The following is a 56,641-nucleotide window of genomic DNA, read 5'->3' on the forward strand; positions in this document are numbered from 1 at the left end:
AGCAGGTCAACGACACCTACGGGCATCCGGCCGGGGACGCGGTGCTGGCCGAGTTCGCCCGCCGGGTGCGCGGCGAGATCCGCGAGGTGGACCTCGCCTTCCGGCAGGGCGGCGAGGAGTTCGTGGTGCTGCTGCCGGAGACCGACGCGCGCGGCGCGGCGATCGTGGCGGACCGGCTCGGTGCGGCGATCCGGGACACGCCGATCGCCGTGCACGGGCACGGCGGCACCCCGGTGACGCTCGTGGTCACCGTGTCGATCGGCATCGCCGTCTACCCCGACCACGGCACCACCGGGCAGCAGGTGCTGGACGCCGCCGACGACGCCCTCTACACCGCCAAGGACGCCGGCCGGGACACCTGGCGGGTGGTCAGCGCGCGCCGTACCCCGCCGGTGCGGGAGATCCCGGTCCCGGCGGCGGCGGTCAGCCCGGCGGACGGGTTCCCCCGGGCCGGCGCCGGTCCGGCCCCGCCGGCCGGCGGGGCGGCGCCCGGCGAGCCCGAGCCGTGCGGGGCCGCGCCGGATGCCGCCCGGGCCGGACCGGCCGGCGGCGCGTCTTCCGGGCCACACCCGCCACGGCAGACCCGTGGCCGATAGTCTCGCGACATGTCGGAGCACTCAGCGAAGCCCTCCACGGCGACCGCCGCGACCGGTCGTCCCCGCGCGGTCAAGGCCGTCATCCCGGCCGCCGGTCTGGCCACCCGGTTCCTGCCGGCCACCAAGGCGGTGCCCAAGGAGCTGCTGCCGGTGGTCGACCGGCCGGTGTTGCAGTACATCGTCGAGGAGGCCACCCAGGCCGGCATCAGCGACGTCCTGCTGATCACCGGCCGGGGCAAGACGTCGATGGTGGACCACTTCGACCGCCGCCCCGACCTGGAGGCCCGGCTGGAGAAGAAGCCCGACATCCTGGCCGCGGTGCAGCGCCCCAGCGAGCTGGCCGACATCTACACCGTCCGGCAGCCCGAGCAGCTCGGCCTCGGCCACGCCGTCGGGTACGCCGAGTCGCACGTCGGCGACCAGCCCTTCGCGGTGCTGCTCGGCGACGAGTTCGTCAAGCTCGACCAGCCGCTGCTGCCGGCCATGTTGGAGCTCCAGGCCCGCACCGGCGGCGTGGTGCTGGCCTTCTTCGAGGTCGACCCGGCCGAGACGAAGCGGTACGGGATCGCCTCGGTCGAGCCCGCCGAGGCGGAGCTGACCGACATCGGCGAGGTCGTGAAGGTCACCGGCATGGTGGAGAAGCCCAAGCCGGAGGAGGCGCCGAGCAACCTCGCGGTCCTCGGCCGCTACGTGCTCCCCGGCCGGATCTTCGACGCGATCCGGCGTACCGAGCCGGGCAGCGGTGGGGAGATCCAGCTGACCGACGCCATGGAGATCCTGCGCAACGAGGGCGTCCCGGTGCACGCGATCGTCTACCGGGGCACCCGCTACGACACCGGCATGCCGCTGGGCTACCTGCAGACGGTGGTGCAGATCGCCGCCGAGCGGGAGGACCTCGGCGCCGAGTTCCGCAAGTGGCTGGTCGAGTTCGTCAACGCCGACACGGCGGGCGGATCTGGTACATGACAGCGACGGCCGACGCCGAGGCGGCCGCCAACGAGTTGACGCCGCTCGCCGACTACCTGGGCAGTGTGCTGCGCAGGTTACGCGCGCTGCCTCCGCTCGACCTCGACCTCACCCAGGCGCACGGCAACGTCCTCGCCGAGGACGTCGTCGCGCCGCACGCCTTCCCGGCCTTCGACCAAGCGGCCGTGGACGGTTACGCGGCCCGCTGGGAGGACATCGCCGGTGGCGGGCGGGGCGTCGGCTACGTACCCGCCCAGGTCGGGTCGCCGGGCGGCCGGAACGTGCGGCTCAACGTGGTCGGCGACCTCGGCGCGGCCAGCTGGCGGCCGGTCCGGCTCACCCCGGGCTCGTGCTTCTCGGTCGCCGCCGGGGCGCCGCTGCCCATCGCGGCCGACGTGGTGGTCCCGGTGGAGTGGACCGACCAGGGCATGGCCGCCGTCGAGATCTTCCGCGTCCCCAAGCGGGGGTACGGGGTGCGCCGGGCCGGCGAGGAACTGCCCGCCGGCACCCTGCTCGCCCGGGCCGGCACCTACGTCTCGCCGGCCCTGGTCGCGGTCTTCGCCGCCACCGGCATCGGGCACGTGGTGGTCCGGCCCAGCCCCCGGGTGGTCATCGTGGCCACCGGGGACGAACTGGTCGACGTCGGCCGGGGCAGCCAGCCGGGCCAGGTGGTGGACGCCAACTCGCACGCGTTGACCGCCGCCGCGGCCGAGGCGGGCGCGCTGGCGTACCGGGTGGGCATCTGTGACGACGACCCGGAGGGGCTGCGCGGGCTGCTGGAGGACCAGACCCTGCGGGCCGACCTGATCATCACCACCGGCGGCACCGGCACCGGTCCGGGCGACATGGTCCGCCGGATCCTCTCCCGCCGGGATGGCGGCCGGGCCGGGCCGGTCACCTTCACCGAGGTCGCCCTCTATCCCGGCACCGCGCTCGGCTTCGGCACCGTGGGCGCCGAGGAGGTGCCGGTGGTCTGCCTGCCCGGCGACCCGGGCGCGGCGCTGATCGGCTTCGAGGTGCTGGCCCGCCCCGCGATCAACCTGCTGGCCGGCGCGGAACCGGTGTTCCGGCCCAGCGTCCGGGCGCACCTGCTGGAGACCATCTCCTCCCCGGCCGGGCTGCGCGAGTTCCGGCCGGCGCACGTCGCCGAACGGCGGGGCGGCGGCTACACGGTGCAGCCGCTCAGCGGCGGGCCGTTCACCCTCTCCGGGCTGGCGGAGGCGAACGGGCTGATGGTGCTCGGCGAGCGGGTCACCACCGCGGCCGCCGGATCCACCGTGGACGTGCTGCTGCTGGATCGACGTCGGTGAGCCTGCGGCACGCCCTTCCGAGGCGCGTGGTCGCGGGCGTAGGGTCCGCCCGGTGAGTCTCTTCAACCCCGGACGGGCACCCGGCTGGCCGGTGGTGCTGGTGGACGGTCCCGTGCTGCTGCGCCCGTACCGGCGCTCGGACGCGGCCGCCTGGTCGGAGGTGCGTCGCGCCAACCAGGCCTGGCTGTCGCCGTGGGAGTCGTCGCTGCCCGGCAGCTGGGACGAGCTGAACTCGCCGGCCGCGTTCCGCTGGGTGTACCGGGACCAGCGGCGCTCGGCGCGTACCGGCGAGGGGATGCCGTTCGCCGTCTGCCTGCGTGAGGGCGGGCGGGAGCGGCTGGTCGGCCACCTCAACCTGGGCAGCATCGTCCGGCGGGCGTTCTGCTCCGGCTACGTCGGCTACTGGGTGGACTCCAGAGTGGCCGGTCGCGGGGTCATCCCCACCGCGCTGGCGCTCGCCGTCGACCATGCGTTCGGCCCCGGTGGGCTGCACCGCGTCGAGGTGAACATCCGGCCGGAGAACCGGCCGTCCCGGCGGGTGGTGGAGAAGCTGGGCTTCCGCGAGGAGGCGTACCACGTGCGCTACATGCACATCGACGGTGCCTGGCGTGACCACATCGGATACGCGATGACCAGCGAGGAGGTCGCCGCCGAGGGCGGCTTGCTGGCCCGCTGGCACCGGATCCGCGCCGGCACCGGGTGAGCCGTCCCACGCACGGGATCGGCGCGGCGCGTCAGCATCCGGGCAGGTGGACCGTAACCTCAAGTAACTGCAAGCTGTGGCAAGCGCTGTCCGCCCGTACGATCCGCGCACCCGAAACCGATCGGCGGAAGATCCTGCGGTCGGCCAGCGGTTGCTCCGAACTCGGTGACGGGAGGGGTGAGGGTGCCGACGTCGGTGCTCCTCGCCGTCCTCGCCGCCGCCGGCCTGCTCGCCCTCGCGCCGGCGCTGGTCCGCCGGTACGACGCCACCGAGCGGCTGGTGGCGGAGCGGGCGCAGTCGACGGCGCGGGTGCTCCAGCGCCGCCGGCGGCGTCGTACTGTCCCGGGGCGGCGGCCGGTCAACCCGTCCCGTGCCCTGGTCGTCACCCTCAGTGAGAATGCCGCCACGGGTGGGTTGAGCGCCCCGGTCTCCGCGCCGCCGGCGCCGCGCCGGTCGAACCGGCTGCGCGCCGTCCCGCCCGCGGTCAACCGGTCCCGCCGCCGGCCCCCACCGCGCCGGCCGCACACCCCGGCCGTCTACCGCCGCCGCCGGGTGCTGGCGGCGCTGCTGCTGCTCAACTTCGTCGAGCTGATCGGCGTGATCGTGGTCAGCCCCGGCTTCTGGATCAGCTTCTCGGTGACCGCCACCCTGCTGGTCGCGTACGTCGTACACCTGCGCAGCCGGGCGGTGGCCGACCGCCGGCGGCGGCGGGCGCGGGCCCGGGAGGCGGCCTGGCTGGCCGCCCGGCAGGCCGAGGTGCGGCGGGAGCAGGCCCGCCGGGCGGCGGCCCGCCGCGAGGCGCAGCGCCGGCTGGCGGCCCAGCGCGAGGTGGTACGCCGTGCCGCTATGGGCCTGGACCGCCCGGCCGACCTGCCGGCGGCGGCCAGCGGCGGCTCGGTCTCCTACCGGCGGGCCGGTGGCCTGCGGGGCCGCCCCTACCAGTCCGGCCGCGGCTCCCACTCCGCCTGACCGGTTCGTGCCCGGCACGGCCGGGTCGGCGCGATATGCGCCCTGTGGGGTGTCCCGACGTCGAGGATGCCCCCAGATCGGCGATCCGGAGTCGATCAAGGGAGCGGCGCGCCGGGGGCGATTCGCGGCGGAGGCCGGCGACCTGTTAGCCTTGTCGCCGGCCCGCCCGGTGTCAGCCGGGTGGGACCTCGCCGGTCCGCCGGCGGAGGGGCTGTGGCGCAGACCGGTAGCGCACCTCGTTCGCATCGAGGGGGTCAGGGGTTCAAATCCCCTCAGCTCCACCAGTAACACCGCTGAGCAGCGGAAACGCTGCCAGCAAGATCGCTAGGACCAGATTCGGCCCAAATCAGCGCGGACTCTGTGATTTCGGGGTCGACGTCCGGCGTCTGGCGCTCGCGGCCTGGAGCGCAGTACTGATGATGTTGCGGCGGCGGTCTTTCTTGGGCCACCAGTGAACGTAGGTCTCCAGCGTGATCCGCAGGCTGGAGTGCCGCAGCGCGTTCTGCACGTCGGTGGGATCGGCACCCGAGGTGATCAGGCGGGTGGCGAAGTAGTGCCGCAGGGAGTGGAAGGTGCCACCGTCGGGCCAGTCGGCAGCCTTGCGCCATGTCCGCCACATGTCGGACCAGCGCTGGTCGTGGATCGGTCGGCCCAGGTCGTCGGTGAACAGCAGCGGGACCAGGCGGCGGCGGGGCTCCTTGCCGGGGTCGGGCGTGCCGGCGGTGATGTCGGGCAGCTCGACCAGGACGGGCGGATGCTTGCGGACGTGCTCGGCGAAGACCGCCGCCACATGGTCGTCCAGGTCCACGTCACCGACCGAGCCAGCCTTGGGCGGAGCGAGGTAGAAACCGCCGTAGCTGGCCTTGTGGAACCGCAGTTGCTGAACCACATGGACTTCCTGACGGTCCGGGTCGACACACCGCGTGCTGTCCTCCAGGCCGAGGACTTCCCCCAGTCTCAGACCCTCGCCCGCGCCGGCCCAGATGGCCGCCTGATATTCGTGGGGCACCACGTCGACCAGGGCGAGCACGTCGTCATCGGTCGGTACCCACTTGGGTGCGCGGGAGAAGCCGCGCAGGATCGCGAAGAGTCGGATCGACTTGCAGGGGTTGTCGGGTATCACCTTGTCGGCCACGGCCGAGTTCATGATGTTGTTCAGCAGGTCGAAGTAGGTCTTGACCGACGACTGCGCAACGTTGGCTTGCAGGAGTTTGGCGATCCATTCGAGTACGTCGGTGACGGTGATTCCGCGAATCGGGCGATCACCGAAGTGCGGGTAGTGGTGATGCCGTAGCCGGGACTCGGTGTGGCGCTGGTAGTCGAGTGCCTGCCCGATCTGCCGTGAGACGCGCCACCGCTCGGCGTACTCACGGAAGGTGGAGCGTCGCTCGCTCTGATCAATCTTGGTTTCCTCGGCGAGCCCGGCACGCGCTCGGGCATCGAACGCTTCGGCGTCGTCCTTCCGTTCGAATAGACGTTCCCGAGGTTCCCCGTTCGCGTCTTCGTACCGACACCGCCAGCGCTTACCGCGCCCATACCGCTCCGACTTGAGTCGCTTCCCATCCGGTCCACGCTTTTTCAGGTACCACCGATCATCGACGGCCATTAGCGCCCCCTTGTCCGGTGAGCCAGGAGCGCACCTCGCTGGGGTCATAACGCAGGTGACGGCCGACCTTGAAGGCCCGAGGCCCGGTGCGCCGGGACCGCCACTGGTAAAGGGTGTCTACCGGAATGCGCAGGAACGCGGATACCTCCTCGATGGTCCAGAGTGGTTCGTTGGTGGTTATCGTCATGAGCTCTCCTTTCGGGTGATGGTGATGTAGGCGCGGCTTTCGCCGCTGTAGCCGGCGGGGCGGGTGCTGGTGCGGCAGGTGACGTGCTCGCGGCCGTAGTAGGCGGCGAGCTGGGCCGCGATGGTGGCGGCGTGGGCGGTGACGGAGGCGGTCGGCCCGATGAGGCGGACCGCGACCAGGGGGCGGGGGCGTGTGGGCATGCCGTGCTCCTTCCAGGTGGCCGGGCCGGGGTGCTGGTCGGTCGCTGTGGAGTTGTCAAGGAACGGGTTCGCAGGCGTTGACACGTACGTGTCAAGCGGCCAGGGGTCGGGCGGCGGTCCGGTGGGCCGCCAGCTCGTCGGCCAGGGCGTCGAGGCCGGCTTGGTGTCGGGCGCGGGCTTGGGCGGCGGCGGTGTTGGCGAGCAGGGCGTCGCCGGTGGTGATCCAGCCGGTGGCGTGGTAGCCGAGTTCGTAGATGACGCGTTCGGTTTGTTCGTCGTCCCAGGTGTGGGGGTGGCCTTCGGTGCGGCGCCAGATGGTGCGCTGCATGCGCAGGAAGCCGAGGGTGACGGAGAAGGCGCGGCTTTTGGTGGCGATGTGGCCGCCGTAGCCGAACTGGTGCGCCCAGCGGCGAAGCCGGGCGTAGTCGGGGTGCTCGCCCAGGTCCCAGCACGCGCGGATGAGCCGGCCGAGGTGGGTGCGCGGGTCGCCGTGGGTCTGGACGGAGAGGTCGTCGACACGGCGAAGGTTGAGGCCGGTCACTTCGGTGCTTTTGGTGACGTACTTGGCGATGTAGCCGGTGATCTGGGCGAGGTTGACCTCATGGCCGGGGGCGTTGACGTGCTTGAGGTCCAGGCCCTTGTCACCCCACGCGATGTGCCAGCCCTGCCCGCCGTTGGCGGGGTGCGGGGCCGAGGTGTAGGCCGTCTTGACGAACGCGGCCCGGACCGCCTCTTCGAACAGGCCCCGGGTGATGATCCGGGGTGGGGGCACGATGGCCTGCGGGCAGTCGGGGTTGTAGCCGTCGAGGCGGATGAGGGCGTGGTAGTGGATGACGCCGCGTACCTGGAATTCGTAGACCTTGATGTAGCGGCGGCGCAGCTCGACACCGTGGGCGCGGCCGAGGCGGCGTAGCTCCCGGTCGACTTGCTGGATGGTGCGCCGCCACAGTTCGGGTGCTTCGTGGTTCCAGACGACCTGGCCGGTGTGGTCGTAGCAGTCCAGGCAGAGAGGCTGCCCGAGGTGGGCGTCACTGGCCTTGTGCCGCGTACCGCAGCGCAGGTCGACGCCGTGGGGGCAGGTGCGGCCGAAGGGGTGGCAGACGGCGGCGCGGCAGGTGCAGCCGTCCTTGCGGCGGCAGTCCGCGGCGTGGACCTTCACTACGCGGTGGTGGACCGGTCCGAAGGAGGGGGCGGTGGCGGTGAGGAAGATGGCGATGTGTTCGTGCAGGGGCGGCAGTCCCCACCGGTCGCCTTGTAGGCCGGCTTTGATGAGGTGGTAGGTGTCGCGGCGGTAGACCTCGGCGCAGGACGGGCAGACGGCGGCGCGGCGGTTGCCGCACGGGGTGTAGATCGCACCGTCGGGCATGTCCTCGGTGTCGATGGTGGCCATGCGGTTGCCGTCGGCGTCGGTGACGTGGATCTGTCCCGCGAGGCGGATGGGGTGCTTGCAGGCCGAGGCCGCGCGGACGTGGCCCAGCCATTCGGGGTAGTCGGGGTCCTGGGCGCGGGCGCGGCCGGAGGCGACGGTGCGGGGGTCGTGGCCGCGTACCCAGCCGTCGCCGGGTGGTGGGGTGCGGGTGGGGGTGGCCCAGGGCCAGTAGCCGGCGGTGGGTTCGGCGGAGGCTCCCGTGCCCGAAACCGTGGTGGTTTCGGGCGCGAGAGGCAGCGTCGAGGAGGTCACGCGGTGGCTCCCACGGCAGTGCCGTTGTGGGTCTTGTCGTTGATGGTCGGTTGGTTGGTGGTGAGGGCCGTCAGGATGTCGGCGGCCGTGGTGGTGGGGACGCGCAGCCGCACGGCGAGTTGGCCGGCGGTGATGGGCTCACCGTGGGCCTTCTCGTGAGCGGCAGCGACGATCCGGGCGTTGGACAGCAGTGCCGGCGGCGGGCCGGTCATGGCTGGCGCGGGCGCCGCAGGTGCCGGGGTCGCGTCGGTGTCGGTGGTGTCCGGGGTGGGCTCGACCGTCGTCACGGTCGCGGTGTCCTCGCCAGAGGTGGACAGGGTGATCGGTTCGCGGGTGGGTGCGGTGTCGGTGTCGGGTGCGGGGTTGGTGGCCGGGGTCGCGGCGGCCGGGCGGACCAGCGGTGAGGCGGGGATGTCAGGTGACGACGCCTCAGCGGTGGTGGCCGGCACCAGTGCCGAGACAGGTGCAGTCAGCCGGTTGGTGGTGCGCTTTCCGGTGGCGAGTAGAGCGGCGGTGGCCATGAGCATCAGGCCATCGACGGCGAGGGGACCGAACCAGACGACGAGGGTTTCCTCGTTGTAGTGGTCGAGCAGTCCGGACAGGTGCCGGTAGGACACGAACGCGGCGACCAGGGCGACGGGCGGCAGCCCGACCCAGCGCAGCACGTTCCAACCCCAGCCCGTCGGCCAGGGCGTGCGAGCAAGGATCTCGATAGCGATGAACAGGAACAGCGGCCAGACGATCGAGGAGACGACCGCGCCGGGTTCCGGGCTCCAGTTCTCCGGTGCCCCGTCGGGGGCGATGAATGAGTGAGCGATGTTCGCGGCGACGGAGACGAGTCCGCCCAGGACCAGGCCGAGGTAGGCCCAGCCGCGCGAGGGTCGAGAGGTCGTCATCGGTGCCTCCGGGGCCGGCGGGTGCGGAGGTTGGCGCAGTCGTGGCAGCGGGGACCCTTTTCGAAGGGGCCGAGTTCAGTGCCGCAGTTGGCGCACAGGCGCAGGTCGTAGTCATCGAGGGTCGGGGTCATCGGTCGTCTCCGTGGCAGTCGAGGCAGGTGCCGGTGCGGCGGGGGATGTAGTAGGGCTTGACCTGCCGGCAGTCGGGGCAGGTACGCCGGGCGGTGAGCGCCGTGTCGATGGCGGCGCGTTGCGCCGGGGTGGCGGTCCGCTTGGGCACCGCCAGGTCGAGACGGAACAGGTAGGCGACGCGCTTACCGCGACGCCAGAGGATCTGCGCGGCGGGTTCCTGGCCGCCGGGGCGCAGCTGTCGGTCGCGGAGCTGGCGACGGGTCAGCAGCCCGTCGGGGGCGAACTTGAAGGGGTAGGTCGGCAGGCCGAAGCGCTCGCCGGTCGGGTCGTAGAAGACCATCGGGTCGTCGTCCTCCGGGTCGTCGGTGGCCTGGCCGTCACCGGCACGGCCGGTGGCGAAGGTGGGGTGTTCGTAGGTGTCGCGGTCGATGTCCTCGGGCAGGAAGGCAGCGCCGCAGGTGGCGCAGACGATCGGCCCCTCTTCGAAGGCCGCCTTGGAGATGCGCAGCTTGCGGGGGCACTCGCACTCGCACGAGACGCCGTTGTTGTTGTTCGTGCGGGACTTGCCTTCCCCGGTCGGTTCGGGGTGGCGGTAGAAGCGCAGCGCCTCGGACAGGTCAGCGATGACCGCCTTGTAGCGGGCGCGGGTGAGGTCGGTCAGGGTGCAGGGCGAGTAGCCGAGCTTGTCGTCCTTGGTGGTGGACATGCCGAGTTCGGCGGCCAGGGTCGAGAACTTCTTGTTGTGCCAGCGGCCCTGCCGGGAGGTGTCCTGGATGCCCCGGACGTCGGCCAGGGCGTGGGTGGCTTCGTGCAGCAGGGTGGTGAACACGGCTTCCGGTTCGCGGGTCAGGCCCTCGCCGGAGATGAGGATTTCGGGGAGTTGGGTGTCGCCGGCCTGCCAGCGCAGCGCGGCGAAGTGGCCCCACTTCATGCCCTGATTGGGCTTGGTGGGGGAGCCGGAACCGACCACGATGACGGCGGCCGGGACCTCGGGGTGCCGCTCGCGGATGGCGGCCCAGGCGGACTCAAGCGCGGTGATGAGCGCGGCAGTGGAGACAGCGTTTTGACACGTACGTGTCACGTCAGTGATGTCGATAGCGGTGGTCATGCGGCCCTCCAGCTGGTTGGGGCGGCGGCGAGGAGACTGGTGGGACGGGCCAGGTCACGGGGCCGATCGGTCGCCCGCAGGTCGGCGGGGGTGTCGGTGGTGTCCGTGAAGACGGCGGTCGTCCGGCGGTTGGCGCGGGCGGCGTACATGGCCAGGTCGGCCCGGTGCAGCCACACGGCGGCGGGGTGGCCGGGATCGGCCAGGACCGCGCCGAGAGTCGCGCCGACAGCCAGCGGGCGGCTGTCGTAGCTGACCGGCGTGGTCAGCCGGGTGTGGATGTGGGTGAGCCAGTCGGCCAGCCAGGTTGCGGCGTCGCCGCGCCGGGTGGCGGGGCCGGTGGTGATGACGGCGAATTCGTCGCCGCCGAGGCGGGCGGCGATGCCGGCGGGGCCGGCGATGCCGGCAAGCCGGTTGGCGACGGTGGTGAGGATGTGGTCCCCGGCGTCGTGGCCGTGGGTGTCGTTGACCTTCTTGAAGCCCACGAGGTCGACCAGGACCACCGCGACGGGTCGGGAGGTGGAGTGGGCGGTGCGGATGAGGGTGTCGGCGGCGGCGGTGAGGCCGGCGCGGTTGTGGATGCCGGTCAGCGGGTCATGGGTAGCCGTGTGCCGGACGGTGGCGAGTTCAGCCCGCAGGCTGTGACGGGCGGTGAGGTAGCCGGCGGTCGCGGCGGCGCTGATAGCGGTGGCGGTGATGAGGGCGCGCAGTCGGGGCGTCATCGGGCACCGAGCCAGGCGAGGAAGCCCTCACGGGTGGGGCGCTTTTCCGCCCACACGCAGGCATCGGCGTAGGTTTCGAGGTCGTCCTCGGTGGCGTGCGACCAGTCGTAGTCGTCGGCAGCAGCGCGCAGGGTGGAGATGACCTGCTCGGCGGTGCGGCCGGGGCGGTCGTTCCACTCGAACGGGTCGGTGTCGAGGTCACCCTCGTGGTAGGGCCGGGCCGGGTCCGGGCCGGCGGTGTCCAGGTGGCAGGTCAGGGCGTCGAGGGTGCGGGAGTAGCCGCGAGCGGCGGCGGGGTTCTTGTGCTCGTGCGGAACGGGGATGCGGTGGCCGTAGACGGCTACGGCGATCGCGCCAGCCACGCAGGCCGGCGGGAACGGGTTGTCGTCCTGACTCGGGGCGTAGTAGACGCCTTGCGTCCAGCCCCTGAGTTCGAGGTAGCGGGCGGCGCAGCGCAGGATGTCGGCCGGGCTCAGGTCGGCCAGCGCGCCGGGGATGTGGTGCTGGTTTTGGGTAGGGTTCATGGCGGCCACGTCCTTTCGTGGGCGGTGGTTGGTGGCCGACGGGCCGGGTTCGCTTTCCTAGGGCTGGTCCCGGTCTGTCGGCCGTTCCTCTATCGGTGGTGCAGGTGGAGCCGGAGGAACACCCGCTGCCGGCCGTCGTCGGCGGCGGTGGGTGCGGATCGGAAGATGAGCGCGCCCGCGTTGCGGGCGATGGCGGTGAGCGCGGCGATGTCCTCGCCGGTGCCGACGAGCACCAGGTCCAGGACTCGGGTCGGAACAGCCGTCGTGGTCTTCATGCCGCCGCCTTCATGTCGGTGGCCTGCCCCTCGGCGGGGGTCACGAGGCCGCTGTGCCGGCGGGTCCACGCGGCGTAGTCGGCGACCCGGATGATGTCGGCGTCGGTCATGTAGGCGGCCTTGACCAGGGCCGGGATGCCGCCTTCGGCGATGAGGAGGCCGGCGCCCTGGTTGTTGGGGTCGATGGTGTTGGAGGAGAAGCCGCGGGCGGCCCAGCCGTGCCCGAGCACGATGTCGGAGGACACGTCGGTGGTGCAGCGGCCAGCGAACCGCCACGCGAACAGGTCCCGCAGCGAGGTCGGGATGATGTCCGAAGACGGCCGCTGCGTGGCGGCGGCGACGATGATGCCGACGGCGCGGCCACGGGCCACGATGTCGCGCAGCAGCGCGGCGAACAGCTCCTGTTCCTTCTTGTCGCCGGCGGTGGCGGAGAAGTAGGCGATCTCGTCGCAGGCGACGAGGATCTGACCGAACAGGTCGTTCGGGCCGATCTTCCGGCGACGGCGGGCCTTGAGGAAGGCGTAGCGGTTGTCCATCACCGTCTGCACCCGGCGCAGGGTGCGGATGGCGTAGGCGAGGTCCGGGCCGACGAACACGTCACAGGCGTCTTCCCACAGCCCGAGTTCGACCTGCTTGCCGTCGAGCAGGCACAGCCGCACGTCCGGGCACAGGGCCGCGTGCCCGACGATGGTGTTGAGCAGGCTCGACTTGCCCGCGCCGGGCTCACCGCCGATGAGGATGTTCCGGTAGATCATCGGCAGGTACACAGCCTGGCCGAACTCGTCGATGCCGAGGAACACCGGATCGAAGATGGACAGGCCAGCGCCGACCGGCACCGTGGCGGTCGGGTTGGCGGGGAGTTCGATGGTGTCGGTGAGGTCCATGGCGGGCTCCCGAGGTCGGTTGACACGTACGTGTCAATGCGGGCGGGGGTTGGGAAGGGGGCGCGGACGCTCGACCCGTCAGGGGTGCTTGGTCCGCGCCGTCCCGGTTGAGGTGTCAGGCGTAGTCGGAGGGGTCGAACCCGTCGGTCGGGCTCGTCGTGGTGGTGGGGTTGTTGCGCGGCATGCGCGGCCGGGGAGTGTCGGCGGTCGTGGTGACCGGCTCGTCCGGCACGTCGGGCAGATCGAGGCCGACAGGCGGCATGCCCTGGGAGGTGGGAGCATTGGCTGGCACGTCGGTGGGGACGTAGTCCGGCAGCGGGGACACGATCGTTGCCGCCAGGGGTTCGCGGCGGGTGATGTCCACGCGGATCAGCGCCGCGTAGCGGCGGGAGGCGCGTATGACGCGGACCTCGTTGGCCCAGCACGCCACGGCGAGCTTCTGCACCTGGCCCTCCTGCTCCAGGTCGCGGAGCGAGAGGCCGGGACGCAGCCACACCCAGACCCGTTCACCGGCCGGGGTCGGCCGGGCGAGCAGGATCAGCGGCAGCGAACCGGAGCGGTTGGTGGCGATGAACGCCGCGAAGCACATCCGCAGTCGGTGCCGGACGATCAGACACCAGGTCAGGGCCAGGATGCGGCGGCGGACCGGGCCGATCGCGGCCGGGAGGCCGACGACCAGGACGACGGTGAGCAGCGACCCCCACATCGGGGTGGACTGCATCACCCAGGTCCAGCCGTAGACGGCGACCAGGCCGAGCAGGATCTCGGTCAGCCAGTGCCAGAACACCCGCAGGACCGGCCACGCCACGATCAGCGCGAATGCGACCGCGCCGCAGGCAGCGCCGATGACGCCGCCGAGCACGGCGCCCACGATGGGGTGCAGGTAGTGCGAGGCCACCGTGGCGGCCAGCAGGCCGACCACACCGAGGATGACCCAGAACGCGATCGTGGCCCGACGACGATACGAACGGGCGACCGGAGCTTCGATGACAGTGACAGCGTTGCCCCCACGGTTCGACCAGCCGAACGGGGACCGAGACGTAGACTTGGACACGACAAGTCCTCCCTACTAGGGACCGGATTTGTTGGGACAGGACGCGGGGTCGCAGACGACGCCAATCAACGGCGACCCCGTGTCCACCACTTCGCTTCTGTGAACCCGAACGGTGACGCCCGCCGCTAGACGGCGGCGGTGTCCATCGCGGTCAGCGCCGAGGCCCGGAACGCCACACCCGAGCGGACCTTGCCGTCCCGATCGTTGACCCAGGGCAGCGCCTCCAGATCCACCGGCACGACCGGCTGACGCACCGTCACCGCCGGCATCACCGGGTTGACGACCGTCACGTTGATGACCTCAGCGGCACCCTCGGACAGCGCGTAAAGCTGCACCGTCCACATCGGGTTCTTTGACTCCCGGTCGAACTTCTGCTGACCGTTCTGGTCCAGCTTCGGCACCGGGTTGACCGCGACCTCGTACGACACCCGCGAGGTGTCCAGCAGCAGACGTCCCATGACTGACTCCTTCGTCTCGTGAGCTGAGCCCGTATCGGTGGGCCAGGTGCGTCCTCTCCGGACGGCAGCTCTTGTGGAATCAGGGTGCGTCGATCAGTAGTGACGACTTCACCACGAGGTATGGACGACTAGGGACGTCCTTGTTAGGGTTAGCCGTCCTTCTAGTCGTCCCCGCCGTCGAGCCAGCAGGAGCCGAGATGCCGAACGACCGTCTACGTAGCGGGATGCTTAAGAAGGGCCTGACGCCGGCCACACTGGCGGACAGGCTCGGCGTCGACCCAAAGACGGTCGAGCGTTGGGTCACCCAGAGCCGGAACCCGTACCCGCGCTACCGCCACTCCATCGCAGAGCTCCTGGACGAAAGTGAGTCGTACCTTTGGCCGGACGCTCTGCCGACGCAGCGAGCGGTGCAGGTCAGCCAGTCCGAAGTCGTTCACATCTACCCGCGCCGCGGAGCCGTCCCGCCCGACCTCTGGCAGCAGCTCCTGGAGAAGGCCACTCGACAGGTCGGCGTCCTGGTCTACGGCGGGTTGTTCCTGCCCGAGTTCAACCACCGCTGGATACCCACGCTCCGGGAGAAGGCGCTGGGCGGCGCCCAGGTCGAGCTGCTATTCGGCGACCCGGAGGGCAGGCACATCGCCGAGCGCGGTGACGACGAAGGCATCGGGCATGCCATGTCCAGCAAAATCCTGAACGCGCTGGCGTTCTACAAGGACCTGCGGGACCTGCCCAACGTCGGGATCTACTACCACGACACGATCCTCTACAACTCCATCTACCGCTTCGACGACGAGATGCTCGTCAACACCCACCTCTACGGCACACCAGCCGCCTACGCCCCGGTGCTGCACCTGCGCCGACTCGGCGGCGGGGACCTCTTCGACAGCTACGTCGCCAGCTTCAACCGAGTCCTCGGCAAGAAGCGTGCCGTCTGGCCTGAACACTGAGCGACCAGCGGTGAGACGCTAGGGACATGGCGCGGATCGAGCACTTCAACAACCCGAACGCCCCGAAGCCGAACAGCATCGTTGTTGCGGTGACCGTCTTCGTCCAAGACGAGCAGGGACGGGTACTGCTCATTCAACGCACCGACAACGGCCTCTGGGCGCTACCCGGTGGCGCCCAGGACTTCGGCGAGTACATCGCCGAAACCGCCGTCCGAGAGACGCGCGAGGAGACCGGCATCGAGGTCGAGGTGACCGGGGTGGTAGGGATCTACACCAACCCGAACCACGTCGTGGAGTACAGCGACGGCGAAGTACGACAGCAGTTTTCGATCTGCTTTCTCGGCCGATACGTCGCCGGGGAGCCGACTACAAGCGATGAGTCGTCGGCGGTTCGATGGGTCGCAGAGACGGAGTTGGACGATCTATCTATCCACCCGTCGATGCGACTGCGCATCGACCATGGCTTTGAACATCGGAATCAGCCCTATATTGGCTGATCCTGCATTCGCGCTTCCGTCCGTCTAATGGCTGTCAGCAGCGGACGCTCGGCTTTCGCCCAGAACCGCGTCACCAGGTCGTCGGGACCGTAGCGCTGTCGGATTTCCGCCAGCCTGTCCTCGACACTGAGGTTCTGGCCGTCCGGCCCCGTGGTCATGTCTGCATACCACAGGGCGTCGGAGGTGGCCGACTCCTCGCGTGGAAACTCAGCCATCAGCACATCATTGAGCCCTCGCTCGACCGCTTCATATTCGGCGCAGGAGTGGTGGGCAACGAGCCCGGCGAGCCTCGGCGGGTATCCCTCGCGCAGAAGCCACCGGGCACCGTCTAATGCGTGGAAGCCGGTCTCGACAATGCCAGGCGCATAGCCGATGTCGTGAAGCCATGCGGCAGCCACGAGTAAGTCTTCGTCGTTGCCGGCCAGGGAACCGAGAGCACCTGCTTTCGCCGCGACTGCCTGGACGTGCCGCCATCGTCTTGGCAGCGCTGCCGCGAGCTGCTGCTCAGCTGTGTGGGCCGCGCGGTCGGGGAGACGCACGCGTGGATGGTAAGGCGACCAGGCAAGCCGGCGCTACATTTGGCGACTGTCGGCGTCACAGACAAGGTCTCCCGGTCAACCAGGTGGACTGCCGTCGGCACCTAGCCGTTGGCCTCGCGCATCGTGAGGTTGACCTCAAGCGTCGCGACGTCGCTCAGCCGGTGAGCGGGTACGCCGGGTAGTTGCGCAATCAGCTAGGTCTTGTGCAATGCGGGAGACTGGAGCGGTGACCACGAACGATGCAGAACGACGCCCGCGACCACGCTTCAGGCGGCGCACCGAGCCCGTTGTTGGCGCGGTCGATCCGGAAGCCCTGTTCGGGGAGCTGCCCCGGACACCGAGGGGCGTGGGTGCCCTGTGGTCGCACCAGGCCGACCAGCTTCGGACGTACGCCGAGGATCACCGGGACAGCCCGGACGTGGCGCTTGAGCTTCCGACTGGGTCTGGCAAGACCCTCGTGGGTCTCCTCATATCGGAGTGGAGGCGCCGGACGCTCGGTCAGCGGGTGGTCTACGCGTGCCCGACCAAGCAACTCGCCCGCCAGGTGTTGCAGAAGGCGAACGCTCAGGGCATCCCGGCCGTGATCCTTATCGGCTCGCATCGGACCTGGGATCAGGCCGAGCTCGCTCGGTACACGCGAGGCGACGCCATCGCCGTCACCACCTACAGCGCAATCTTCAACATCAATTCATACCTGGGTGACGCCCAAACCCTGGTGTTCGACGACGCCCACGCCGCGGAAGGCTTCGTAGCGGAGGCGTGGGGGCTGAGCGTCGACCGCGAGTTGGACCAGTACGAGCAGTTGTTCGACGCGCTCGGCGATTCTGTGGAGCCGTCCTTTGTTGCGCGGATGGTTGCGCCTGCCGGGCCAGCCGCCGATGCCGGAGAGGTGCGGCTTATCCCTATCGGTGCAGTCATGCGCCACGCCGCGGAGATTGACCGGGTCTTGGCTGGGCTGAAAGACAATCCTTCTTACCGGTTCAGGATGCTGCGCGCCAACCTCAGCTCGTGCCTCTTCTACGTGTCGCGGCGCGAGTTCTACATCCGCCCAATGATTCCTCCAACGTTTGAACACGAGCCCTTCACGGGGCCAGTCCAGCGGCTCTACCTGTCGGCGACCCTCGGTGACGCTGGCGAGCTGGAACGCGCCTTCGGTCGCACCGGCTTCAAGCGGGTCCCCGTGCCTCCGGCGTGGGACAGGACCGGCAGCGGGCGGCGCTTCTTTGTTTTTCCGGAGCTTGCGGCTCCGCCGACCGAGGCTCCACCGAAAGAGACTCCGCCGGCCGGCGAGGACACTGAGGGCGCGGATGAGCCAGACGCAGGCTTGCTCGGCGACCTGCTCGACCTCGCCAAGAAGCGACTAGTGCTTACACCCGACAACGATTCGGCCACCCGTATCGCCGACCTGCTCGGCGTTCCTGACGAGGAGCGCTTCACGGCCAAAGATTCGGATACCGGCATCCAACCGTTCATCGACGCGGACACTGGCACGCTGCTAGCGCCCAACCGCTACGACGGCATGGACCTGGCCGACGACGCCTGCCACATGATGCTCATGTCCGGTTTGCCGACTGCATCCCACCTTCAGGATCGGTTCTTGGAAACCAAGCTCCGTGCCACCGAGGTGCTTGACGAGCGGATCCGCACCCGCGTTCTGCAGGGTGCCGGCCGGTGCACCCGCGGCCCGAAGGATTGGGCTGTCGTCGTGGTGACCGGCGAGGACATCCTGCGCTTCCTGTCGCGTGCAGAGGTGAGGAAGTCGTTGCCGGTCGAGCTGCAAGCCGAGATCACCTTCGGCCTTGAGCAGAGCCAAGCGGCAGCCGATGATCTGCTCTACCTCGCCGAGAGTGCACTGAACCAGGACGAGATCTGGCGAGAAGACGCCGAGCCGGAGCTGGCCAAGCTGCGCCGCGAGGCCACCCGTGCCCCCCAGCCCAACGTGAAGGAGTTGGGTGAGAGCGCGGTGCGCGAGGTGCGGGCCTGGACTTATGCCTGGCAGCAGGACTGGGAACCGGCAGCCCGGACGGCCGTTGAGGTGTTCGAGAACCTGCGGGCGCCCGGCCTCCGGCCATACCGCGCCCTGTGGGCCTACCTCGGTAGCGCCTGGTCCGCCCTGGCCTCCACGAACGACACCTCTCCGGCCGCCCTGCGCAGTGCTGACCTGCTGCGTAAAGCACACGGGGCCTCCGTTGGGACCACATGGCTTAAAGAGGTCCAGCCCCTACCGAGTGCGACCTACGACTCCGACCCGACGGACGAGGAAAGTGTGGAGCGCGTAATCGCGCTACTACAGGGCAGGCTGAGTTCCCCGGTGAAGTTCGAGCGCGAGTCCTCGAATATGCTCGCGGACCTGAACCAGCGGGAGGCCTCCAGATACGAGCAAGGGCTCGTTGCGCTAGGTGAACTCCTGGGCGCAGAGTCGTTCAAGCCACCGGGCAAGGGGAGAGCGGACGCCGCATGGGTGTGGAGCCCGCTCTGGATGACCATCGAGGCGAAGAGTGAGCAGGAATCGGAAGGCATGCTGAGCATGGACTATGTGCGGCAGACCAATTCCCAGCTCGATTCATTGGCCGGTGACCGCGAGGTAGAGGCGCCGCCCGAGGGCAGCGTTTCGGTCGTTGTGACGCCTCGCAGTGTGGTCGACCCAGACGCGGTACCGATGGCGGCTCCCCACGTCTACCTAGCGACGCCGAAACTCATCATGGATATCGCGCATGACACAGTGCGAGCTTGGAAGGAACTGCGTGGGATGGCCAAGGGGGTGTCTGGCGAGATACTCCATCCCGACGTCGCCCGCGTTCGGTGGGAGCACCGCGTGCTGCCCACGCAGGTGAGGGAACGTCTATGCCGGGATTCGATCCGGGGAATTTAAGTTTCCCCACCTCCGGACTTCCATCCGTTCGCTAAACCCGTGGGGTCGTCCGCCGAGCGAATCCCTGAATGATCTTGGCGACCAGCAACTGAGACGCTGCAGTGCCAAGCATCAGACGGCGCAGGATAAGGCTCTACGTCTTTCTAACCTGCGTCTGCTGTCGTACCCCACTTGATGCGTTACACTGCGGCTTTGGTGGATGGGTTGCACCTACCTTGAGCATGCCGGATACGGACGTGATGCAGACTGTCCCCGACGGCTGGTGTTCCGGGCATCCACTTCTGCCGAAGAGAGTGCATTCCGGATGGTTTGGAAGTGCGCAAGTCTAGAGCCTTTCGGATTTACGGCCATGGCTATTTGGCCTGCAGAACGTTAAGATGCCGCTGTGACTGAGCAGGAAATTTCACGGGGCGACGCGCCGGCCCGCGAGGAGCCTCATTTCGGCGATGCTAGGGATGGCGTATGGTCCCGAGCGATGGCAGCAGGGATCGAGGCCGACTGGTCGGAGCGCTTCAGAGAGAATGGCGAATCAATAAAAAATCTGACACTCCATCTGCCCAATGGTAGGGAAAAGAGACGTTTGCCAATAGTCCCCCGGAGCGCGGCAGACTTCCTGCAGGGCAATTTTGAGAGTTGGACGTTCCTGTCGGAATACCTCGCCTTCCTGGATCGCAAAGACCAGGTCATCGAAGCGTTCGTTCGGCCCGCCGCATCAGGAATGCGCTGGCTGCCCCAAGACCTCCCAGGAGCCGTCCAAACATCTGGCGACCCTCCGGTCACCGAAGTCGATAGCCCCGAAGAATTTTCGGCGGAATTAGCGAACAGGCCGACCATGCATATCGATTCCGATAAACCGTGGAAGCTGCCTATTGAAGGATCTACGATTTACGAGGTGGAGTTATCGCCTCCATCGCCCGGAATGCAGGGCCTGGAGATCATTCGATATCGTAGACCGCCGAGTTTGAACCGATCCACAACCTTGAAGATCAGAAATGTCAAGTTGGAGCGCCACGACGATGCCGTCACCCTCCTGGAGAGCCTGTCTGGGGCGCTGTTTTTCGAAGTCGATCTTTTGTATGGAGGACTGTTCCAGCTTGTCCGGTTCGATCGCGATGTGCCGATTTGGTCCCGGCAGCCCAAAGGTACAACTACTAAGCTCAGGCTTCCAAAAGTGCAATACGCCCAAGAGGCGACTGCGCTCTACGAGTATGGACGAACGGCGGTTGGGACACCACTGCTTGAATTCCAAGCGTTCTATCAGGTAATAGAATACTTCTTCCCCTTATTCTCTCGTGCCGAGACTCTACGGAGATTGCGTCGACAGCTGTCCGATCCGCGCTTCGATCTGCACGACGAATCGCACCTTAACCAGGTCTTGGCTATCGCCTCCCAGTCGCCGCGCGGCTTCGGCGGAGAACGGGAACAACTCAAGGACACCCTGGACGCAGTCGTTGAGGACTCGGAACTTCGCGAGTTCATCAAGGCCGATGAAGACCGCGAGAAGTTTCTTACGGAGGGGAAGAAGATTAAAGATGTGACGGTTATCAACCTGCTGGACGCCGGCAACAGACTGAGCCGTCAGGCCGCGGATCGCGTGTACGACATTCGTTGCAGGGTTGTACACACGAAGGAGGACGGCGGCAAGTCGGGAGCCAAAATGATCGTTCCTGGGAGCCGAGAATCTAAGCTCCTTCAGCATGACATCGAATTAGTGCAATTTTTGGCACAGAAGGCGATTATTGCCGGTTCCCGTCGGGCGCCATGGTGATCGCAAATTGCGACACTTCCAAGATTCGGGAGCACGGCTCTCAGCCTGCGTCTGCTGTCGGGTCTCATGACCTGCATCAACCTGCGTCTGCTGATGTGAGAACTTTCTGTACGGCATCAAGGCGGCCCGCGTCGCGGGCCGCTCGCGCCGCCGAACCTGGGCCGGGCCGATGGCCCGCCGCCGCGCCTCTGGCCTTCGGCCGCCAGCGCGTCGGTGTTAGCCCGCCGGCGGCGCGACATACGACGGAGCCCCGGGCCGCCATGGGTACTGACAGATCCCGGGGCTTCGATGTTGAGCACGACAAGGCAGTGCCTCCGGCGGGGTCCTCGGGCACTCCGGGATGGTTGGCGCCATCCCGACAACCATCGTCCGGGCAGAGCCGAGTGGGTGGGGCCTGCCCGGTCAAGGTCGTTCAGACGGTGGGGTGCTCCACCTTGACCGGGCAGGCCCCACCCACTCCACGGTGTGCGGACGAAGGCCGACGGGATGGCAAGGCGGGCATGAGGGCGGGAGATGGCGGGTTGGCAGATCGCATTGCGCGCCCTCTCGGCCGCCAGCTCTTATACCCTGAGCGCTCTAAATCAATCTGCGGACTACAGGCCGGAGCGCCGCTACAAGAAGGCTCTTATCCAAGGTTGTCAGGTGAGTGTGGCAAGCTTCGATGTTGTCGGACTCGCTAAGCTCTGACCAGTCCAGTTGATAGCCTGCCGCTGCTCCGAGTTGACGGAAGAAGGCGCGGAGCGTCCTCCCGTTGCCCTCCCTGAAGGGGTGGCAGACATTCAGCTCGCCATAGTACTCGGCAAGCGAATCCACGAAAGACTCGTGATTCAAGCCGATCAGATGCCCGTCCTCCCGAGCGAGCTTTCGAAGCAATGCCGAAACCTGATCGTCGACGAAACGCCAGTGGCAGAAGCGCACGCCCTTGCTTATGTCGACAGTCCGGGTCTGTCCGGCCCAATCATAGATATCGCTGAACAAAGCTCGGTGAAACCGCTGGAGATGTGCAAGACCGTAGTCACCCGGGATCGTAGTTCGCGCGATCTGCACGTCTCGCACGGAGACGAGGCGCGCCTCCACCTCCAGGAGCACTATGGGATCCATGACGCCGAGCTTGTTTTGCAGGCACTCCGTGCCCGGCCAGCAGTAGGGATCAGACACCGGTAATCCGAGATATCTCCCGGGCAATCAGCTCCTCAGGGCTGATCAGTCCCGCCGCGACATCCCGCAGCTGATTCTCCCATTCCTCGTCAAACTCTATGCCCTCAAGGGCCGCGCTTGCGCTGGCGAGCGTGACAGCTGTCTCCGGCTCGGCGACCTGCCGTGAATAGTAGTCTTTGATCGTCTCTACGCTGATAGGGGCATTCGAAGGTGCCGATTCGGGCAATGGGCCCCTTGCCACGCGCCATGGCAGCTCGTTGTGGGTCATACGCGACAGCTCAATTGCGGAGAAAGAGCCGTACTCCGCAACGACCCACGCAACGCAGTTGAGCTGGTCACCGTTCAGGTTGGCGGACGACCCCAGTGGCCAAGAATCAATGCTATAACGACCGCGGTGCTGCCTGTAAAGAACCGGCACGACCGGCCCCTGCCTCCAGGCCTCAATCGACTCGTCAAACAGGGTGGTGCCGAAGCGAGCAAGGTGCCAACCTTGGCAGTAGTACACGAGCTTCTCCAGCTTCATCGCGGACATGCTGCCGAGGCGTTCGATTACAGCGGCTGCAACGTCATGCACTGTTGCCATGGTCACCCCCTTCGCTCGGTAGCCTAGCGCCATCTCCTACGCGACGTCGTAACTGGCGCGGCGTGTCGGCTTGACTTCCAGTCTATCGGACGGTCTCTCGCGTTTCTAGAACAGAGGTGCTAACTCGGCTTGGTTTGCTGGCGAAGGTCGGCCGAGTCGCGCGGAGGATCCAGCGCCGTGCGCGGCGAGGCATCGCCACGATTGTCAGATCTACGACCCAAACCAGACATTCACGTTGCGCATTCACATCGGTACTCTTTGCGCTCATGGCGTCGCGTGGCAAGTCGAAGCTGTGGCAGTACTGGGGCTACGGCGTCCTGGCAGTGCTCCTGCTGTCGCTTGGAAGCGCCACGTTCGGCCCGGCCGTCTACCTGGTGCTCCTAGGGCTGCTGCTGGTCTTCGTACTCTTCACCGCTCCGGTCTACTGCGGAGCGATCAACCGCAGGCGCGGCAACGCCGTTGAGTTCTGCCGCAACAACTCCACTGGGCTGATCTTGGGCTGCCACCTTCGACAGCACAAGTTTCAGAAGCTGGGGCGTGAGTGGTGGTCCCTCGGTTGGCGCCAGAAGACTGAAGGACTCTGGACCGGAGGTCAAGCCAAGATGGCTACCCTCAGCTTCGTTGTCGGCAGCGTGGTTAGTGTCGTCGGTCTCCTGAAGTAGGCAGACCTGCCGCTGGCTGCTTGGGCGGCAGTGATGGCATGTGACCCGCCTGCGGTTTATGAAGGAACCCAGGGTTGGCTACCTTCTCAGCGAGGTACTGCTCACTAGTCAGCGGCCAGTGCGCCGACTTTCAGAACCGAGTGCTCGCCGCTCTTAGGTACTGACCCGCCCGGTACGACCCACGGAGCGACCTCTACCGCCAACTGAAGACCCTTAACCAGCGCCTCCCATCCATACAGGACGGGGGTGTTGGTCAGTCCAGGGGCGTTGTAGTTACCTGAACACTCTTCGCGTTTACTGCGCCGCGCAGCGCTCCCGTGTCGGTTCGAGGTATACCCGGCCCACCCCTCGGCCCGTTTCGCGCGTCAGCGTGGCTCTCAGGGCGTCTGGCGCGGCTGTTGCAGCCGGGGCCGGTGGGGTGTGCGGTACTCTTGACGCGTCGACCTCTCGGGGAGGACCGGCCCTGTGGCCGGGGGTATCGCGCGAGCGTTGCCGTGGTCGGGGGCGGAAGGGCTTTGGCATTCAGGAGGATCGTTCGAAGATCAAGTTCCCGGGGGGAGCTTCGTTCAGCACGCGGGCGCGAGGTGTGGACCTGGCAGTCCGGCGGTCGCTGCTGCCTATGAAGCGATCTTGATTCGTCGTCACCTGCGGGCGACTACATAGAGTTACGCAGAACGTGAGGGTGATGATCACCCCCTGCGTGGGTGCAGTTCTTCCTTCTACTACATCTCGTGGCCTAGAAACTAAACAGACTCAACATCTAGTAACTACGTCGGTGTGGTTCAGCTTGACGCCATCGAGAACTACCCCTACGCTGAGCGACGAGAACGAGTAGAGCCCCGGCCAGATGCCGAGGTTCGACATCCGTCCGGGGCTCAGTGCAACTTTGGTAGGGCTGCACTTGAACTCTACAACTGAAGTGGTAGGCCGTGGTCTAGGCCCCTGTCACATTCAGGTAAACGGATGGCTCGCCTCGCCGCGCATCCGCTGCTCAGACGGCGGGCGCAGAGAGCTGTTTCGATGGAATTCCAGATCCGGAACGCGCAGGGCAGCCAGCGGTACTACTGGCGCATCGTCGCCAGCAACGGCCAGGTGCTCGCCACGTCGGAGACCTACTACAACAAGAGCGACGCCCAGAGCGCCGCTCAGTCGGTCAAGTCGAACGCCGCTTCGGCCCCGATCGTGGACTACACGGGAACCGCGTCGTACGGCCGCTGGTGACCTGACGGAGTTGCCCCCGGTGCAAGACTTCCTCGCGCCGGGGGCGCTCTGCATTGTGGGTGGCCAGTTGCCCTCGGGCGGCGCTAGTCCTCGTCGGTCGGGCGGGGCTGACGGTACTCGGCGATCCAGGCTTCGATGTCCGCAGCAAGCCACACCAAGATCATGCCGTGTCCAGGCCGTCTAACGAGAGCCAACGACGACCATCGTTGACCAGCCATGCCAGGCGTAGCAGCAGCTCAGAGCCACAGTCGTGCGGTTTGATCCGCTATGCCCTCTGGTCTAGATCAATACCGCTGGAAGTAGCGCGGCGGGGCCTCAGCCCCACCAGCTGAGCACCGACACGGCGAGCATCCCCAGCGCCAGGACGGCGAGGAGGAACACCAGCACCCGGTGACGCGACCTGCGCGCCCGCCCGCCGGCCGGACCCGCTACCGCCCGGTCGCGGGCCACGGCTTCGGCGAACCGCTCGAAGTCCGCGACCTGGCCGCCCGCGGTCAGCCCGACCGTCTCGGACACCTCGGGCAACGGTGGCGGCGGGGAGACGTCCTGCGTCTCGTACCGCGGCTCGATCCGCGGCGGCAGCCGACGGAAGCGGTCGCTCATGCGGCCAGGGTGACAGACGAACGCCAAGGCCGGCAGTGGCCGCCGTCGCGGCGGCCACTCCCGACGCTGTCAGAGCGGATAGGTGCGGGCGACCGCGAGCATCTCCGAACTGTGCGAGCCGACCACCCCGACGTCCGCCGGGCGGGGCCGGAAGCCGGGCAGCGCGTCCAGGCCGTCGCTGGCGTCCATCGCGCGCAGCGCCACCTGTCCGGCCTTCGGCGTCACGGTCAGCGTCACCTCGATGCCCTCGGCCGGCGGGGCGTGGAAGACCACCCCGAAGCCCCACTTGCCGTCCCGCGCCTCGACCGGCACCGGACGGCCGGCCACCTCGGCGCGCAGCACGGTCGCCGTCGCCGAGTCGACGTGCAGGGTGGCCAGCCGGACCGGGCGTTGCGGGGTGAGCCACAGCCGCAGCGTGCGCTCGCCACCGGCGGTGCTGTCGGCGAGCACGTCCAGCTTCGGGGCGGGCAGGTTCGCCGCCTGCGCCGGACCGCCGAGCAGGTCCCCGTCGCCCAGGCCGGGGAAGTCGTCGGTCACCGAGACCGGGCCGTCGACGTACTGACCGGTCCAGGGCTGCGGGTCGGCCTCGTGGCTGAGCCAGCGGGCCTGGCCGGTGCCGGCGTCCAGGGCGTACATCAGGTGGGTGGGCGCGGGGTGCGCGGCGTCGAACCGGTCGACGGCGAGCCCGACCCCGGCGAACACCACCGCGGCGAGCGCGCCGGCCGCAGCCGGCAGCGCGCCGAGCCGGCGGGCGCGCAGCGCGACCAGGCCGCGCTGGCCGCCGGCCTGCGGGTGCAGCAGGTCCACCACCGGCAGCGCGGCCAGCCCGAGCAGCACCGCGACCAGCGCGGCCACCCCGCCCATCGCCATGCCGAGCGCCGGGAAGAGCAGCACCACCGTCGGGAGCAGGATGATCACGGCGACCGCGCCGGCCGCCGTCACCGCGACCACCGGCCACGGGCCGTCGAGCCGGGTGGCCAGCGCCGCCAGCCCGCCGAGCGTGCCGGCCAGGGCCGGCAGGGTGAGCAGGTACGCCCCGCCGGGCACCAGCACGGCGAGCAGCACCCCGAGCAGGGCGAGCCAGCCCAGCGCGCCGACCGCCAGCGCGGCCGGGCCGATCCGGCGGCGGGTCAGCGCGTACCAGGCGAACAGGATCGCGGCGGCCAGCGCCACCACGGCCAGCCGGTACCAGATCGGCCGGTACGGGTCGAGCAGCTCGGCGTAGCCGGGCCGGATCGCCGTGACCACCGCCCAGAGCAGTTGCGCGGCCACCGGGGCGGCCACGATCGGCACCAGCGCCAGCCCGAAGCCGGCGACCAGCCGGCCGGTGGTGGCCCGGCCGCGCCGGCGGGTCAGCCAGCTGAGCGCGACCACCGCGGCCAGCGCGACGAGGGCCAGCGGCAGGGTCAGCCAGCCGGGGTAGTGGACCAGCCCGCCGGGCACCGGGAAGTAGGTGGCGTCCTGGCCGGCGCGCAGCGTGGCCAGGTCGACCCGGCCGAACTCCCGGGCCAGGCCGAGCGCGTTGTCCCCGTGCTGCTGCAGGCTCGCCCGGTCCAGCGCGGCCGGGGTGTCCAGCGGCGTGTGGTAGATCGCGCCGCCGTCGATGTACGCCGAGTTCAGCCCGAGGAAGTCCCGGTCGAGGAACGCGGTGAAGTCGGTGTCGTTGGGCAGCGCCCGGTAGATCTCCACCGCGAACGAGGTGCCCACCGGGTGCGGCGCCGCCCGCCCGAAGACGTCCACCAGCTTCGCGTTGTTCCGGGACGTCTCGAACATGATCACCGGGCCGGTGGATCCGCGGGCCTCCAGGTTGAGCACCACCCCGCCGTCGGCGGCCAGCGGGTGGCTGGCGGCGAAGGCCGAGGCGCCGCAGAGGCACGCCTCCTCGGCGTCGGTGAGCACGAAGACGATGTCGTTGCGCGGCCGCGGACCGGCGGCCAGCGCCCGGGCCACCTCCAGGATGGCCGAGGTGCCGGCGGCGTCGTCGTTGCCGCCCGGACCGGTCTGCACCGAGTCGTAGTGGGCGACCAGGAAGACCTTGCCGGTCGGGTCGGTGCCGGGAAGCCGGGCCACCACATTGCGTACCCGGGCCAGGGTGGCGCCGCCGGCCGCGCCGCTGAGCTGGCCGGCCTCCGGAGCCACCGTGTCCTGCACCTCGGTCTCCAGGCCGAGCCCGCGCAGCACCCCCTCGACGTGGGCGCGGACCTGGTCGTTGGCCGGGCTGCCGGCCACGTGCGGCCGGGCCGCGATCACCTTGACGTTCTCGTACGCCCGCGCCGCGCTGAACTCGCCCGGCGGCGCGTCGGCCGGGCGCGGCGCCGGGGTGCGCAGGTCGAGCAGGGCGCCGGCGCCGACGGCGAGCAGCGCGACCAGCGCCGCCACGGCGGCGAGCAACCGGCGGCGGGGCCGGGCGAACGCGCGGTCGGCGGCGAGCACGGGCGAGCCGGGGCGGGTCGGGGCGTGCTCCGGCGCCGGAGTGGGGGGTGCGCCCACGGGGACTCCTCGGGGTGGGACCAGGGTGGGCACCATCCTGCACCGCCGTGGCCGCCGGTGACACTGGCCGATCCGGCGTAGATCCGGTTTGTCCGGCAACGGGTAGTGATCCGTCCCATCCCGCCCCGCGCCGGGTCCGTCGTGTTGTGTGCGACCGTTGTCTAATACAGGATCAGCAGGGCACTCGGAAGGAGCCCGACATCACCAGCGAACTCCCGCGTCTCGCGGCGGTGACCCGGCCGTACCGGGGGACCGGTCTGGCCGGTTCCCCCGTCGTGCCGTACCCGCACGGCGGCCTGGGACGGCACCCCAACCTGCCGCCCGGCGAGCGGCTGCGGGTGCTGCTGGTCGAGGACGACGAGGGGGACGCCTTCCTGGTCGGCGAGCTGCTCGCCGAGACCAACTCGATGATCGACCTGCTCGTCGCGACCAGCCTGAGCGAGGCCCGGCAGCGGGTGATGGGCGTGGACTGCGTCCTGCTCGACCTCGGCCTGCCCGACGCGCAGGGGCTGGACGGGCTGCGGGCGGTGCTGGAGATGGCCAGCGGCGCCGCGGTCTGCGTGCTGACCGGCCGCTCGGACGAGCACCTGGGCATCGTCGCGGTCGCCGAGGGGGCGCAGGACTACCTGGTCAAGGGCCAGGTCGACGGGGTGCTGCTGACCCGGGCGCTGCGCTACGCGGTGGAGCGCAAGCGGGCCGACGAGAACGCCCGCAGGCTGCGCGAGGTGGAGCTGCGTCAGGCCGAGTCGGCCCGCCTGGAGCGCGGCCTGCTGCCCCAGCCGCTGATGACCACCGACCAGGTCGCGGTGCACGCCTTCTACCGGCCGGGCCGGCACGCCGCGCTGATCGGTGGCGACTTCTACGACGTGGTGCAGACCCGTCCCGACCGGCTCGACCTGATCGTCGGTGACGTCTGCGGGCACGGCGCCGACGAGGCGGCGCTCGGCGTCGAACTGCGGGTGGCCTGGCGGGCGCTGATCCTCGCCGGGGTGCCCGACGACGAGGTGCTGCCGGCGCTGGAGCAGGTGCTGATGAGCGAGCGCCGGCTGCAGGAGATCTTCGCGACCGTGGCCACCGCCCGGCTGGACCTGGACGCCAACCGGGCCACCGTGCGGTTGGCCGGCCACCCGCCGCCGCTGCTGCTCTCCCGCGGCCGGGTCGCGCCGGTTCCCGCCCCCGGCGGTCTGCTGCTGGGCGTACGACCGCGCCGGCCGGTCGCCTACGACCTGGAGTTCGAGGCCGATGACTGGTCCCTGTTGATGTACACCGACGGCCTGATCGAGGGCCGGATCGGCGAGGGCGACGAGCGCCTCGACGTGCCCGGCCTGAACGACCTGATCGCGGAACCGGCCAGCCGGCAGGTGCCGCTGCCCGAGCTGCCCGCCTGGCTGGTCGGGCGGGCCGAGCAGCTCAACGGCGGCCCGCTCGCCGACGACGTCGCCATGCTGCTGCTCAGCCGGGGTGGTGGCCGGTGACCGCACAGACCTCCGGCTGGACCCTGCGCCAGCGGGTAGTGACGCTGCTCGCCGTGGTCGGCCTGCTGCTGGTCGGCCTGGCCGTGGCCGAGGCGTTCGTGGCCACCCAGAACCGGGCCAAGACCGACGCCGTGCTGAACAAGACCGCTCCGCTGCGGGTGCAGGCGCAGGAGCTGCTCAACGCGCTGTTGGACCAGGAAACCGCGGTCCGCGGCTTCGCGGTCAGCGGCGACCGGGCCGACCTGGCCCCGTACGACGACGGGCTGCGGCTGGAACGGGACCGGGTCGCCTCGATGCAGCAGCTGCTGGACGACTACCCGGAGATCCGGGAGGAGCTGCGACAGGTCGAGAGCCAGGCCGAGCAGTGGCGGCAGTCGGTCGCCCTGCCGGTGATCGCGACGACCGAGCAGGAGGGCACGGCCGCCGGCCAGGCACTGGTCACCGACCAGGCCCGTCAGCAGTTCGACCAGGTGCGGGACGCCGTCAACGCGCTCCAGGACGAGATCGTCTCCGCCCGGGAGAAGGGCGCTCGGGACGTGCAGCGGACCGGCAACCTGCTGGTCGTCCTGCTGATCGTCGCCGCGCTGGTGGTGGTGGTCACCGGCGCCGTGCTGCTGCTCTCGCTGGACCGGATGGTGGTCCGCCCGCTGACCGCGCTCGCCGACCAGGTGCGCGAGGTGGCCGAGGGCGACTACCAGCACAGCATCACCGGCGCCGGGCCGCCGGAATTCCGCCGCCTCGCCGACGACGTGGACGCGATGCGGCGGAAGATCGCCAAGGACCTGGCCGAGGTACGCGAGGCCCGGGAACGCATCGAGTGGGTCAACAGCCAGCTGCAGAAGCAGGCCGAGGAGCTGACCCGGTCCAACCGCGACCTGGAGCAGTTCGCGTACGTGGCCTCGCACGACCTGCAGGAGCCGCTGCGCAAGGTGGCCAGCTTCTGCCAGTTGCTCCAGCGCCGCTACGCCGGGCAGCTCGACGAGCGGGCCGACCAGTACATCGCCTTCGCCGTCGACGGCGCGCAACGGATGCAGCGCCTGATCAACGACCTGCTGGCCTTCTCCCGGATCGGCCGGCTCACCGCTGGCTTCACCGAGGTCGACCTGAACAAGGTGATGGGCGACGTGGCCGGGCAGACCGAGGCCGCCCGCCAGTACGCCGACGCCGAGCTGACCTGGTCCGAGCTGCCGGTGATCCGCGGCGAGGAGCCGCTGCTGACCAACCTGCTGGCCAACCTGGTCAGCAACTCGATCAAGTTCCGCCGTCCCGACGTCCGGCCGCGGGTGCACGTGTCGGCCCGCCTGGTCGGCGACGAGTGGGAGATCACCTGCCAGGACAACGGCATCGGCATCGAGCCGGAGTTCGCCGACAAGATCTTCGTCATCTTCCAGCGGCTGCACGCCAAGGACGCGTACCCGGGCACCGGGATCGGCCTGGCGATCGTCAAGAAGATCGTCGAGTACCACGGCGGCCGGGTCTGGGTGGACACCGACGTGCCCGAGGGGACGGCGATCCGGTTCACCCTCCCCGCGCTGCCGGAGGACGTCGCGGCGGCGACCGCGGCCACCGAGGACGCCGGGACGGGCGACGACGCGGCGGTGGGCGCGGAGGGGCCGGCGGGCGAGCCGGCGGCGCCGGCCGGTGACGCGACGCCCGACCAGGCCGGACGGGCCGAGGAAGCGCAGCCGGCGGACGGCCCCCGGGTCGCGCCGGACGAGGGTAGAACGGGTGGCATGAAGGAGACCGTGGGATGACCGCGCCGGCAGACGGCAAGAGCCCGATCGAGGTCCTGCTCGTCGAGGACGACCCGGGTGACGTGTTGATGACCCAGGAGGCGTTCGAGGAGCACAAGCTCCGCAACCGGCTGACCGTCGTCTCCGACGGCGCCGAGGCGCTGGCCTACCTGCGCCGGGAGGGCCGGTACGCGGACGCGGTCACCCCTGACCTGGTCCTGCTCGACCTGAACCTGCCCAAGCGGGACGGTCGGGAGGTGCTCGAGGAGATCAAGAAGGACGAGCAGCTCTGCCGGATCCCGGTGGTGGTGCTGACCACCTCGCAGGCCGACGAGGACATCCTGCGCAGCTACCAGCTGCACGCGAACGCGTACGTCACCAAGCCGGTGGACTTCGAGCGGTTCATCTCGGTGGTCCGGCAGATCGACGAGTTCTTCGTCAGCGTGGTGAAGCTGCCGCCGCGTGGTTGACACCCTGCTCGACGACGTCGGTGGGCTGCTGCGCGAGACCGCCGACCAGGTCGTGCTGCCGCTGTTCCGCAAGCTGGACGACGCCGACGTCGCCGAGAAGGCGCCCGGCGAGATCGTCACCGTCGCCGACCGGCGGGCCGAGGAGATGATCTCGGCAACCCTGCGCCGGCTGCGGCCCGGCTCGGTGGTGGTCGGCGAGGAGGCGGTGGCCGACGATCCGGGCCTGCTGCGTCACCTGCGCGGATCCGGCGACGTGTGGCTGGTCGACCCGGTCGACGGCACCTCGAACTTCGCCGCCGGCCGGCGGCCGTTCGCGCTGATGGTGTCCCTGCTGACGGACGGCGAGCCGGCCGCCGCGTGGGTGCTCGACCCGCTCGCCGACACGCTGGCCAGCGCCCGGACGGGGGAGGGCGCCTGGCTGAACGGGCAGCCGGTGCGGACCACGCGCTCGGCGCCGCCGGTCGGCGAACTGCGCGGCGCGGCGATGACCCGCTTCCTGCCGCCGGCGTCCCGGGCCACCGTCGACGCCGGCGCCGCCCGTTTCGGAGAGCTGCTGCCCGGCCAGCACTGCGCCGGGCGGGAGTACCTCGACGTCCTCCTCGGCGACCAGCAGTTCGTGCTCTTCTGGCGGACCCTGCCGTGGGACCACGGGCCGGGCACCCTGCTGGTCGGGGCGGCGGGCGGGGTGGCCCGACGCTTCGACGGCACCGACTACCACCCGGCCGACGAGGGCCACGGCCTGCTCGTCGCCGCCAACGAGGAGATCTGGACCGAGGTCCGCGACGCCCTCCTCACCCCCTGACCCGCCACCCGCCGCTCAGGGTCCGCGCACGTTCACCGAAAGAGTGGCCTCCCCGCGTCGGGAGGCCACTCTTTCCGTGCCCGAGCCCGGTCGGAACGGGAGCGGCGAGCGTGGTCGGAACGAGGGCGGCGAGCGTGGTCGGAACGGGGGTGGCGAGCGCGGTGGGTGAGGGGGTGGGTACGGGGAGTCGATGATGCGGGCGGCGGGCGCGCGGGGGGCTGGTCCGGGCTCGATGGTCCGGTATCCTGACCGCCGGTCTCCGCCAGCAGGCCGCCGACCGGCGCCGGCGGTGACCGCCGCCAGGCAGCGGTACCACGGGGGCCGGCGGCTGACGGAAGGATGCTTTCGTGCCCAGGACCATGCCCGCCGGGCGTCGTGGCCGCCGCCCGCTGATCGCTCTGCTCGCCGCCGTCGCGCTGCTGTTCGGCCTGGGGGCGGTGCCCGCGTACGCGGAGCCGAACGAGGGTGGCACCAAGAAGCTCCGGGACGCCCTGGAGGCGACCGCGAAGGCGCACCTCGAGGCCAAGGCGAAGCTGGACAACTCCAAGCGCCGGCAGAAGGCGCTGGTGGGGGAGCTGACCGGGCTGGAGCTCCGGCTGGGTGAGCTGACCGAGCAGGTCGCCGAGGTGGCCGCGCAGTCCTACCGGGTGGGGCGGCTCACCCCGGCGTCGATGCTGCTCAACAGCGCCTCACCGGTGGCGTTCCTGGAGCGCGCGGCGAACCTGGACCTGATGGCGCAGCGGGACGGCAAGCGGCTGCGCGAGCTGGCCGAGGCGCGCCAGCAGGCGCAGGAGGCGAAGATCGCCCTCGACACCGAGGTCCGGGAGCAGCAGAAGCAGCTCGCCGTGATGGCGAAGAAGAAGAAGGAGGCCGAGGCCGCGCTCGCCGCGGTCAGCGGTGGCGGCAGCGGCGGCTTCAGCGGGGCCAGCTCGACCTCGGCCAAGCCGGCGCCCCGCAACCCGGACGGGTCCTGGCCGTCGGAGTCCTGCTCGGTGAACGACCCGACCACCTCCGGGTGCATCACGCCGCGCACCCTCAACGCCCTCCAGCAGACCAAGGCGGCCGGCTACAAGCGCTACGTCTCCTGCTACCGCAGCGGTGGCTCCGGCGAGCATCCGAAGGGCCGGGCCTGCGACTTCTCCGCCGCGGCGGGCGGGTTCGAGGACCGGACCGCGACCGGCGGTGACAAGGCGTACGGGGACAGCCTGGCCGCCTGGCACGTGCGCAACGCCAGCCGGCTCGGCGTGCTGTACGTGATCTGGTACCGGCAGATTTGGCATCCGGGCACCGGCTGGCGCTCGTACAGCGGTGGCGGCAGCCCGGCCGCCGACCATACGAACCATGTTCATCTCTCGATGTACTGACCCGGAGCGCCAGGTTCGCTGCGTACCATCGCGACGGTGAACTCCCCATCGCCCGATGTCGCGGTACCGCCCGCGCAGCCCGAGCCGGCCACCGGCCGGGCCCTGCCCGGAGGCCTCGCCGCGTTCCTGGTCTTCTTCTCCAGCGGCGCCGTCCTGGTGCTGGAGACGGTCGCGCTGCGCCTGGTCGGTCCGTACGTCGGAGTGACCCTCCAGGTGACCAGTTCGGTGATCGGCATCGCGCTGGCCGCCATCGCGTACGGGGCGTGGTCCGGCGGCTGGCTGGCCGACCGGCGGGACCCGCGTACCCTGCTGGCCCCGGCGCTGGTGCTGGCCGGCATCGCCACCGCGGTGACCCTGCCGGTGGTCCGGTACGCCGGTGAGGTGCTGCGCGGCGGCGCCGCGACCGCCATCCTGCTGCTGGTCGCGCTCGCCGTCTTCGTACCGGCGGCGCTGCTCGCCGCGGTCACCCCGCTGGTGGTCAAGCTGCAACTGGCCGACCTGCGCCGGACCGGTCAGGTGGTCGGCCGGCTCTCCGGCATCGGCACGCTGGGCGGCATCACGGCCACCCTGGGCACCGGCTTCGTGCTGGTCGCCGCCCTGCCCAGCACGGTCATCCTGTTCACCCTGGCCGCCGCGCTCGGGATCACCGGGATCTCCCTCGGGGTGTGGCTGCGCCGCCGGGACCGCGCCGGCACGCCCGGCCCGGCCCGGGCCAAGGCCGCGCTGGCCGTCCTCGGCCTGGTCGGGGCGGGGCTGACAACGGTCGCCCCGAACCCGTGCGACATCGAGACGGCGTACCACTGCGCCCGGGTCGAGGCCGACCCGGACCGGGACAGCGGCCGGACCCTGCTGCTCAACTCGGCCCAGCACTCCTACGTGGACCTCGCCGACCCGACCCACCTGGAGTACGCGTACACCCAGTGGATCGGGGCGGTGGCCGATGTGGTGGCGCCGCCGGGACGGCGGCTGGACGCGCTGCACCTGGGCGGCGGCGGGTTCACCGTGCCGGGCTACCTGACCGCCACCCGGCCGGGCACCGACAACGTGGTCTTCGAGATCGACGGCGGGCTGGTCGAGCTGGGCGAGCGCGAGCTGGGCGTACGCCAGGGGCCGGCGCTGCGGGCGGTGGTGGGTGACGCCCGGATGCTGGTGGCCGGCGAGCCGGGCGACAGCCGCGACCTGGTGGTCGGCGACGCCTTCGGGCACCTGGTGGTGCCCTGGCACCTGGCCACCCGGGAGATGGCCGCGGAGATCCGCCGGGTGACCCGGCCGGGCGGCGTCTACGTGCAGAACGTCATCGACTACCCGCCGCTGCGCTTCATCCGCAGCGAACTGGCCACCGTCGCCGCCGAGTTCCGGCACGTCGCGCTGATCGCCCCGCCGGCCGCCCTCGCCGGCGAGCAGGGGTCCAACTTCCTCATCGTCGCCTCCGACGCCCCGCTGCCGCTGGACGCGGTGCGGGCCCGGCTGGACACCCTCGACGAGGCGACCACCCTGCTGTCCGGCGCGGAGCTGAGCGGGTTCGTCGGCGACGCGCTGGTGCTCACCGACGACTACGCCCCGGTGGACCAACTGCTGGCTACCGCCTGAACGGGTGACTTCCTGACCGATTCCGACCGTGGAGGTGTAGTCCGGGCCCGCCGGGGCAACAACGCTGACCATGGGTGGAGGGGTCCAGAACGGCGCGCAACTGCTCGGTGATCGCTACCGGCTGATCGAGCAGCTCGGCGCGGGTGGCATGTCCGTGGTCTGGCGCGGCTACGACGAGGTGCTCGGCCGGCAGGTGGCGGTCAAGGTGCTCGCCTCCCGGCTCGCCAGCGACCGGGCCTTCCGGCACCGGATCCGGATCGAGGCGCAGGCCGCCGCGCGGCTCTGCCACCCCAACATCACCAACGTGTACGACTACGGCGAGTCCGAGCAGGTCGGGCTGACCGTGCCGTACGTGGTGATGGAGCTGATCGACGGGGAGTCGCTGAGCGGCCGGTTGCGCCGCGGCGGGCAGCTGCCCTGGCGGGAGGCGGTGACGATCGGGGCGGAGGTCGCCTCGGCGCTGGCCACCGCGCACGCCCGCGGGGTGGTGCACCGCGACGTGACCCCGGGCAACGTGATGCTGACTCCCACCGGGGTGAAGGTGGTCGACTTCGGCATCTCGGCGCTGGTCGGGGAGAGCGAGAAGGGGCCGGACGGCGCGCTGCTCGGCACGCCCGCGTACCTGGCGCCGGAGCGGCTGGACAACGGCCAGGTCTCGCCGGCCACCGACGTGTATGCGGTCGGCCTGCTGCTCTACCGGATGCTCACCGGCCGGCTGCCCTGGCAGGCCAGCACCACCACCGAGATGCTGCGCGCGCACATGTACAACGATCCGGAGCCGATGCCGCCGGTGCCGGGGCTGGCCGACGAGGTGGCCGACCTGGTGCGCCGCTGCCTGGCCAAGCGACCCGCGGACCGGCCGGCCACCGCCGAGGTGGCCGCCACCCTCGCCGAGGCGGCCGGCATGCTGCCGGTGGTGCCGGTCTCCCCGGCCTCCGCACCGGCCGACGCGGCCACGCTGGCCAGCGCCGGCACCACCATCCTGCCCTGGTCGGCGGCGACGGACGCGCTGCCGTTCTCGCGTACCCGCAACCGCCGGGCGGTGGCCCGCCGCCGGAAGGTGGAGGCCGGGGTGGCCGCCGCGGGGCTGATCGCGGTGACCGCGTCGCTGTGGGGGCTGACCTCGCGCAGCCCGGCCAGCGGCGGCGTCGACGAGCCCACGCCCGCCCGGATGGGGGTGGAGAAGGCCGCTCCCTGCCGGGTGGCGTACGCGCTGCGCACCGACACCGGCAAGGACTTCACCGCCGAGCTGACCCTCACCAACACCGGCGACCGGGAGCTGCGGGACTGGACGATGAGCTTCACCTTCCCGGGGAAGCAGACGGTGACGAAGGCGGCGCCCGCGCCGGTGGACCAGCAGGGCAGCACGGTGACCGTACGGCCGGTGCCGGGGCGGCCTGCGCTGGCGCCCGGCGCGGCCGAGAAGCTCACCCTGACCGGCCGGCACACCGGCGTGAACCCGCTGCCGGTGGAGTTCCGCCTGGGCGACGAGACCTGCGGGGTGCAGGTGTCCGGCGTGGCCGGCGCGGCACCCAGCACGGCGCCCAAGCCCCCGGCGACCAAGGCCCCGCCGAAGAAGAAGGCCACCACCAAGGCGGGCGGCAGCACGGCGAAGTCCGACAACTCCGGCAAGGGCAAGGGGAACGGTGGTGGAAAAAAAGCCGAGGGAAGGGAGGGAAGGGACGGGGACGATGACGACGACCGCGACGACGACTGATCGCGTCGCCGCCTGATGGCGGGCTGCCGGAGGCCGTGCTGACGGCGGGCCGGTGGTCGCTGTGCTGAGTGACGGCCGGTGGTCGCTGTGCTGAGTGACGGCCGGCGGTCGCCGTGCTGACTGACGGCTCGGCGGGCGGTCAGGTCAGCGCGGCGAAGCGCTGCACCTCCTCGATGCTCCCCTCGACGATCAGCGTGCTGCCCGGCAGGACCAGGGTGTCGTCCGTGGCGTAGCGGAAGCGTTCGCCCGGCAGCTGCACGCCGACCACCCGTACGCCGTGCCGCTCGGCCGGCCGGACCTCGGCCAGTGACCGGCCGGTGAGGCTCTGCGGGGTGCGTACCTTGGCGATGGCGAAGTCCGCGCCGAACTCGATGAAGTCGAGCATCTTGCTGACGATCAGGTGAGCCACCCGTTCCCCGGTCTCCGCCTCCGGGAAGATCACGTGGTGCGCTCCCACCGAGGCGAGGATCTTGGCGTGCTTGGTCGAGGTGGCCCGGGCCCAGACCTGCGGCCCGCCGAGCTCGACCAGGGCCAGCACGGCGAGCACACTGGCCTCGACCGAGGCGCCGATGGCGACCACCGCGCTCTGGAAGTCGGACGCGCCGAGCTGACGCAGCGCGTCCTCCTCGGTGGCGTCGGCCTGCACCACCCGGTCGAGCTGGTCGGACCAGCGCTGCACGAGTTCGGGGTTGCGGTCGACGGCCAGCACCTCGTGGCCGAGATGGGTCAGCGACTCGGCCAGGTAGCCGCCGAACCGGCCCAGCCCGATCACCAGGATGCCGCCGTCGTTGGTGCTGTCAGCCGACAATGGGTTGCTCCTCGGGATAGCGGTAGAGCCGTCGCCGGGTGTTCAGGGCGATCGCCGACCCGAGGGTGAGCGGCCCGACGCGGCCGATGTACATCAGGGCGATGAGGGCGAGCTGCCCGCTCTCCGGCAGCATGGGGGCGACGCCGACGGAGAGCCCGGTGGTGCTGAACGCCGAGGTCACCTCGAACAGCGCGGCGTAGAAGGGCACCCCCTCCGTCATCACGATCAGTCCCACCGTGCCGGCCACCACCAGCGCGACGCTGATCAGTGCCACGGTGATCGCCTGCCGTTGGCTGGCGGTGGCCACCCGGCGATGCCCGATCGTCACGTCCGGCTCGCCGCGCAGCTCGGCCCAGATGACGAACGCGAGCAGGAAGAACGTGGCCACCTTGATCCCGCCGGCGGTGCTGGCGCTGCCACCACCGATGAACATCAGCGCGACCAAGGTGGGGTACGTCTCCTCGCCGAGGCTGGTGGTGTCGAGCACGTTGAACCCGCCGGTGCGGATGAAGGCGTCCTGGGTGAACGCCGCGAGCAGCTTGTCCGGCCAGCCGAGCTGGCCGAGGGTGCGCGGGTTGCCCCACTCCACCACGAGCAGGGCGAGGAAGCCGACCAGGAGCAGCACCAGGCTGCCCCAGACGGTCAGCTTGGTGCCGACCGCCCAGCGGGCCGGCTGGCGCCACTCCCGGACCGCCTCGAACAGCGCCGGGAAGCCGAGCCCGCCGATGATCGCGCCGATGGCCAGCGGCAGGGTGACCCAGGCGTCGGTGGAGAAGCCGACCAGGTTGTCGGTGTAGAGCGCGAAGCCGCCGTTGTTGAAGCCCTGCACGGCGTGGAAGACGCCGTGCCAGAGCGCCCGGCCCAGCGGGTAGTCGTAGCTGACGGCCAGCCGGACCGTGAGGATCGCCGCGATCACCGCCTCGCAGATCAGCGAGGTGGCGGCGATGCGCATGAGCAGCCGGCGTACGTCGCCGAACCCGAACTCCTGGGTCTCGGCCTGCACCAGCAGCCGGTTGCGCAGCCCGAGGCGCCGGGCCACCACCAGGATCACCAGGGTCGCTCCGGTGACGATGCCGATCCCGCCGACCTGGGTGAGCACGGTGATCATCGCGAGGCCGAACTCGTTCCAGTAGTTCGGGGTGTCGACCACCGCCATGCCGGTCACCGACACCGCCGAGGTCGCGGTGAACAGCGCGGTGACGAACGGGGTGTACCGGTGCTCACTGGTCGCCCAGGGCAGCATCAGCAGGGCGGTGCCGAGCAGGATCGTCGCCAGGAAGCCGAACGGCACCAGCCGTACGGGGTGACGAAAGAACCGGCGCACCAGACAATCTTCCTGTTCCACCCGGATCGGGGTGGAGAAACCGGTATCCCGGGAGGGTTCACCTGTCGGCCAGTCGTCGACCAACTGCCGGACAACCCTGACCGGTCTGCTGTGGGCGTTCCTCGACGACGACAGGAGACCGCGTTGCGACGTACCCTTTCCGCCCTCGGCCTGGCCGGAGCCGTGCTCGCGGCCGTGGTGGCCGTGCCGATCATGGACGCGTCGGCCAGCCCGGCGGCCGGTCCGGCGGCCGGTCCGGTGGCCGGAGCCGAGCGGGCCGGCAACCGCCCGTTGGTGGTCGCCCACCGCGGCGCCAGCGGCTACCGGCCCGAGCACACCCTGGCGGCGTACCGGCTGGCCATCCGGCAGGGCGCGGACTTCATCGAGCCGGACCTGGTCTCCACCTCGGACGGCGTGCTGGTCGCCCGGCACGAGAACGAGATCTCCGGCACCACCGACGTGGCCACCCGTGCCGAGTTCGCCGCCCGCCGGACCACGAAGACCATCGACGGCACCCGGGTGACCGGCTGGTTCACCGAGGACTTCACGCTCGCCGAGCTGAAGACGCTGCGGGCCAAGGAGCGGCTGCCGCAGGTGCGGGTGACCGGCACCGCCTTCGACGGCCGGTTCGAGGTGCCCACGCTCCAGGAGGTCATCGACCTCGCCCGGGCCGAGGGGCGGGCGCGGGGCCGCACCATCGGCGTCTACCCGGAGACCAAGCACCCGACCTACTTCGCCTCGATCGGGCTGCCGCTGGAGGAGCCGCTGGTGAAGGTGCTGCGGGCGAACCAGCTGACCCGGAAGAACTCGCCGGTGATCGTGCAGTCCTTCGAGACGGCGAACCTGCGCAAGCTGGACCGGATGATCGACGTCCGGCTCGCCCAGTTGCTCGACGCCACCGGGCGCCCGTACGACTTCACCGTCGCCGGCGACGCCCGCACCTACCAGGACCTGGCGAAGCCGGCCGGCCTGGCGTGGATCGCCCGGTACGCCGACGGCGTCGGGGCGAACAAGAACCTGATCGTCCCGCGGGACGCCGCCGGGAACCTGCTCGCCCCGACCACCCTGGTCCGCGACGCGCACCGGGAGCGGCTGGTGGTGCACGCCTGGACGTTCCGCGCCGAGAACCAGTTCCTGCCGGCCAACCTCCGGATCGGCACCGACCCGAACGCCCGCGGCGACATCCAGGCCGAGTACGAACTCTTCTTCGGCCTGGGCCTGGACGGGGTCTTCGCCGACCACCCGGACACCGCCGTCGCGGCCCGCGCCGGCCTCGCCCAGCGCTGACCCGTCCGCACCGCCGGCCCGTCACCTCGCTCAGGTGGCGGGCCGGCGCTGAGGTGGCGGGCCGGCGCTGAGGTGGCGGGCCGGCGCTCAGGTGGCGCGCCGTGCTCAGCCGGCCGCGAACTGCCGCAGCTTGTCCGGGTTGACCACGATGAGCAGCAGCTCGATCCGCCCCTCCGGGGCGCTCGGGGTGACCACCGCCTGCGGCGTGCCGTCGGCGTCGGCCACCAGCAGCGCCGGTTCGCCGTTCGCCTCGACGATCCGGAAGGTCGAGGTACGCCAGTACTTGCGCCAGACGTTGTCCAGCAGGTTCGTGACCCGGGCGGGCCCGTGGACGTCCTTGCGTGCGGCGGCCACCCGGCCGCCACCGTCGGAGCGGGCGACCACGTCCTCGGCGAGGAGCTGTTCCAACCGGGCCAGGTTCCCGTCCCGGGCCGCCGCGACGAACGTCTCGACCAGCCGCCGCCGCTCACCGCGGGACGCGGGGGAGGACCGTTGCGAGGCCAGGTGCCGCCGAGCCCGGCTGAGCAGTTGCCGGGCGTTCGCCTCGGTGGTGTCGAGGACCTCGGCGATCTGTCGGTGCGAGTAGTCGAACGCCTCCCGCAGCACGTACGCGGCCCGCTCGGTCGGGGTGAGCCGCTCCAGCAGCAGCAGGACGGCGGCGTCCAGCGCCTCGGCCCGTTCGGCGCCGAGGGTCGGGTCCGTGCTGGTGTCCACCGGCTCCGGCAGCCACGGCCCCAGGTACCGCTCCCGGCGGGCGCGCGCCGAGCCGGCGGCGTTGACCGCCAGCCGGGTGGTGGTGGTGATCAGGAAGGCGGCCGGGTTGTGGACCTTCCGGCGGTCCGTGCCCTGCCAGCGCAGCCAGGCGTCCTGGACGACGTCCTCGGCCTCGGTGACGCTGGCCAGCATCCGGTAGGCGATGCCGAACAGGCGCGGGCGGATGGCGAGGAACTCGGTGAGATCGTCGGCCGTCACGGCCGGGCAGCCGGGTGTGGCCGGGGTGCCGTCGACGTCCGCTCGACCGCTCACCATGTGCCCAAACGTAGCGGGCGCCGCGGTGGACCGGCGGAGGAGCCCGGCCCACCGCGTGCGGGGGAGACCGGGTCTACGCCCGCTGGCCGGCCCGCTGGCGCCACTGCGCCACCGTCGTCGTGCCCTTCCGCGCGCCATCGGCGGTCACCAGGGACCGCTCATCCAGCCGGGCACCGAAGTACCGGGCCTCCGGGTCGGTGACGACCTCCTTCGACTCCCCCTGTGCGGCGAGGGTGTCCCGGCCGAGCTCGTCGAGCCGGAACTGCTCCGGTCCACCGACCTCGACCACGCCGTTCACCGGGTCGCCGAGGCTGACCTCGGCGACCGTTGCCGCGACATCGTCGGCCGCGATCGGCTGGATGAGCGCCGGCGAGAGGTGGACGATGTCCCCGTCGGCTCCGGCCGCGACGATGCCCGGGACGAACTCGATGAACTGCGTGGCCCGGACGATCGAGTACGGGATGTCGGCGGAGCTCACGAGCTTCTCCTGGGCGACCTTCGCCCGCATGTACCCGCTGTCCGGAATGCGGTCGCAGTTGACGATGGACAGCGCCACGTAGTGGGCCACGCCCGCCTCGGCCCCGGCGGCGAGCAGGGTGCGGGTGGAGGTCTGGAAGAAGTCCAGCACTGCGGAGTCCTCGAACGACGGGGAGTTGGACACGTCGACGACGACGTCCGCGCCGGCGAGCACCTCCTTGACGCCCTCACCGCTGAGGGTGTTGACGCCGGTCTTGGGCGCCGCGGCGACCGCCTCGTGGCCCTGCCCTTCCAGGATGGCCACGACCTTGCTGCCGATGAGTCCGGTGCCGCCGATGACGACGATCTTCATGATCGATCTCTTCCCTTCCTGCCGCGGCATCTCACGCCGCAGTCAAGCACCTACGACCGGCCAGGGCGGCGATTCGTGACAACCGGTCAGCCATTCGTGAGCTGGCCCATCCCCGCGGCGGTGACAGGTGCCCGAGGACGCTGTCGAGCTGCCCCACGCACACCGCCGGGGCGTCCCGCCGGGCACTCGCGAAGATCGCGCTGTTTCCTTGTTGTAGTGGCCTCGGACGCGATGGGAGGCCACTACAACAAGGATCGAGCGGGATCCTGCTGCTTCGCCTGGCCGGAACCCGGGGACGGTCAGCGGATCCGTGCTCCCTGCCCAGGGGCAGCTCGACAGGACGGTAGCGGGTCCGGACCGGGGTGACCGCAAGATCGCCCGCCGGGCACCCGAAAGTGGTGGGAAGGCTCAGCTCGCGATCGTGCGGCAGGGACAGCGCCGTCGGCCGGGTGGCGGCTCGGCACGCCCGGACGGCCGACCCCGGCGGGCGGTACGTCCCGGCGGGGCACCACGCTCGGTGGGGGTCGGTGGCGGGGTGCGACACATGCCCGGTTTCGGCCATGGCTGCCGCGCCCATCGCGGCGGCAGGCCGTCACTGCCCCAGGTCGGCGGCTGTTACGGTCGGCCACCCGACCCCTGTTACTTGTGTGTTTCGGCCACATAGCCCGTGCGTGACGTCACTTCTAGCGTGAGCCGACAAATGAGTTCCCTTCCCTCCGAGTCCTCACGTGGAGTCGCAATGACGGTCCGGACGACGCGGCGGGTGTTCCTGTCCACCGCCACGATGATGGCCGCGGCGCTCGCCGCCACGGCCTGTGGCAGCCCGCAGGACACCGCCTCCGGCGGCGGCGACAGCACCGCCCCGGTCAAGGTTGGCCTGGTCTACTCCCAGTCGGGAGCGCTGGCCAGCTACGGCAAGCAGTACATCGAGGGGTTCAAGGCCGGCCTCGACTTCGCCACCAAGGGCACCAACAAGGTCGGCGACCGGTCCATCGAGATCACCGAGGTCGACGACGCCGGCGACCCGGCGAAGGCGGTCTCCGCGGCCAAGGACCTGATCGGCAAGGGACACAAGATCATCGCCGGTTCGACCGCGTCCGGGGTGGCCCTCCAGGTCGCGCCGATCGCCGCGCAGAACAAGGTGCTGTTCATCTCCGGGCCGGCCGCGACCGACGCGGTGACCGGCGCGAACAAGTACACCTTCCGGTCCGGCCGGCAGTCGTACCAGGACGTGCTCACCGCGAAGTCGTTCATCGGCGACCCGGCCGGCAAGAAGGTCGTGGTCTTCGCCCAGGACGGCGCCTTCGGCGACGCCAACGAGGCGGCCGTGAAGACCGTCATCGGCGGTGCCGGCGCCACCGTCAGCAGCGTCCGGGCCCCGGCCAGCGCCACCGAGTTCACCCCGTTCGCCAGCCAGATCAAGGCCGCCAAGCCGGACCTGCTCTTCGTCGCCTGGGCCGGCACCACCGCCCCGGCCATGTGGCAGACCCTCGACCAGCAGGGCGTGCTCTCCTCGACCACGGTCGTCACCGGCCTGGACATCCGCGCCAGCTGGCCGACCTTCGGCGCCGCCGGCAGCAAGATCTCGTTCCTGTCGCACTACTTCGACGGGGCCAGCGACAACGAGGCAACCAAGGCCGCCAAGGCCAAGATCCCGGGCGGCACGCTCGACCTGTTCCACCCGGACGGCTTCGCCGCCGCGCAGATGGTCGTCCGCGCCGTGCAGGAGGGTGGCGACGACGTCGAGAAGATGGTCACCGCGCTGGAGGGCTGGAGCTTCGACGGCGTGAAGGGCAAGATGACCATCCGCGCCGAGGACCACGCCCTGCTCCAGCCGATGTTCCAGGCCAAGCTGACCGGCAGCGGCACCACCTTCACGGCCACCGCGCAGAAGAGCCTCACCGGCGACGAGAGCGCGCCGCCGGCCGTGGCGATGAAGGGCTGAACCATGCTCGCCACCCGCGGTCTGACCTGGCGGATCGGTGAGGTCGCCATCGTCGACAGCGTCTACCTCGACCTGGCGCCCGGGGAGTTCCTCGGCGTCATCGGGCCGAACGGCGCCGGCAAGACCTCACTGTTCAACCTGATCACCGGCCTGCGCCGGGCCACGGAAGGACGGGTCACCCTCGACGGGCAGGACATCTCGTCCCTGCCGCCGCACCGGCGGGCCCGTCTCGGACTCGGTCGTACCTTCCAGGCGTCCTCGGTCTTCGGCTCGCTCAGCGTGCGGGAGAACGTGCGGCTCGCCGTACAGGCGCACCGCGGGGGCTCGATGAAGCTGTGGCGGCGGGCGGCGGCCGACCGGGAGGTGGCCGCCGCCGCCGACGCGGCGCTGGAGCGCGTCGGCCTCGCCCACCGGGGTGCGGCGCTCGCCGGCACGCTGGCCCACGGCGAGAAGCGCAAGCTGGAGATCGCGCTGCTGCTGGCCGGCGAGCCGCGGGTGATGCTGCTCGACGAACCGATGGCCGGGGTCAGCGCCGAGGACGTGCCGGAACTGGTGACGGTGATCCGTTCGCTGACCGGCGACAGCGGCCGGTCGGTGCTGATGGTGGAGCACCACATGGACGTGATCCTGGAGCTGGCCGACCGGATCGCCGTGATGCACCACGGCGCGCTGCTGGCCTGCGACACCCCGGAGACGGTGATGGCCAACCCCACCGTGCAAGAGGCCTACCTGGGGGAGTCGCTCTGATGGAACCCGTCCTCAACGTGGAGAACCTGTCGGTCCGGATCGCCGGACTGCACATCCTGCAGGGGGTGTCGTTCACCGTCGCCCCGACCGGCGTCACCGTGCTGCTCGGCCGCAACGGGGTCGGCAAGACCACCACCCTGCGCGCCATCGTCGGCCTCACCCCGCGCGGCGGGGAGGTGCGCGGCACCGTCCGGATGGGCGCGCAGAGCCTGCTGGCCCGGCCGACCCACCGGCTGGTCCGCGGCGGGCTCGGCTACGTGCCCGAGGACCGCTGCGTCTTCGCCGGGCTCACCGTCGCGGAGAACCTGCGGCTCGCGGAACGGCGCGGCACCACCCCGGCGTACGACAAGGTGTACGCGCTCTTCCCGGAGCTGGACCGGCGCGGCCGGCAGCGTGCCGGTTCGCTCTCCGGCGGGCAGCAGCAGATGCTCGCCATCGGCCGGGTGCTGCTCAACGACAACCGGCTGCTGCTGGTCGACGAGCCGACCAAGGGGTTGGCGCCGAAGGTGGTGACCGAGGTGGCCGAGGTGCTGGAACGGGTCGCCGAGTCCGTGCCGGTGCTGCTCGTCGAGCAGAACCTGGCGGTGGTCCGGCGACTCGCCCGGGACGCGGTGGTGCTGGCCGCCGGCCAGGTGGCCTGGGCCGGGGACGCGCAGCAGTTGCTGCTGGAGACCGCGCTGACCAAGTCGCTGCTCGGCGTGGGCTCCGCGGAGGGGCACGCGTCGGCCGCGTCGGGTGGGGCGACCGGGGGGAAGGACGCGCACTGATGGACACCATCGTCCTGCTGACGCTGACCGGGCTCGGCCTGGCGGCGCTCTACTTCCTGGTCGCCTCCGGGCTCTCGCTGGTCTTCGGCCTGGCCGACGTGCTCAACTTCGCGCACGGGCTGTTCCTCGGCGTCGGCGCGTACGCCACCTGGTGGGCGGCGGGCAACCTGCCCGGCGCCGGCGGGGACGGCTTCGGCTTCCTGGTCGCGGTCGCCTTCGGGGTGGCCGCCGGCACGCTGGTGGCGGTGCTGGTCGAGCTGGTGCTGATCCGGCCGCTCTACTCCCGCACCATCGAGCAGGTGCTGGTCACCGTCGGCCTGTCGCTGGCCGGGGTGGCGCTGCTCCAGGCCACCTGGGGCGCGGACGCCCGGCCGTTCCCGCGGCCCGACTGGACCCGGCAGGTCACCGGCATCCTCGGCGCGCAGGTGCCCAACGGCGGCCTGCTGCTGATCGTCGCCGCGGTGGTGGTGCTCGGCGCGATCCTCGCCTTCCTCCGCTGGACCCGCTACGGCCTGGTGATCCGGGCCGGAGTGGAGAACCGGGAGATGGTGACCGCGCTCGGGATCGACGTGCGCAAGGCGTTCACCCTGGTCTTCGCGATCGGCGGGGCGGCCGCGGCACTGGCCGGCGCGCTCGGCGGCGTCTACTTCGGCACCGTCTCGCCGGGCCAGGGCGGCTCGCTGCTGATCTTCGCGTTCATCGTGGTGGTGATCGGCGGGATGGGCTCGGTGGTCGGGTCCGCGTACGCGGCGGTCGCGGTCGGCCTGCTGCAACAGTTCGTGAACTACTACGGCACCTCCGGGCTGGGCGACATCTGCGTGGTCGCGCTGCTGGCCGTGGTGCTGCTGCTGCGCCCGCAGGGCATCGCCGGAAAGGTGGCAACGGCATGACCGAGGTCAAGAGTCCCGAGGTACCCGCGCCGCCGGCGGCGGTGCCCGCCGAACTGACGCCGGACACCGGCCGGTGGCACCGGGTGCGCCCGTTCCTGCCGCTGGTCGCGCTGGTGGTCGCGCTGATCCTGCCGTACTCGACGGTGCACCTGCCGGGCATCTTCGAGGGCCCGCTGAACTCGCCGGGCACCCTGCAACTGCTTGCCGTGTGTCTGGTCTTCGGCGGCCTGGCGGCCGGCTACGACCTGCTCTTCGGCCGCACCGGCATGCTCTCCTTCGGGCACGCGCTCTACTTCGCCGCCGGCGTCTACGGCACCGACATCCTGGTCACCAAGGCCGGGCTGCCGCTGTGGCAGGCCGCGCTGCTGACCATCACCGGCGGCACCATCCTCGCCGCGCTGCTCGGCGCCGTCGCGCTGCGCACCGTCGGGATCGCGTTCGCCATGGTGACCCTGGCCTTCGCCCAGGTCGGCGCGATCCTGGTGGCCCGGGACTTCGGCGGGCTCACCGGCGGCGAGGAGGGGCTGCCGCTGGACGTCTCCGGCCTTCCCCCGGCGCTGGTCGGGGTCGCCAACACGGTCAACCTCTACTGGTTGGCGCTGGCGTACCTGGTCGTGGTGATCTTCGTGGTGCACCGGGTGAGCGGTTCGCCGACCGGGCGGGTGCTCGCCGGCCTGCGCGACGACGAGCGCCGGATCGGAGTGCTCGGGCTCGACCCGTACCGGTTCAAGCTGGTGGCGTTCACCCTGGCCGGCGGACTGGCGGCGGCCGGCGGCGTGGTCTACTGCCTGATCGTCGGCGGCGCGTCGCCGCACATCACCTCGTCCGAGCTGACCCTGTCGCTGCTGGTCATGGTGGTGCTCGGTGGGCCCGGCACCCGGTGGGGCCCGGTGCTCGGTGGCATCCTCTACATGTACCTGGACCACCGGCTGGTCGCCTTCGGCACCAGCGACGCGGTGGACGCCCTGCCCGCGATCCTCAGCCGTCCCCTGTCCCAGCCGCTCTTCGTCCTGGGCACCGTCTTCATCCTGGCCGTCTACTTCTTCCCCGGCGGCCTGGCCAGCCTCGCCCCCCGCCTCACCCACCTCCGCAACACCCTCCGCCCCCGCCCCTAACCCCCCGGCCCCCCGGGCCGACCCGTTGATCATGAAGTTATCGGCGCGACACGCCGATGGCGGTGACGCTAACTTCATGATCGACGGAGTCTGTTCGTGGGATTCGTGGGAGGAGCGGGTGCGGGATGGGTGAGCGGTTGGCCGTAGTCAGTGGTGGGGGGACCGGGATCGGGGCGGCGGTCGCGCTCGGGCTCGCCAAGGACGGGTGCGATGTGCTGGTCGTGGGGCGGCGGGCCGACGTGCTGCTGGCCACCGCACAGCGCCTCGACGCGGAGTGCGGGCGGGCGGGGGCGGTGCGCGCGGTCAGCGCCGACCTGACCGATCCGGAGCAGCTCGACCGGGTGGTCGAGGCGGTCGCCGGGCGGCCGGTCGACGTGGTGGTCAACAACGCCGGCGGCTACCTGGGCGGAGACCCAAGCACGCTTGCCGGCACCGCCGCGCACTGGCGGGCCAACCTGGACGCCAACGTGCTCACCGCCGTGCTGCTCACCGAGGCGCTGCTGCCGGCCCTGCGCCGCCCCGGCGGCCGGGTGATCCTGGTCAGCTCGATCGCCGCCCAGCGGGGCGGCGGCGGGGCGTACTCGGCGGCGAAGGCGGCGCTGCACGGCTGGGCGTACGACCTGGCCGGGCAACTCGGCCCGGAACAGATCACGGTCAACGTGGTCAGCCCCGGCTACGTCGCCGAGACGGAGTTCTTCGGCGACCGGATGACCCCGGAGGGGCACGCGAAGCGGGTGGCGGCGACGCTGGTCGGGCGGGCCGGCGTACCGGACGACATCGCCGCGGCCGTCCGCTACCTGGCCAGCCCGGCCGCCGGCTACGTGACCGGGCAGGTGCTCGGCGTCAACGGCGGCTCGGTGCTCGGCCGCTGACCTGTAAACGCGACCGGGTGCCGCGGCCCCCCGTGCGGCCGCGACACCCGGTCGACGCGTTGACGCTCAGCCGTTGAGCATCTGGTACGCCACCTTCGGCGCCGGCTGGGCGGCGTCACCGCCCGGCGCGGCGAGCTTCGGGGCCGAGCCGTAGTCGGCGTACTTCACCACGTACGTCCACGCCTTCGCCGTGCCGACCGCCGGCACGTCCAGGGTGAGCGAGGTGAGGTTGCCGTCGGCGCCGACCACGGCGGTGAAGGGCACCTGCCGGGCCGCGTCGCCGAGGGCGGCCACCTCCTCCTCGCCGACCGCCTTGGCTGCCTCGGCGGCGGTCAGGTCGACGACCCCGGCGTACCTCCGGTCGGCCTTCTCCTCGACAGTGGTGGCGGCCTGGATGATCGGCCCGGCGTTGCCGACGTCCACCCCCTCGTACGTCGGGGTGGCGTCCGGGTCGGTCAGCCGGGACCGGTCCAGCTCCATCCAGCGGTTCGGCAGCTTGGGCAGGCCGGTGAGCCCCTCGGTGCCGGTGAACTTGACCTTCATCCAGATCCGCTCCTGCACCACCAGGAACGACATCCGGGTGGTGAAGCCGTGCTCCGGGTCCTTCACCGCGGCGGTGAGGTCGATGCCCTTCGCGTCCGGGTCGACCACACCGGACAGATCTGAGGTGGCGTCCTTGCCGGAGAACCGGAACGCACCCTCACTACCGTCCGGCACCGCCGCGAGGAGCGCCTGCTTGGGGCTGGCGGACGGAGTCGCCGAGCCGGTCCCGCCGGCCCCGGAATCCGTCCCGGCCGGGCCGCAGCCGACGAGCAGGGTGGTCGCGAGGACCGCGGCCAGGGCGCCGGCGCCGCGCCGGACCGTGCCGGCGCGGCCGGTTCCGTTCGTCATCATGATCTCTTTCCTTCACCAGGTGTGGCCTCTGCCGGACCGATGCTGCCGGCCGGTACGGCCGAACCACTGCCGCTATGCTGCGGTCCGACTGCCGTGCACTGCCGTGGCGCACGCAGCGGGGGTGTCAGGAGCGGGAACTCGCATGTCAGGGACGCTGCGCTTCGAGATTCTCGGGCCCCAGCGGGCCTGGCACGGCGAGCGGGAACTCGACCTCGGGCCGGGAAAGCAGCGAGCCGTGCTGGCCGTGCTGCTGCTCGCCGCCGGGCGGCCGGTCACCACCGTGCAGATCGTGGACGCGGTCTGGCCGGACGAGCCGCCGGCGAACGGCACGAACGTGGTGCAGAAGTACGTCGCCGGCCTGCGCCGGGTGATCGAGCCGGAGCGCTCGCCGCGCAGCCCGGGCCAGGTGTTGACGCTGACCGACGCCGGCTACCAGCTCCGGGTCGGGCCGGAGGCGGTCGACGCCGTGCGGTTCGAGCGGGGGCTGCGCCGGGCCGAGCGGCTCCGCGCGGAGGGCCGGGCCGCCGAGGCGGTCGGCGAGCTGAGGTCCACGGTGGAGCTGTGGCACGGCGAGCCGTTCGCCGGCTTCGCCGGGCCGTACTTCGACTCCGCCCGGCAACGCCTGCTGGAGCTGCGAGCCAGCGCCCTGGAGACCTGGGCTGACCTGGAGCTGTGGCTGGGCCGGCACCGCGAGCTGATCGGCGAGTTGGTTGACCTGACCGCGGAGTTCCCGGTGCGGGAGCGGCTGCGGCACCAGCTGATGCTGGCGTTGTACCGCAGCGGGCGGCAGGCCGAGGCGCTGGCCGCCTACCGGGAGTTCGACGAGCTGCTGCGCGACGAGTACGGCATCGAGCCGGGCGACGCGCTCCAGGACCTGCACCGGCGGATGCTCCGGTCCGACCCGGCGCTGGTCCCGCCCACTGCCGTGTCACTGCCGCCGGCAGCCGTCGAGGCGTCCCCGCCGCCGGCTGCCGTCGCGCCGCCGGAGCCGCCAGCGGCCGCCGCGTCCCTGCCGGCCGGACCACCACCCACGGCGGCACCGGCGACGGCGCCGCCCGCCGCGGTGTCACCAGCGCCGGCCTCGCCCGCCGCGCCGGCCTCGCCGCTGGGACCGCCCGCCGCGTCGTTCCTCCCGTCCGACCCGACGGCCGCACCGCTGGCACCGCCCGCCGGGGCGTTCCTGCCGTCGAGCCCGGCGGTGCCTGCGCCGCCGAACTCGACGGCGCAGCCGGGCGGCACGTCGCCGCCCGCCGGGCCGTCGGTGTCCGGTCCGCCTGCCGTGTCGTCGGTGTCCGGTCCGCCCGCCGCCGTGCCGCCGCCCGCTGGGCCGCCGCCGGTCAGTTCGCCGCCCGGCGGTGCGCCCCAACCGGGGTACGGTCCGCCGCCGGTCCTTCCGCCGCCGCCCGCCGTGCCGGCGGCCACCGGGAAGCGCCAGCGGACGGCGTCGCCGGGTTGGGCGAGCGCGACCGCCACCATCGCGGGTACCGCGCTCGTCCTGCTCTCCTTCGGCTGCTTCACCTGGCTGGTGATGCTGACCTACGCCGCGTGGCGGCGCAGTTGGCGGCTGGCGCTCGTCGGCGTCGGCTACCTGGTCGCCGTCCTGGTCGAGGTGAGCATGCTCAACCTGGAGGATCCGGACGCCGAGGTGCCCGGGACCGAGGCGGTGATCTTCCTCGGGCTGGCGGTGGTCACCTGGTTGGTCGGGGCGGCGCACGTGGTGCTGCTCAGCCGAGGGGTCTGGGCGGCGCTCACCGGTGGCCAGGGCAGTGCCAGGTTCCGCGCCGAGGAGGAGCGGCGGATCCGCCGCGAACACGCCCGGTACCTGCTCTACCACTACCCGGCGGCCCGCAACGAACTGCGGATCGGGCGGCCCGACCTGCCCCGTACGTTCGACGACGGCGGCCTGATCGACGTCAACGCAGTGCCGGACCAGGTGCTCGCCGGCCTGCCCGGGCTGACCCCCGACCAGTGCCGCCAGCTCACCGTGGACCGCTGGCTACGCGGCCCGTACGCCTCCCTGGAGGAGCTCGCCGGTCGTTGCCTGCTGCCGCCGACCGCCACCGACCGGCTCCGGGAGCTGCTGTTCTTCCTGCCCCCGACGCCGGCGGCCCCGCCGGGCGAGCCGACGCCACCGGCCGGATCGTGACCGGAACCTCCCGCAGGAACCGGGGCGCCGTCACCCGGCGCTGGTAGAAATGCCGGATGAGCCAGGATCGGGCGGCGGTACGGGAACGGGCCGAGGCGGTGCTGCGGCGGCTGGCCGGCGAGCACGCCCGGCTCCGCGAGGACCAGTGGCGGGCCATCGAGGCGTTGGTGGTCGACCGGCGGCGGGTGCTCTGCGTGCAGCGCACCGGCTGGGGCAAGTCGGCCGTCTACTTCGTGGCCACCGCCCTGCTGCGGCAGATCGACGACCCCGCCGCCAACCCGTCGACCGGGCCGACGGTGATCGTCTCGCCGCTGCTGGCGCTGATGCGCAACCAGGTCGAGTCGGCCGCCCGGGCCGGGATCCGGGCCCGGACCATCAACTCCGCCAACCTCGACGAGTGGGACGCGATCACCGCCGAGATCCACGCCGGCGCGGTCGACGTGCTGCTGGTCAGCCCGGAGCGGCTCAACAACCCCGACTTCCGGGACACGGTGCTGCCGAAGCTGGCCGCGACCACCGGGCTGCTGGTGGTGGACGAGGCACACTGCGTCTCGGACTGGGGGCACGACTTCCGGCCCGACTACCGGCGGCTGCGTACCTTCCTCGGTAACCTGCCCGACGGCACGCCGGTGCTGGCCACCACCGCCACCGCCAACGCCCGGGTCACCGCCGACGTCGCCGATCAGCTGGGCGACGCGCTGGTGCTGCGCGGCACCCTGGACCGGGAGTCGTTGCGGCTCGGCGTGGTCGAGCTGCCCGGCCCGGCGCACCGGCTGGCCTGGCTCGCCGACCACCTGGACCGGCTGCCCGGCTCCGGCATCGTCTACACGCTCACCGTGGCCGCGGCGGGGGAGACCGCCGAGTTCCTGCGCTCGCGCGGCTATCCGGTCGCCGCGTACACCGGGCAGGCCGACGACGCGGACCGGCGGGCGGCCGAGCAGGACCTCCTGGACAACAAGATCAAGGCGCTGGTCGCCACCAGCGCGCTGGGCATGGGCTTCGACAAGCCGGATCTCGGCTTCGTGGTGCACCTCGGCGCGCCGCCCTCGCCGATCGCGTACTACCAGCAGGTCGGCCGGGCCGGCCGGGCCGTCGAGCACGCCGAGGTGCTGCTGCTGCCCGGTCCCGAGGACGCCGCCATCTGGCGGTACTTCGCCTCGCTCGCGTTCCCGCCGGAGGAGCAGGTCCGGGCGGTGCTGGCCGCGCTGCACACCGACCGGCCGCTCTCCACCCAGGCCCTGGAACCGATCGTCGACCTGCGCCGGGCCCGGCTGGAACTGATGCTCAAGGTGCTCGACGTGGACGGCGCGGTCCGCCGGGTCCGCGGCGGCTGGCTCGCCACCGGCGAGCCCTGGGTCTACGACGAGGCCCGGTTGCGCCGCGTCGCCGCCGCGCGCACCGCCGAGCAGCAGGCCATGCGGGAGTACGCGACCACGCCCGGCTGCCGGATGCGCTACCTGCGGGAGTGCCTGGACGACACCGGGGCGGCCGACTGCGGCCGGTGCGACCGGTGCGCCGGGCCACTGTTCCCGCCCGAGGTGTCCGACGCCGCGCTGGCCGCCGCGCAGACCTTCCTCGGCCGGCCCGGCGTGGAGGTCCCGCCCAAGAAGCTCTGGCCGACCGGGCTGGACGCGGTCGGCGTACCGCTGAAGGGCCGGATCGCCCCCGGCGAGCAGGCGCTGCCCGGCCGCGCCGTCGGTCGCCTCTCCGACCTGGGTTGGGGCGGGCGGCTGCGCGGCCTGGTCGGTCCGGAGGCGGCCGACGGCCCGGTGCCGGACGACGTGGCCGCCGCCGTGGTCGAGGTGCTCAAGGCGTGGGCGCACGGCGACGACCCCTGGCCGCGTCGCCCGGTCGGCGTGGTCGCGGTCGGCTCGCGCCACCGGCCCCGGCTGGTCGGCTCGCTGGCCGAGCGGATCGCCACGGTCGGGCGGCTGCCGCTGCTCGGGCAGGTGACGGCGGCCGGTCCGGTCGGCGGCCCGCGCGGCAACAGCGCCCAGCGGGTACGCGCCCTGCACGGCGCGGTCACCGTGCCGGACGACCTGGCGGCGGCCCTCGCCGAGCTGGACGGGCCGGTGCTGCTCGTCGACGACCTGGTCGACTCCGGCTGGACGATGACCATGGCCGCCCGCGAACTGCGCCGGGCCGGTGCCCCCGACGTGCTCCCGCTCGCCCTGGCCGTCGCCGGCTGACGCCCGCCGGCCCGGGGCAGCCGCCGGCTGGCGGTGCTCGGGTCGGAGCGGGAAAGTTCCCGGGCTGGGCGGATTGCGACGGGCGCCACCCCGCGCCGCCACCTGGCCGATCGTCGCTGGTCGCGCCGGTAGCGTGGGCGCCATGACCGAGCCGCAGCCCGGGACGCCGGCGGCGCCAGAGCGCGACCTCGCCAGACCCGACGGGAGCACCGTCCGGCTGGCGCTGGTGGTCGGCGGGCTGGTGCTGGCCGTCCTGCTCGGCTTCGGTCTGGGCCGGATCAACGGCGACGGGTCGCCGGCCGCCGCCGGGCTGGACAGCGCGCTCGCCGACCACACCCACGCCCCGGGCACCGGGGCGCACGAGCACGGTGCGGACCAGAGCGCCGCGGCGGAGGCGGCCGGGCTGGCGGTCACCGCGTCCGGTTACACGCTGACCCCGCTGGGCGGGGAGTTCACCGCCGGGCGGGAGGGCGAACTGCGCTTCCAGGTGCGCGACGCGCAGCGCCGGGCGGTCACCCGGTTCGCGGTGGTGCACGAGAAGCCGATGCACCTGATCGTCGTCCGCCGCGACCTCAGCGGATATCAGCACCTGCACCCGAGCATGGCGGCCGACGGCACCTGGTCGGTGCCGCTGACCCTGCCCCGGGCCGGCGTCTGGCGGGCGTACGCCGATTTCACCGCCGTCGCCGACGACGGCCGGCAGGTCCCGGTGACCCTCGGGACGGACCTGGTCGCACCCGGCGAGTACGCCCCACGGCCGCTGCCCGCGCCGGCGGCCTCCGCCACCGTCGACGGGTTCACCGTCGGCGTCGAGGGCACCCCGCAGGCCGGGCTCACCGTGCCGCTGACCTTCCGGATCACCGCCCCCGGCGGCGGCACCCCGGCGCTGGAGCGCTACCTCGGCGCGTACGGCCACCTGGTGGCGCTGCGCGAGGGGGACCTCGGCTACCTGCACGTCCACCCGGAGCCGGAACTGGTCGACGGGGCGGTCCGCTTCTGGCTGACCACGCCCGGCCCCGGCCGGTACCGGCTCTACCTGGACTTCCAGGTGGCCGGCGAGGTACGCACCGCCGAGTTCACCGTCACCGTCCTCTGACGGCGGCGCGGTTCAGCCGGCGCGGCGGATCGGGCGGCGGGCGAGGTAGCGCAGCAGGTCGCGGATGTGGTGCTTCTCCTCGACCGGCACCGTCGGGTCGGCCAGCCGTTGCAGGATCACCCGGACGTCGGCCTCCACCGGGCCGTCGTCGGTACGGCGGCGCGGGGCGGGACCGGCGTCGGGCAGCCCGAGGGCGCGGAACGCGGCGGCGACCGGTAGGTCGAGCGCGGCGCAGAAACCGCGGACCTTGGCCAGTTCGGGGTAGTCCTGCCAGTCGCCGGCCAGCCAGCGGAAGACGGTCGAGCGGCCCACGCCGGTGTGCGCGGCCAGGTCCGTGACGGTCCACCCGCGTTCCTCGCGGGCATCGTCAATGGCACGCCGCACGAAACGTGCGAACGCCATCTGTGGCGATACGTCTGCCGCACCCATTCCTGCGGGCTCTCTCCTCCCGACCGGCACCGACGGTGCGCCTCCGAGGGTAGTACGGCCCGGCGCGGAAACAATTGACTGATCGACCAGACCGTCCCGCCGGCGGGACTTTCCTCGCATCGACGCCGGCCGACGGCGCGGCGTGGGGCGTCCTACGCCGTGTCCGCCGGCCTCCCCGCCGGCATGTCCACTGGCGTGCCGGCCGGCGTTGCCGGGGCTTCCGCCAGCAGCGTCTCCAGCCGGGGGGTGACCGCCCACTGGTCGACCAGCGCCCGGTAGTCGGCGCGTTGCGTCCCGGTCGGCTCGGCCCCGGTGCGCCGGGCGCGGATCAGCAGGTTGCGCGGGGTGTGTCGGGAGTCGACGAACTCCACCACCTCGGCCCGGTAGCCGTGCAGCCGCAGCAGCCCGGCGCGCAACGCGTCGGTGAGGACGTCCGCGAAGCGCTCCCGCAGGATGCCCTGCCGGGTCAGCAGTTCGTACGGCGCCGGGGCCGGCCGGGCGCGCAGCTGGGCCGCGATGTCGTGGTGGCAGCAGGGCGCGGCGAGCACCCAGCGGGCCCGCCAGCGCACCGCTCGGGCCAGCGCCTCGTCGGTGGCGGTGTCGCACGCGTGCAGCGCCAGCACCAGGTCGGGGGCGGGCTCGACCACCGCGTCGGCGATGGTGCCGGCCACGAAGCTGACCCGGTCGGCCCAGCCGAGCCGCTCGGCCAGCTCGGTGTTGCGCCGGCGCTGGTCCTCCCGGACGTCCACCCCGACGAGCTCGACGTCGAGCCCGCGCTGGGCGAGGTAGCGGTACGCCGCGAAGGTCAGGTACGCGTTTCCGCAGCCCAGGTCGACCACCCGCAGCGGGCCGGTCAGGTCGTCCGGCAGAGTGGCCGCCAGGGCCCGCAGGAACGCGTCCACCTGACGCCGCTTCGCCGCCGAGCCGCCGATCTCGGCGAAGATCGGGTCGCCCGGGTCGAGCAGGTACTCCTTGGCCCGGTCGTGCCCGGTCGGCTCGGCCGCCGTCGGCCGGGCGGCCGCCGACCGGTGCACCTGCGCCTCGCCGGACTTGGTCACCCGCAGTTGCACTGTCGCCTCGGCCGTCTCCACGTGCCAGTTGCCGAACGGCTCGGCCAGCAGCGCGTCCACCGCCGAGGCCGCCTCCGGGCCGGGGGCGACGTTGCGGGTGTACGGCCGAGCCCCGTCCGAGGTGGAGATCTGCAGCCGTGGGCCGGCCTTGAGCGTCACCGGGCGCAGCTCGGCCCGGACCACGGAGGGGCGCTGACCGCGCCGGCGTCCGGCGGCGACCGCCCGGGTCAGCGCGGGATCGAGTAGCAGCGACCGCACCTCGGTCAGGGCGGCGTCCAGCGGTTCCGGCATTGCTCCATCTTCCTGCCAGTCCAAGCGCGGGCCGAACCGGGTGCGAGTGAGCCGCGCTACGCCACCACGGCGGCTCGTCGCCTCCGGGCGCGCCCGCAGTCGCTGGAGCCGCACACCCGCACCCAAACCGGGCAGCGGCTCGACGGCGTTCAGG

General features: G+C 71.3%; 52 protein-coding genes and 1 tRNA gene (1 of these 53 only partly in view). 29 read left to right on the top strand and 24 right to left on the bottom strand.

Going from position 1 to position 56,641, the window contains the following annotated elements; all coding sequences use genetic code 11:
• From GA0070609_RS32205 to GA0070609_RS32230, 6 genes are all read left to right on the top strand, one after another.
• On the top strand, positions 1-596 hold the 3' portion of the coding sequence (locus tag GA0070609_RS32205; RefSeq protein WP_172899445.1) for a diguanylate cyclase. Its footprint begins 1,693 nt before the window's first position; the window shows 596 of its 2,289 coding nt (coding positions 1,694-2,289); its start codon lies off the left edge, out of view; the stop codon is at positions 594-596.
• 9 nt (positions 597-605) lie between these two features.
• Positions 606-1,562, top strand: coding sequence for a UTP--glucose-1-phosphate uridylyltransferase (locus GA0070609_RS32210; protein ID WP_088997270.1), 957 nt, complete (start codon positions 606-608; stop codon positions 1,560-1,562).
• Positions 1,559-2,872, top strand: coding sequence for a molybdopterin molybdotransferase MoeA (locus GA0070609_RS32215; RefSeq protein ID WP_088997271.1), 1,314 nt, complete (start codon positions 1,559-1,561; stop codon positions 2,870-2,872). The genes GA0070609_RS32210 and GA0070609_RS32215 overlap by 4 nt, the downstream gene beginning before the upstream one ends.
• Positions 2,873-2,966: 94 nt before the next feature.
• The gene (locus GA0070609_RS32220; RefSeq protein WP_172899570.1) at positions 2,967-3,575 is read left to right on the top strand and encodes a GNAT family N-acetyltransferase; all 609 of its coding nucleotides are present in this window, start codon (positions 2,967-2,969) and stop codon (positions 3,573-3,575) included.
• 177 nt (positions 3,576-3,752) lie between these two features.
• Positions 3,753-4,544, top strand: a complete 792-nt coding sequence (gene sepX / locus GA0070609_RS32225; RefSeq protein ID WP_172899446.1) for a divisome protein SepX/GlpR — start codon at positions 3,753-3,755, stop codon at positions 4,542-4,544.
• A gap of 207 nt (positions 4,545-4,751) precedes the next feature.
• Positions 4,752-4,828: transfer RNA gene (locus GA0070609_RS32230), tRNA-Ala, on the top strand.
• Positions 4,829-4,890: 62 nt separating this feature from the next.
• Here GA0070609_RS32230 and GA0070609_RS32235 read toward each other — a convergent pair.
• The 12 genes from GA0070609_RS32235 to GA0070609_RS32295 form a co-directional block, all read right to left on the bottom strand.
• Complete coding sequence (locus tag GA0070609_RS32235; RefSeq protein WP_088997274.1) at positions 4,891-6,150, bottom strand: tyrosine-type recombinase/integrase; 1,260 nt, start codon at positions 6,148-6,150, stop codon at positions 4,891-4,893.
• On the bottom strand, positions 6,137-6,337 hold the full coding sequence (locus GA0070609_RS32240) for a helix-turn-helix transcriptional regulator (protein WP_088997275.1): 201 nt from the start codon (positions 6,335-6,337) through the stop codon (positions 6,137-6,139). The genes GA0070609_RS32235 and GA0070609_RS32240 overlap by 14 nt, the downstream gene beginning before the upstream one ends.
• Positions 6,334-6,537, bottom strand: coding sequence for a hypothetical protein (locus tag GA0070609_RS32245; RefSeq protein WP_088997276.1), 204 nt, complete (start codon positions 6,535-6,537; stop codon positions 6,334-6,336). Before GA0070609_RS32245 ends, GA0070609_RS32240 begins: the two co-directional genes overlap by 4 nt.
• 91 nt (positions 6,538-6,628) lie before the next feature.
• Positions 6,629-8,218 carry a replication initiator gene (locus GA0070609_RS32250; protein ID WP_088997277.1) on the bottom strand — a complete coding sequence of 530 codons (1,590 nt, stop codon included), beginning with the start codon at positions 8,216-8,218 and terminating at the stop codon, positions 6,629-6,631.
• The gene (locus tag GA0070609_RS32255) at positions 8,215-9,114 is read right to left on the bottom strand and encodes a DUF2637 domain-containing protein (protein WP_088997278.1); all 900 of its coding nucleotides are present in this window, start codon (positions 9,112-9,114) and stop codon (positions 8,215-8,217) included. The genes GA0070609_RS32250 and GA0070609_RS32255 overlap by 4 nt, the downstream gene beginning before the upstream one ends.
• Before the next feature lie 127 nt (positions 9,115-9,241).
• Positions 9,242-9,586, bottom strand: coding sequence for an RRQRL motif-containing zinc-binding protein (locus tag GA0070609_RS32260; RefSeq protein WP_088998097.1), 345 nt, complete (start codon positions 9,584-9,586; stop codon positions 9,242-9,244).
• A 764-nt stretch (positions 9,587-10,350) separates the two neighbouring features.
• Positions 10,351-11,073 (bottom strand): GGDEF domain-containing protein, encoded by a 723-nt coding sequence (locus GA0070609_RS32270; protein ID WP_088997279.1) that lies wholly within the window; start codon positions 11,071-11,073, stop codon positions 10,351-10,353.
• Complete coding sequence (locus GA0070609_RS32275) at positions 11,070-11,597, bottom strand: DUF6197 family protein (RefSeq protein ID WP_088998098.1); 528 nt, start codon at positions 11,595-11,597, stop codon at positions 11,070-11,072. The genes GA0070609_RS32270 and GA0070609_RS32275 overlap by 4 nt, the downstream gene beginning before the upstream one ends.
• Positions 11,598-11,686: 89 nt before the next feature.
• Positions 11,687-11,872 carry a hypothetical protein gene (locus GA0070609_RS32280; protein ID WP_088997280.1) on the bottom strand — a complete coding sequence of 62 codons (186 nt, stop codon included), beginning with the start codon at positions 11,870-11,872 and terminating at the stop codon, positions 11,687-11,689.
• A complete protein-coding gene (locus GA0070609_RS32285) occupies positions 11,869-12,756 on the bottom strand; it encodes an FtsK/SpoIIIE domain-containing protein (protein ID WP_088997281.1) in 888 nt (295 codons plus the stop codon). Before GA0070609_RS32285 ends, GA0070609_RS32280 begins: the two co-directional genes overlap by 4 nt.
• A gap of 115 nt (positions 12,757-12,871) precedes the next feature.
• Positions 12,872-13,810: a hypothetical protein gene (locus tag GA0070609_RS32290; protein ID WP_088997282.1), complete on the bottom strand. Its 939-nt coding sequence runs from the start codon at positions 13,808-13,810 to the stop codon at positions 12,872-12,874.
• A 125-nt stretch (positions 13,811-13,935) separates the two neighbouring features.
• Positions 13,936-14,268, bottom strand: coding sequence for a hypothetical protein (locus GA0070609_RS32295; protein ID WP_088996149.1), 333 nt, complete (start codon positions 14,266-14,268; stop codon positions 13,936-13,938).
• Between the two features lie 407 nt (positions 14,269-14,675).
• Between GA0070609_RS32295 and GA0070609_RS32300 the strand changes: the two genes are divergently transcribed.
• Positions 14,676-15,215, top strand: coding sequence for an XRE family transcriptional regulator (locus GA0070609_RS32300; RefSeq protein WP_331716898.1), 540 nt, complete (start codon positions 14,676-14,678; stop codon positions 15,213-15,215).
• Positions 15,216-15,241: 26 nt separating this feature from the next.
• Positions 15,242-15,712: an NUDIX hydrolase gene (locus GA0070609_RS32305; protein WP_088997284.1), complete on the top strand. Its 471-nt coding sequence runs from the start codon at positions 15,242-15,244 to the stop codon at positions 15,710-15,712.
• Here the strand turns inward: GA0070609_RS32305 and GA0070609_RS32310 are convergent.
• The gene (locus tag GA0070609_RS32310; RefSeq protein ID WP_088997285.1) at positions 15,700-16,251 is read right to left on the bottom strand and encodes an HD domain-containing protein; all 552 of its coding nucleotides are present in this window, start codon (positions 16,249-16,251) and stop codon (positions 15,700-15,702) included. The genes GA0070609_RS32305 and GA0070609_RS32310 overlap by 13 nt on opposite strands.
• A 226-nt stretch (positions 16,252-16,477) precedes the next feature.
• Here GA0070609_RS32310 and GA0070609_RS32315 point away from each other — a divergent pair, with 226 nt between their 5' ends.
• Both GA0070609_RS32315 and GA0070609_RS33460 read left to right on the top strand, forming a co-directional pair.
• Complete coding sequence (locus GA0070609_RS32315) at positions 16,478-19,123, top strand: DEAD/DEAH box helicase (protein ID WP_157748353.1); 2,646 nt, start codon at positions 16,478-16,480, stop codon at positions 19,121-19,123.
• A 385-nt stretch (positions 19,124-19,508) separates the two neighbouring features.
• Positions 19,509-20,891, top strand: coding sequence for a hypothetical protein (locus tag GA0070609_RS33460; RefSeq protein WP_157748354.1), 1,383 nt, complete (start codon positions 19,509-19,511; stop codon positions 20,889-20,891).
• Positions 20,892-21,467: 576 nt separating this feature from the next.
• On the opposite strand, the gene GA0070609_RS32325 is transcribed toward GA0070609_RS33460, so the two are convergent.
• Both GA0070609_RS32325 and GA0070609_RS32330 read right to left on the bottom strand, forming a co-directional pair.
• Entirely contained in the window at positions 21,468-22,049 is a 582-nt protein-coding gene (locus GA0070609_RS32325; protein ID WP_088997288.1) for a Fic/DOC family protein, read from the bottom strand.
• On the bottom strand, positions 22,042-22,572 hold the full coding sequence (locus GA0070609_RS32330; RefSeq protein WP_157748355.1) for a type II toxin-antitoxin system antitoxin SocA domain-containing protein: 531 nt from the start codon (positions 22,570-22,572) through the stop codon (positions 22,042-22,044). Before GA0070609_RS32330 ends, GA0070609_RS32325 begins: the two co-directional genes overlap by 8 nt.
• A gap of 326 nt (positions 22,573-22,898) precedes the next feature.
• Between GA0070609_RS32330 and GA0070609_RS32335 the strand changes: the two genes are divergently transcribed.
• Together GA0070609_RS32335 and GA0070609_RS32340 are read left to right on the top strand one after the other, a co-directional pair.
• Positions 22,899-23,294 (top strand): hypothetical protein, encoded by a 396-nt coding sequence (locus GA0070609_RS32335; RefSeq protein WP_088997290.1) that lies wholly within the window; start codon positions 22,899-22,901, stop codon positions 23,292-23,294.
• 1,020 nt (positions 23,295-24,314) lie between these two features.
• A complete protein-coding gene (locus GA0070609_RS32340) occupies positions 24,315-24,515 on the top strand; it encodes a YegP family protein (RefSeq protein ID WP_157748356.1) in 201 nt (66 codons plus the stop codon).
• 315 nt (positions 24,516-24,830) lie between these two features.
• On the opposite strand, the gene GA0070609_RS32345 is transcribed toward GA0070609_RS32340, so the two are convergent.
• Positions 24,831-25,118, bottom strand: a complete 288-nt coding sequence (locus tag GA0070609_RS32345) for a hypothetical protein (protein ID WP_088997292.1) — start codon at positions 25,116-25,118, stop codon at positions 24,831-24,833.
• A gap of 69 nt (positions 25,119-25,187) precedes the next feature.
• Positions 25,188-27,608 carry a M28 family peptidase gene (locus GA0070609_RS32350; RefSeq protein ID WP_408630621.1) on the bottom strand — a complete coding sequence of 807 codons (2,421 nt, stop codon included), beginning with the start codon at positions 27,606-27,608 and terminating at the stop codon, positions 25,188-25,190.
• 275 nt (positions 27,609-27,883) lie between these two features.
• Here GA0070609_RS32350 and GA0070609_RS32355 point away from each other — a divergent pair, with 275 nt between their 5' ends.
• From GA0070609_RS32355 to GA0070609_RS32385, 7 genes are all read left to right on the top strand, one after another.
• Positions 27,884-29,083, top strand: a complete 1,200-nt coding sequence (locus GA0070609_RS32355; protein ID WP_088998099.1) for a PP2C family protein-serine/threonine phosphatase — start codon at positions 27,884-27,886, stop codon at positions 29,081-29,083.
• Positions 29,080-30,837, top strand: coding sequence for a sensor histidine kinase (locus GA0070609_RS32360; protein ID WP_088997294.1), 1,758 nt, complete (start codon positions 29,080-29,082; stop codon positions 30,835-30,837). Before GA0070609_RS32355 ends, GA0070609_RS32360 begins: the two co-directional genes overlap by 4 nt.
• A complete protein-coding gene (locus GA0070609_RS32365) occupies positions 30,834-31,286 on the top strand; it encodes a response regulator (RefSeq protein WP_088997295.1) in 453 nt (150 codons plus the stop codon). Before GA0070609_RS32360 ends, GA0070609_RS32365 begins: the two co-directional genes overlap by 4 nt.
• Positions 31,279-32,088: an inositol monophosphatase family protein gene (locus tag GA0070609_RS32370; protein WP_088997296.1), complete on the top strand. Its 810-nt coding sequence runs from the start codon at positions 31,279-31,281 to the stop codon at positions 32,086-32,088. The genes GA0070609_RS32365 and GA0070609_RS32370 overlap by 8 nt, the downstream gene beginning before the upstream one ends.
• Before the next feature lie 359 nt (positions 32,089-32,447).
• Entirely contained in the window at positions 32,448-33,452 is a 1,005-nt protein-coding gene (locus tag GA0070609_RS32375; protein WP_172899571.1) for a coiled-coil domain-containing protein, read from the top strand.
• A 36-nt stretch (positions 33,453-33,488) separates the two neighbouring features.
• The gene (locus GA0070609_RS32380) at positions 33,489-35,042 is read left to right on the top strand and encodes a fused MFS/spermidine synthase (protein WP_088997298.1); all 1,554 of its coding nucleotides are present in this window, start codon (positions 33,489-33,491) and stop codon (positions 35,040-35,042) included.
• A 70-nt stretch (positions 35,043-35,112) separates the two neighbouring features.
• Positions 35,113-36,759 (top strand): serine/threonine-protein kinase, encoded by a 1,647-nt coding sequence (locus GA0070609_RS32385; protein WP_088997299.1) that lies wholly within the window; start codon positions 35,113-35,115, stop codon positions 36,757-36,759.
• Between the two features lie 139 nt (positions 36,760-36,898).
• Here the strand turns inward: GA0070609_RS32385 and GA0070609_RS32390 are convergent, their stop codons facing one another.
• Positions 36,899-37,531, bottom strand: coding sequence for a potassium channel family protein (locus GA0070609_RS32390; protein ID WP_088998100.1), 633 nt, complete (start codon positions 37,529-37,531; stop codon positions 36,899-36,901).
• Positions 37,532-37,556: 25 nt separating this feature from the next.
• Positions 37,557-38,891 (bottom strand): TrkH family potassium uptake protein, encoded by a 1,335-nt coding sequence (locus GA0070609_RS32395; RefSeq protein ID WP_088997300.1) that lies wholly within the window; start codon positions 38,889-38,891, stop codon positions 37,557-37,559.
• Positions 38,892-39,035: 144 nt separating this feature from the next.
• On the opposite strand from GA0070609_RS32395, the gene GA0070609_RS32400 reads away from it, so the two are divergent.
• Entirely contained in the window at positions 39,036-40,178 is a 1,143-nt protein-coding gene (locus GA0070609_RS32400; protein ID WP_088997301.1) for a glycerophosphodiester phosphodiesterase, read from the top strand.
• A 105-nt stretch (positions 40,179-40,283) separates the two neighbouring features.
• On the opposite strand, the gene GA0070609_RS32405 is transcribed toward GA0070609_RS32400, so the two are convergent.
• Entirely contained in the window at positions 40,284-41,207 is a 924-nt protein-coding gene (locus tag GA0070609_RS32405; RefSeq protein WP_088997302.1) for an RNA polymerase sigma-70 factor, read from the bottom strand.
• A gap of 73 nt (positions 41,208-41,280) precedes the next feature.
• Positions 41,281-42,036 carry an SDR family oxidoreductase gene (locus GA0070609_RS32410; protein ID WP_088997303.1) on the bottom strand — a complete coding sequence of 252 codons (756 nt, stop codon included), beginning with the start codon at positions 42,034-42,036 and terminating at the stop codon, positions 41,281-41,283.
• Positions 42,037-42,775: 739 nt separating this feature from the next.
• Here GA0070609_RS32410 and GA0070609_RS32415 point away from each other — a divergent pair.
• From GA0070609_RS32415 to GA0070609_RS32440, 6 genes are all read left to right on the top strand, one after another.
• Positions 42,776-43,981, top strand: coding sequence for a substrate-binding domain-containing protein (locus GA0070609_RS32415; protein WP_088997304.1), 1,206 nt, complete (start codon positions 42,776-42,778; stop codon positions 43,979-43,981).
• 3 nt (positions 43,982-43,984) lie between these two features.
• Positions 43,985-44,728, top strand: coding sequence for an ABC transporter ATP-binding protein (locus GA0070609_RS32420; RefSeq protein WP_088997305.1), 744 nt, complete (start codon positions 43,985-43,987; stop codon positions 44,726-44,728).
• Positions 44,728-45,495, top strand: coding sequence for an ABC transporter ATP-binding protein (locus GA0070609_RS32425; RefSeq protein ID WP_172899447.1), 768 nt, complete (start codon positions 44,728-44,730; stop codon positions 45,493-45,495). The genes GA0070609_RS32420 and GA0070609_RS32425 overlap by 1 nt, the downstream gene beginning before the upstream one ends.
• Positions 45,495-46,385 (top strand): branched-chain amino acid ABC transporter permease, encoded by an 891-nt coding sequence (locus GA0070609_RS32430; RefSeq protein WP_088997306.1) that lies wholly within the window; start codon positions 45,495-45,497, stop codon positions 46,383-46,385. Before GA0070609_RS32425 ends, GA0070609_RS32430 begins: the two co-directional genes overlap by 1 nt.
• A complete protein-coding gene (locus tag GA0070609_RS32435) occupies positions 46,382-47,500 on the top strand; it encodes a branched-chain amino acid ABC transporter permease (protein ID WP_088997307.1) in 1,119 nt (372 codons plus the stop codon). Before GA0070609_RS32430 ends, GA0070609_RS32435 begins: the two co-directional genes overlap by 4 nt.
• A 125-nt stretch (positions 47,501-47,625) precedes the next feature.
• On the top strand, positions 47,626-48,372 hold the full coding sequence (locus tag GA0070609_RS32440; RefSeq protein WP_088997308.1) for an SDR family NAD(P)-dependent oxidoreductase: 747 nt from the start codon (positions 47,626-47,628) through the stop codon (positions 48,370-48,372).
• A 66-nt stretch (positions 48,373-48,438) separates the two neighbouring features.
• Here GA0070609_RS32440 and GA0070609_RS32445 read toward each other — a convergent pair whose 3' ends face one another.
• The gene (locus GA0070609_RS32445) at positions 48,439-49,266 is read right to left on the bottom strand and encodes a hypothetical protein (protein WP_331716899.1); all 828 of its coding nucleotides are present in this window, start codon (positions 49,264-49,266) and stop codon (positions 48,439-48,441) included.
• Between the two features lie 142 nt (positions 49,267-49,408).
• On the opposite strand from GA0070609_RS32445, the gene GA0070609_RS32450 reads away from it, so the two are divergent.
• The 3 genes from GA0070609_RS32450 (at position 49,409) to GA0070609_RS32460 (ending at position 54,697) form a co-directional block, all read left to right on the top strand.
• Positions 49,409-51,412: an AfsR/SARP family transcriptional regulator gene (locus GA0070609_RS32450; protein ID WP_088997309.1), complete on the top strand. Its 2,004-nt coding sequence runs from the start codon at positions 49,409-49,411 to the stop codon at positions 51,410-51,412.
• Positions 51,413-51,468: 56 nt separating this feature from the next.
• Complete coding sequence (locus tag GA0070609_RS32455) at positions 51,469-53,601, top strand: DEAD/DEAH box helicase (RefSeq protein ID WP_088997310.1); 2,133 nt, start codon at positions 51,469-51,471, stop codon at positions 53,599-53,601.
• 142 nt (positions 53,602-53,743) lie between these two features.
• The gene (locus GA0070609_RS32460; RefSeq protein ID WP_088997311.1) at positions 53,744-54,697 is read left to right on the top strand and encodes a hypothetical protein; all 954 of its coding nucleotides are present in this window, start codon (positions 53,744-53,746) and stop codon (positions 54,695-54,697) included.
• 12 nt (positions 54,698-54,709) lie between these two features.
• Here the strand turns inward: GA0070609_RS32460 and GA0070609_RS32465 are convergent, their stop codons facing one another.
• Together GA0070609_RS32465 and GA0070609_RS32470 are read right to left on the bottom strand one after the other, a co-directional pair.
• A complete protein-coding gene (locus tag GA0070609_RS32465) occupies positions 54,710-55,126 on the bottom strand; it encodes a helix-turn-helix domain-containing protein (RefSeq protein WP_088997312.1) in 417 nt (138 codons plus the stop codon).
• 152 nt (positions 55,127-55,278) lie between these two features.
• A complete protein-coding gene (locus GA0070609_RS32470; protein WP_088997313.1) occupies positions 55,279-56,487 on the bottom strand; it encodes a class I SAM-dependent methyltransferase in 1,209 nt (402 codons plus the stop codon).
• Positions 56,488-56,641: the final 154 nt, after the last annotated feature.

The sequence above is a fragment of the Micromonospora echinaurantiaca genome, assembly GCF_900090235.1.
GTDB classification, from domain to species: Bacteria; Actinomycetota; Actinomycetes; order Mycobacteriales; family Micromonosporaceae; genus Micromonospora; species Micromonospora echinaurantiaca.

What these genes read in the sequence shown, in the direction of transcription:
- GA0070609_RS32210 (WP_088997270.1), top strand. Translation starts at nt 606, where the DNA reads ATGTCGGAGCACTCAGCGAAGCCCTCCACGGCGACCGCCGCGACCGGT.
- GA0070609_RS32215 (WP_088997271.1), top strand. Translation starts at nt 1,559, where the DNA reads ATGACAGCGACGGCCGACGCCGAGGCGGCCGCCAACGAGTTGACGCCG.
- GA0070609_RS32235 (WP_088997274.1), bottom strand. Translation starts at nt 6,150, where the DNA reads ATGGCCGTCGATGATCGGTGGTACCTGAAAAAGCGTGGACCGGATGGG.
- GA0070609_RS32240 (WP_088997275.1), bottom strand. Translation starts at nt 6,337, where the DNA reads ATGACGATAACCACCAACGAACCACTCTGGACCATCGAGGAGGTATCC.
- GA0070609_RS32245 (WP_088997276.1), bottom strand. Translation starts at nt 6,537, where the DNA reads ATGCCCACACGCCCCCGCCCCCTGGTCGCGGTCCGCCTCATCGGGCCG.
- GA0070609_RS32255 (WP_088997278.1), bottom strand. Translation starts at nt 9,114, where the DNA reads ATGACGACCTCTCGACCCTCGCGCGGCTGGGCCTACCTCGGCCTGGTC.
- GA0070609_RS32260 (WP_088998097.1), bottom strand. Translation starts at nt 9,586, where the DNA reads ATGGTCTTCTACGACCCGACCGGCGAGCGCTTCGGCCTGCCGACCTAC.
- GA0070609_RS32270 (WP_088997279.1), bottom strand. Translation starts at nt 11,073, where the DNA reads ATGACGCCCCGACTGCGCGCCCTCATCACCGCCACCGCTATCAGCGCC.
- GA0070609_RS32275 (WP_088998098.1), bottom strand. Translation starts at nt 11,597, where the DNA reads ATGAACCCTACCCAAAACCAGCACCACATCCCCGGCGCGCTGGCCGAC.
- GA0070609_RS32280 (WP_088997280.1), bottom strand. Translation starts at nt 11,872, where the DNA reads ATGAAGACCACGACGGCTGTTCCGACCCGAGTCCTGGACCTGGTGCTC.
- GA0070609_RS32285 (WP_088997281.1), bottom strand. Translation starts at nt 12,756, where the DNA reads ATGGACCTCACCGACACCATCGAACTCCCCGCCAACCCGACCGCCACG.
- GA0070609_RS32295 (WP_088996149.1), bottom strand. Translation starts at nt 14,268, where the DNA reads ATGGGACGTCTGCTGCTGGACACCTCGCGGGTGTCGTACGAGGTCGCG.
- GA0070609_RS32305 (WP_088997284.1), top strand. Translation starts at nt 15,242, where the DNA reads ATGGCGCGGATCGAGCACTTCAACAACCCGAACGCCCCGAAGCCGAAC.
- GA0070609_RS32330 (WP_157748355.1), bottom strand. Translation starts at nt 22,572, where the DNA reads ATGAAGCTGGAGAAGCTCGTGTACTACTGCCAAGGTTGGCACCTTGCT.
- GA0070609_RS32335 (WP_088997290.1), top strand. Translation starts at nt 22,899, where the DNA reads ATGGCGTCGCGTGGCAAGTCGAAGCTGTGGCAGTACTGGGGCTACGGC.
- GA0070609_RS32340 (WP_157748356.1), top strand. Translation starts at nt 24,315, where the DNA reads ATGGAATTCCAGATCCGGAACGCGCAGGGCAGCCAGCGGTACTACTGG.
- GA0070609_RS32345 (WP_088997292.1), bottom strand. Translation starts at nt 25,118, where the DNA reads ATGAGCGACCGCTTCCGTCGGCTGCCGCCGCGGATCGAGCCGCGGTAC.
- GA0070609_RS32365 (WP_088997295.1), top strand. Translation starts at nt 30,834, where the DNA reads ATGACCGCGCCGGCAGACGGCAAGAGCCCGATCGAGGTCCTGCTCGTC.
- GA0070609_RS32375 (WP_172899571.1), top strand. Translation starts at nt 32,448, where the DNA reads ATGCCCGCCGGGCGTCGTGGCCGCCGCCCGCTGATCGCTCTGCTCGCC.
- GA0070609_RS32385 (WP_088997299.1), top strand. Translation starts at nt 35,113, where the DNA reads ATGGGTGGAGGGGTCCAGAACGGCGCGCAACTGCTCGGTGATCGCTAC.
- GA0070609_RS32405 (WP_088997302.1), bottom strand. Translation starts at nt 41,207, where the DNA reads ATGGTGAGCGGTCGAGCGGACGTCGACGGCACCCCGGCCACACCCGGC.
- GA0070609_RS32410 (WP_088997303.1), bottom strand. Translation starts at nt 42,036, where the DNA reads ATGAAGATCGTCGTCATCGGCGGCACCGGACTCATCGGCAGCAAGGTC.
- GA0070609_RS32415 (WP_088997304.1), top strand. Translation starts at nt 42,776, where the DNA reads ATGACGGTCCGGACGACGCGGCGGGTGTTCCTGTCCACCGCCACGATG.
- GA0070609_RS32420 (WP_088997305.1), top strand. Translation starts at nt 43,985, where the DNA reads ATGCTCGCCACCCGCGGTCTGACCTGGCGGATCGGTGAGGTCGCCATC.
- GA0070609_RS32425 (WP_172899447.1), top strand. Translation starts at nt 44,728, where the DNA reads ATGGAACCCGTCCTCAACGTGGAGAACCTGTCGGTCCGGATCGCCGGA.
- GA0070609_RS32430 (WP_088997306.1), top strand. Translation starts at nt 45,495, where the DNA reads ATGGACACCATCGTCCTGCTGACGCTGACCGGGCTCGGCCTGGCGGCG.
- GA0070609_RS32435 (WP_088997307.1), top strand. Translation starts at nt 46,382, where the DNA reads ATGACCGAGGTCAAGAGTCCCGAGGTACCCGCGCCGCCGGCGGCGGTG.
- GA0070609_RS32440 (WP_088997308.1), top strand. Translation starts at nt 47,626, where the DNA reads ATGGGTGAGCGGTTGGCCGTAGTCAGTGGTGGGGGGACCGGGATCGGG.
- GA0070609_RS32445 (WP_331716899.1), bottom strand. Translation starts at nt 49,266, where the DNA reads ATGATGACGAACGGAACCGGCCGCGCCGGCACGGTCCGGCGCGGCGCC.
- GA0070609_RS32450 (WP_088997309.1), top strand. Translation starts at nt 49,409, where the DNA reads ATGTCAGGGACGCTGCGCTTCGAGATTCTCGGGCCCCAGCGGGCCTGG.
- GA0070609_RS32455 (WP_088997310.1), top strand. Translation starts at nt 51,469, where the DNA reads ATGAGCCAGGATCGGGCGGCGGTACGGGAACGGGCCGAGGCGGTGCTG.
- GA0070609_RS32460 (WP_088997311.1), top strand. Translation starts at nt 53,744, where the DNA reads ATGACCGAGCCGCAGCCCGGGACGCCGGCGGCGCCAGAGCGCGACCTC.
- GA0070609_RS32465 (WP_088997312.1), bottom strand. Translation starts at nt 55,126, where the DNA reads ATGGGTGCGGCAGACGTATCGCCACAGATGGCGTTCGCACGTTTCGTG.
- GA0070609_RS32470 (WP_088997313.1), bottom strand. Translation starts at nt 56,487, where the DNA reads ATGCCGGAACCGCTGGACGCCGCCCTGACCGAGGTGCGGTCGCTGCTA.